The sequence below is a fragment of the Paenibacillus sp. Dod16 genome (assembly GCF_049893405.1).
Taxonomy (GTDB): domain Bacteria; phylum Bacillota; class Bacilli; order Paenibacillales; family Paenibacillaceae; genus Paenibacillus_AQ.
The window spans coordinates 57672-115342 of sequence record NZ_JBNDYG010000012.1; the positions used below are offsets into that span (position 1 = coordinate 57672).

A 57671-nucleotide genomic window follows, 5' to 3' on the forward strand; every position below is an offset into this window, starting at 1 on the left:
AGAGCATGGAGGATTACGAGTACCTGTGGCTGTATGAGCAGAAGCTGCGCGAAGCGGCCTCGAAGCTGGGCATAGCGGATGCCTTCCCGTATCGGGATGCGATGCGCCCATTCTATGACCGATTGTATGAGAACATCAAAACCTTCGAAGAGAATCCCAAGAAGGTGATGCAGGTACGAAGCGAGCTTGCACAGGAGATCGTTACTGCTTCGGAGGGTGCGCCGGTACTGGTTACGGTCGGCAGCCCAGCGGACGGAAGCCGCGAGGTTTCGATCTATGCGGAGAAAGGCTCGGATGTAACGGTGAACGGACAGCAGGCGCCGAAAACCGCTGAGGGAACAGAGCACGATCAATTTTCGCTAGTGCTAAGCCTGGATCCTGGTGCCCACGAGCTGGATATTGTCGTAAGCAAGGACGGATCGTCCAAAACCGTGAAACGAACCCTTGTCGTATATGAAACTCTTGCTCCGTATACGGTCGCTTTAAACGATGCCGAAACCGAAAAAGCGATCAACCGCTTCACATCCCAGACGGTGAGTACCGATCTCGCCAATGTGAATGTCACCGAGGGAACCTACTCCATGAAGGCTGTGTTCCCGGCAAACGTGAATTTTCCGAATGTGCGGTTGTTTGACGCAGGGAAAGGATTCCGCAGCAGCGATTGGTCGGCATTCGAGACGCTGGAGTTCGACGTGTTCAATCCTGGCGAGACGGCCCAGTTCTATGTCAAGTTTCATCAGCTGGACGGGAAAAGCGATGATACCTTCATGCAGTACATTCGTGCCGGCAGCGGCGAAACCGTCCGCATACCGCTTCGGCAGGTGAATTTGGACCTCAGCCGGATCAAAGGCATTGAGATCTGGATGTGGCGCCAGTCTGCTCCGCAGACCCTGTATTTCGACAACTTCCGGTTTACTTCCGCCGCGCCTCAGGATCCGATGACACCGTGAGGCAGGTGTGGCGGAGCAGGATATCAATCGGGTACCTAGCAACTCCATTTTGATTAAAAGAGGGGAACGCATGAAGCTGACTTTTCTGGGAACGGGGGACGATCTGGAACCGTCCTCCCGGCAAAGAGCACCTAAATCGATCGGACTTTGGCCGAATGGTGGAACGGCTGAAGCGCATCGGGGCCATTACCGATCAGACGCAGCTCATTGCGACTCACTTCTCGCACCAATCCGTTGGTCCGCATCATGAGTTGGCGGAAGAGCTCGGTCAGTTCGGCGCACAGTGTGCTTTTGATGGACTGAAGGTTCATATCCTTCCTGAGCCATAGAGAAGGCAGAAGTTCGAACCTATACTAAACGAAGGACGGTATCTGCAGATACCGTCTTTCTTGTTCATTTCGTGAAATTGACCTGGGTGGCGGCGACTGGATATAATGATGGATGATTAAGGAAGGATGCCTAGCTAGCCGGACACATTATAGTGAAGATTATCGGTATAGATACAAAGAGCCGTACATCCCATCCGCAGCAAGTCCATATGCTACGATATGGCAGTGTAAAATCGGAAAAAGACATGATAGGAGTTGAGAATTTATGAAAAAAGAAGTAATCGACAGACTCATTACCTATGCACAAATGGATACGCAGTCAGACGAGAACAGTAATACCTGCCCTTCGACACCGGGACAGCTGACGCTGGGTCAGCTGCTGGTGGACGAGCTGAAGGAAATCGGCATGCAGGATGTCACGATGGATGAGAATGGCTATGTGATGGCCACACTTCCGGCAAACACGGATAAACAGATCCCGACCATCGGCTTTTTGGCACATATCGATACGGCTACCGATTTTACGGGTGCCGGTGTCAAGCCGCAGATCGTCGAACAATATGACGGACAAGACATCATTCTGAACAGAGCGCAGAATGTGGTGCTCTCCCCGCGGGATTTTCCGGAGCTGAATGGCTACAAGGGGCATACCCTCGTTACAACGGATGGCACCACCTTGCTTGGAGCTGATGATAAAGCGGGAATTGCCGAGATTATGACGGCGATGGCTTATTTGATCCAACACCCGGAACTGAAGCACGGTAAAATCCGGGTTGCTTTTACGCCGGACGAGGAGATCGGGAGAGGACCGCACAAGTTCGACGTGGAGGCCTTTGGGGCTAAATACGCATATACGATGGATGGCGGACCGCTCGGGGAGCTTCAATACGAAAGTTTTAATGCGGCAGCGGCGCTGGTCACTTGCAAAGGGAAGAATGTCCATCCCGGAACGGCCAAAAACAAAATGGTCAACGCGGCGAAAATCGCCATGGAGCTGAACAGCATGCTCCCCGCGGAAGAAGCGCCTGAACATACTGAAGGTTATGAAGGCTTCTATCATCTTACTTCCATCGAGGGTGATGTGGAGCTGACCGAGCTTCGTTATATTATCCGCGATCATGACCGGGAGCTTTTCGAAGGAAGAAAGGCCAAGCTGGCCTCCATCGTAGAGGAGCTTCAAAACAAGTATGGAGCCGAGCGGATCATCCTTCAGATGAAAGATCAGTATTACAATATGCGTGAAAAAATCGAGCCGGTCAAAGTAGTGGTCGACATCGCCCAGACAGCCATGGAGAAGCTGGGAATCAAGCCGATCATCGAACCGATCCGCGGTGGCACCGACGGTTCTCAACTGTCGTACATGGGCCTGCCAACACCCAATATTTTTACGGGCGGGGAGAACTACCACGGGCGGTATGAGTATGTATCCGCCGACAATATGGTATTGGCCGTTCAAACGATTATTGAAATCGTGCAGTTGTATGAGGAGCGGGCGTAAGATAAATCTTTTAAAAAAAGAGCTGCCGGCAGGAATGCCGGCAGCTTTTTCGTATGCTCTTGTTTGGGCCCGCATTAGATATCTTGCCTGTCTATAGATCATGCTTTATTAGAGCCTTTCTCCAGGCTGTATTTATACTCGCTTGGGGTCATGCCTGTCCATTTGCGAAACTGCTTGGAGAAATAGAGTGCATCATTGAAACCGACAGAGGAAGCAATCTCATGAATGGAGAAGGATGATTTCATGAGCGACTTGGCTTTCTCAATACGTACCTTCATTAGATATTGCATGGGGGACATGCCTGTATGCTGTTTGAACATTTTGGACAGATGTGCCCGGTGATAGCCAAGCGTTTTGGCCATCTGATCAATGGAGAGCTGTTGATGATACTGGGTCGAGATCCATCTCTCGGTCTGCCTTACGCCTCGCTCGATATCCGGCACGTCATTGGAGTTTGACGGAAGATGCTCACGGTTTAACATCGCCAGCTTATGGAGCAGCAATCGGAGCCACCCGGAAGCCTGAAGATCCTCAAGCCAGGGATGATCCGATTGGTTAAAGCCCAGACGGAGATGACGGTACATGTCGATCAGCGACCTAAGCTCAGCTTCATCCGTGCAGTGGATAATCGGCTTAGCCGGCGTAACACCCATGTCGGCCAGCAGCATCTTGGTGCCTTTTTCTTGTAATGCAACCCAGTTATAGTGCCAGGGGTTCCGATCATCGGCTTCATAACTGAACAGAACACCGGGAAGGATCACGAAGGTGTCGCCTGCCTGGCAATGATGTACGATGCCGGCACACTCGAAGATGCCTTGGCCTGTCAAGACGGTATGAATGAGGCAGTAATCATGAATGATCGGACCGATTTTGTGGCGTGGTATGGGAGTTCCCTCACCGCTGAACAGGATGTTCAGGTCGTGACCGCCCGGTGAAGGATTCATACCAATCGTGTAGAGCGTATGGTCTGGCAAAATAGACATGCGCTATCCCCCTTAAACGTGTGCGAGATCAATCGATATCGTGGATGTTGAGTTAGGGTTAGCTTACCTAATGAAACAACAAATGTCCATATCGCTCTTGTTTTGCTCCATATTCAAAAAAGACCGATTATCATATAGTTAGTCTTGTGAAAGCGTATTAATTCATGGAGTTTAGGGAGGGAATTAATTGATGTCTAAGATTACATTTATCGGAGCAGGAAGTACCGTATTTGCCAAGAATGTCCTGGGGGATTGCATGCAGACCCCGGCCTTGCAGGGATTTGAACTTGCTTTGTATGATATTGACCCGATCCGTTTGAAAGATTCGGAGAACATGCTGAATAATATAAAGAAGACCAGCGGCAGCACCTGTGTCGTCAAATCATACAGTGACCGCAAGGAAGCTCTTCGCGGAGCAAAATATGTCATCAATGCTATCCAGGTCGGAGGATACGATCCGTGTACGATTACGGACTTTGAAATTCCGAAGAAGTATGGACTCAGACAGACGATTGCGGATACTGTGGGAATCGGCGGGATTTTCCGTAATCTCCGCACCATCCCGGTCATGCTGGATTTTGCGGCCGATATGCGGGAAGTTTGTCCACAGGCGCTGTTCTTGAACTATACGAACCCGATGGCGGTGCTGACCAATGCGATGAACACGCTGGGCGGCGTGCAAACGGTAGGTCTGTGCCACAGCGTACAGGCTTGCATTCCGCATCTGTTCGATAATCTGGGGATGGACAAGGAAGGCGTGCAGGCCAAAATCGCCGGCATTAACCATATGGCATGGCTGCTTGAGGTAACGAAGGATGGCGTGGACCTGTATCCGGAAATTAAGAAGCGCGCGGCCGAGAAGCAGAAGGAGAAGCATCATGATATGGTTCGTCTCGAGATGATGCTGAACTTCGGTTACTACATTACGGAGTCGTCTGAGCATAACGCCGAGTACCATCCATATTTCATCAAGCGTAACTATCCGGAGCTTATTGAGCGCTTTAATATCCCGCTGGATGAATATCCACGTCGCTGCGTGAACCAAATCGAGGGATGGAAGGCGATGCGCGAGGATCTGGTCAACAACCAGGATCTGAAGCACAACCGCTCCCATGAATATGCTTCCTACATTTTGGAAGCAATCGAGACTAATGTTCCGTTCAAAATCGGCGGCAATGTAATGAACACGGGACTGATCACGAACCTTCCGAAGGAAGCTTGCGTTGAGGTTCCGTGTCTGGTCGATGCCAGCGGCGTAACCCCGACCTATGTCGGCGATCTGCCTCCGCAATGTGCCGCGCTGAACCGCACCAATATCAATACCCAGCTGCTGACGCTGGAAGCGGCCGCAACCGGCAAGAAGGAGCATATCTATCATGCGGCGATGCTCGACCCGCATACGGCTGCCGAGCTGTCCATCGATGACATCAAGAGCCTGTGCGACGACCTGATTGAGGCGCATGGAGACTGGCTCCCTAAATACCAATAAGGCTGATACCACTTTAAGCAAAAACAACAGAAGTTTTGCAGCAAAAGAAATATTATTACTGGATCCATAAAAGAGAGGCGCTCTGGTAACTACAGCGGCGTCTCTCTTTATCGTTAACGGATTGCGTGCGGAAGTTACCTATGCTATCTATGGATTTATATTGGCGTGCGGGAGCGTGATGAGAAACACCGTTCCTGATCGTGGCGAGCTCCGAACCGAGACACTTCCATTCATGGCGCGGATGGCTTGATAGGAGAAGGTGAGTCCAAGTCCGGTGCCGCTCATTTTAGTGGAATAATAGATTGAACCGAGACGGCTCAATTGCTCGGGCGTCATGCCGATCCCGTTATCCTTGATTTCGATGGACACCTGTTCTGCTTCTTCATAGATGGTGATCTGGACCGTGCCTCTGTCGACGTCTTTGCTGGCCTCAATCGCATTCTTAATAAAGTTGACCAACAGCTGCTTGAGCTCCGCCGGACTGCCTAAAATGTAAATGGGGAGCTGAGGGTAATCAGCGCTGAGGGTCACGTTGCTCATATTAGCGTATGAAATCATGAGCTCGACGACAGACTTAATCTGGGCCGAGAGCTCGATTCTTTGCTGAAACGGCAAGTGTGGTTTGCTGATCGAGAGATATTCGGACAAGATTTGCTCGGTCCGGCGAATTTCCTCCATGCTGATTTCCAGAAAACGTTCGGTTTTTTCTTGAGGGAACGTACCGCTCTTAATCAATTGCAGGAACCCAAGCACGGTGGTCAGCGGATTGCGGACCTCATGGGCTAGGGATGCGGCGACATGATTCACGGCTTCTGCTTTCTCGCTTTGAATATATCTCAGGTAAAATTCTTTGTCGGATACGGATTTGTTAAACAAGGTAACGAGAAGCCAAATCCCGAGCGAGTTATGAACCGGCATAGCTAGAATATTGAATACGAAGTTATTCATGATGTAGTCAGGTTTGGTTATGTAGAGTATCGTGAGCGGGAGAATAGAGAAGCTGATACCGGCTATAAAAACGATCCAAAATTTGTGTTTGGTTCGATGGTACAGGAATGACAGTAGAACGGACAGCGGAAAAGTGAAGATCAATATAATGATCGCGTCGGTCATGCCGGTTCCGCCTATGTACAGCCGGTAAATTAGAAATTCCACAAGCAGGATTGCCCCTGTGGTGAACCCTCCGAACAGCATGCCAAAGAACATAATGACATACCGTACGTCAAAGATCAGCCCGCTCTGAACTGACGAAGCAAAGGTCATGGACAGCAGCATGCACAGCGAACAAATAACAATGATGAAATTACGGGAATAGTTGACTGTCAGTTTTCTGTAATAGATGTTGTATGCGACAAAAGGCATCAACGCAAACAATAGCTGCAGCAAAACATCTTTTATCACAGGCAGTAGGCCCACCCCTTTGAAGGATATCGAATCGTCCGCTAGATTAACCATGTCCTTTCAAGTTCGACGTCAATTGGAAAAATCCTTGAGGCTTGAATAAAAATAACAAAATTTATTCGTACTCAGATGGAGTGGAGGAACATATAAATTCATCGAGAAAGCGCTTGCAGACAACATATGTTTGTCCCGGATACTCAGCACTTAAGTGAGAACACATTTCCATGAATGGAGGGTTCACAAGTGAAGCTGAAGACCGTTCTGAGACCCATGTTCATTCTTTTGTTGGCCGCGTCTTTTTTTGCTGCCGGATGCCAGAGTGTAACGCCGCCGACCGCATCAGATCCGCCGCCGCCCAAAGAAGAGGTAAACACACCCGGAGGCAGTGATGAGCCGGCACCGTCGGGCGATGCGAAAGCGACGCCGAGAAATGAAACGTTATACGTGAACGGTTTGCAATGGGGGGCACCTACGAATTTTAACCTGCTCAGCGGAAACCCGGCGTTTCCGATTAACTACGGAAACTCCAGAGAACTCGTCTATGAAACCTTGTTCATGGTCAATCAGCTGACAGGCGAGTTGGAGCCGCTGCTGGGTACCAAGTATGAATGGACCGACGATCTGACCCTGAAGATCGAATTGAACAAGGATGCCAAATGGAGCGATGGCAAGCCGTTCACCTCCGATGATGTCGTTTATACCTACCAGCTCGGCAAAAAATATGACATTAACTGGAGCAGCTTCTGGACCTACATCGAGGACGTAACGGCAGACGGGCCGCAAACGGTGAACATCAAGCTGAATAAAGACAATCCGAACAAATTGACGGTGCTCGACAGCATCGAGATCATGCCGATGCTGCCTAAACATGTATGGGAAGAGGTCGAGAAGAAAGCCAATAACGACCTTGCCACCATTCGTAAAGAAGTCAACGAGGACCCGATCGGAACGGGGCCTTACAAAATGTATTTTTACAATGATCAGAAGATCACGATCGTACGGGACGATAACTACTGGGGGCAGGCACTCTTTGGCAAGCTGCCGGCTCCCAAATATATCACCCATGTCATCTATAAAGACAATGCAGCGGGCGACCTGGCATTCAAGAGCGGTCAGGTAGACGTATCGCAGCAGTTTATTCCGCAGGTATGGAAAATGTGGGAGGGCGGGGCTCCTGTTAAAACCTATATCAAAGACGCTCCCTACTATGTGCCCGGCTCCATGCCATCGATCTTCTTCAACATGACGAAGGAAGGACTCAACAATGCGGATGTCAGAAAAGCGATCGCTATGGCGATTGATTACAGCAAAATTTCGGAGCTGGCCATCAGCGGCTACTCGGCCCCAATGGAGCCGTCGTTGACGCTGAATACGGAGGCCGAAGCGAAATATGTAGACCAGGCGGCTATCAAACCGCTCCAATGGACAACGGATGTGGATGCGGCCAATGCGCTGCTCGATTCCATCGGCGCCGCGAAGGGGAAAGACGGCATCCGCGTCTTGAACGGAACCCGCCTCGGCCCATTTGAAATCGAATGTCCATACGGCTGGTCGGATTGGAATGCGGCGCTTGAGATTGTTGCCCAGAATGCGAAGGCAATCGGTATCGAGATTCGCACCAAATTCCCGGAAGCGCCGGTATGGACCAATGATCTACAGACCGGCAAGTTCGATATCATCATGAACACGCCTGCCGGCGGGGTCAGCCCAAGCCAGCCGTGGAACCGCGCTATGACCATCATGTACTCCAAGGGCGTTGCGCCAATGGGCGAGATGGCATTCTACAACTGGGGCCGGTATAAGAACGAGCAAGCCGATACCATCATCGAGAAGATTCCAACCATTACGGACGAAGCTGAATTGAAAGCGCTCTACACTGAATTGACCCAAATCTGGTTAAAGGATATCCCATCGATTCCGCTCATGTATCGTCCTTGGGTATTCGATACGGTCAATGAATCCGTATGGAAAGGCTTCCCGACGGAAGGGGACGGCAGCAACATACCGCCTCAAATTTCGATGGATGGAGCCGGTATCAAGTCGCTGTATCAGATTCATAACTGATGGATATAACTCATTGAACCAAGACCTATATTGGCGGATTTGCACCCCTGATATAGGTCTCTTTTCCACCAATTTCAGGGTGTGATCCATGGGGGTGAGCTGCTTGAGCGTTTACGGAAAATATATCGTCAAGAAGTTCTTCTGGTACTTTCTGACGCTGGTGATTGCGGTCACGCTGAATTTCCTGCTGCCCCGGATGATTGAAGGGAATCCGGTGAGCATGATCGTGTCTGAGATGACGCAGGGGATGACCGACAGCGATACGATCAAACGGGTCTATGAGACGTTTCTCGTCGAGTTTGGAATCGACAAGCCTTTATGGGAGCAGTTCTTCATCTATCTGAAAAATTTGGCGACAGGCAATCTGGGCACTTCATTCGGCCTATATCCGAAACCGGTAACGGAGATTCTGGCCTCGGCGGTTCCATGGACGATCGGGCTTCAGCTTCCGGCCATTCTGGTTGGCTGGCTGATCGGGAACGTGCTGGGCGCCGTTGCGGCTTACCGCAAAGGCGTATTCGATAAAGTGATATTCCCGGTGGCCTTGTTTGTGAATTCCATTCCTTTTTTTACCCTAGCCATTATTATGCTGTATGTATTCGCCCTGTCCCTGAACTGGTTTCCGCTGCACGGGGGCTACGATTACCAGATGGTGCCGTCCCTCAGCTTTGAATTCTTCGCTTCCGTACTTCGGCATCATACGCTTCCATTTCTATCGATCGTGCTGGTTACGATTGGCGGCCAAGCCATTGGCATGCGGGAGATGTCCATCTATGAGCTGAATTCGGATTATGTACTATACAGCAAACTTCTCGGGATACGTGACTCCAAGATCGCGAGGTATGTATTCCGAAATGCGATGCTGCCCCAGATCACGGGATTGGCGTTATCCATCGGTACGATGGTGGGCGGTTCGCTGATCTGTGAAATCGTATTCAGTTATCCGGGAATCGGAACCTGGATGTTCACGGCGATCCGTCAGCTGGATTATCCGTTAATTTCGGGCTGCACCCTCTTGATCGCTCTGGCTGTGCTGCTGGCCAACTTTACGATTGACCTAATCTACGGCTGGATCGATCCAAGAATCAAGGCCGCTCAGATGGAGGATCAATAATATGAACAGTTCCTTTCGCATATTGATCAAATCGCCAAAGTTTATGTTCGGAGCCTGCATGCTGCTGGCTATGATCGGGATGGTGCTGATCTACCCGCTCTTTAACCGCAACGATCCGCTGGAGATGATCGCCCTGGCGTACCAGCCGCCGGATTCGAAGCTGCTGCTGGGGTCGGATAACTTCGGCAGGGATTTATTCCTGGAATTGATCTATGGTATTCGGACCTCCCTGCAGGTTGGGCTGATTGCCGGCGTATTTGCTACAGTGATTGGTCTTGTGATCGGTTTAGCCTCAGGTTATATCGGAGGCATGATTGATAATCTGCTGACCGCCATCACCAACATTTTCATCGTGATACCTTCCTTTGTCATCCTCATTCTGATCTCGGTCAGTATCGATTCGCGCAGCTCGTTTGTTACGGCGGTTATCATTGGCATTACCAGCTGGCCCTGGACGGCCAGGGCCGTACGTGCGCAGACATCCTCGCTGCGAAACCGGGATCACGTAAATATCGCGAAAATATCCGGCTACAGCACGCCGCGCATTATCATCTCGGAGATATTGCCGTACATCGCTTCCTATGTTGTCATGGCGTTTGTGCTGCAGACGGCATCAGGTATTCTGTCCGAGGCTTCCATCTCGATGCTGGGGCTGGGACCTTACAACACGATTTCCCTTGGCATCATCATGAACTGGGCGCTCGTATTTGAGGCACCGGTTGCCGGTGCGTGGTGGGCCTTTATCCCGGCGGCGATCTCCATCGCCATCATTACCTTCTCCTTGTACATGATGAACACCGGCATGGATGAGATATTCAATCCGAAGATTAGGAGCTGATGGGTGTTGTGAGCACAAATATACTGGAAGTGAACGAATTGAAGACCTATTATCGTACCCGGTTGAAGGAGCATGTCTATGCCGTAGACGGCGTGAGCTTCTCGCTCGAAAAGGGGAAGACACTTGGCATTGCTGGTGAATCCGGCTGCGGCAAATCGACCCTTGCGCTCAGCCTGATGGGTTTCTATTTTCCACCGCTGCATTATGGCAGCGGCTCAATTGTCGTAAGCGGCACGGATATTATGAAGCTTGGCAAGGAACAGCTCCGTTCCCAGGTGTCGGGAAGAGAGATATCGTATATCCCGCAAGCAGCTATGAATGCCCTGAATCCTACGCTCAAAATCATTCATTTCGTCGAGGATATTATGAAGGAGCATCGCCCTGAGCTGAACAAGAAGCAGGTGTGGGATATGGCGGCGGAACGGTTCGAAACCTTGAATTTGTCAACCAAGGTGCTGAACTCCTATCCGAACGAGCTGTCAGGCGGCATGAAGCAGCGGACGGTGATCGCAATCTCCACCATTCTGAACCCCAAAGTGCTGATTGCGGACGAACCGACCTCGGCGCTGGACGTAACCTCGCAGAAAGCGGTGATCAAGCTGCTGAAAAGTCTGCTGGATCGGGGCTATATTCAGTCTCTGGTATTTATCACCCACGAGCTGCCGCTGCTTTATCACGTAACGGATGACATCATCGTCATGTATGCAGGGGAGATCGTGGAGCGCGGAACCGCAGAGCAAATGATTTTTGACCCGATCCATCCTTATACGAAAAAGCTGATGGGTTCCATCATAGTGCCGGAGGAAGGCATGAAAGGCCATAAGCTGGCCGCTATCCCGGGCACCCCGCCTAATCTGAAAAACGTACCGGAGGGCTGCCGGTTTGCAGATCGCTGTTCCTATGTGCAAGACGCCTGCCGTAAGGGAAAGATAACGAGCCGGACCGTAGAGGATCGAATGTATCGCTGCATCGTGGAACCGGGTGTGCTTAAGGAGTGGTATGCAAATGAAGAGGAATGATGTCCTGATTCGGGGAGAGCATCTCACCAAGGTATTCGGTTACGGGAAGCAGAAGACCACCGCCGTGGAGGATGTCAGCTTTACCTTTCATGAAGGCGAAATCATATCGATTGTCGGCGAGAGCGGAAGCGGCAAAACGACACTGGCGAAAATGATCATGGGCCTGCTGAAGGAGAGCAGCGGTACGATAGAGTATATGGGCAAGCCAAGGCAGCTGAAGCGGCACAGAGATCGCAAGCGCTATTGGAAAAATATCCAAGCGATCTTTCAGGACCCGTTCTCTTCATTTAATCTCTTCTATAAAGTCGAGAAGCTGCTGCTCGATTGCATCAAGCTGCAGGGAGATAAACTGACGAAGGAGGAGCAATTCCGCAAAATGAAGGAAGCGTGCTCCTTCGTCAATCTGAAATTCGAGGAACTGCACAATAAATACCCGTTCGAACTGTCCGGCGGACAAATGCAGCGCCTGATGATCGCCCGGATTTTCATGCTCCATCCGAAGCTGCTGATTGCGGATGAACCGACCTCCATGGTCGATGCATGCTCGCGGTCCACGATACTGGATATGCTCTTGAAGCTGCGGGATGAGAACAACATGACGATTATTTTCATTACCCATGACGTAGGGCTTGCTTATTATGTAAGCGATACGCTGTATATTATGGAACAAGGGAAAGTCGTGGAGCGGGGACCAGCGGAAGAGGTTATCTTGAATCCGCAGCATCCTTATACCCAGCAGTTGATTTCCGATGTGCCCAAGATTCACTCCGAGTGGGATTTGGCATGAGCAGCGTGGACAATGGATATCTCATGAGAAAAGCTCGAAGCGCAACGCTGCTTCGGGCTTTATTTTGCTTCGTTTATTTTCGTAAATATGACACTTCGAATCATTACCTAAAATTTCTCTATTCTTGATCTTCGCATTTGTGAAGGATTTGCCGATAAATGATATGGCTGCCATTTGATTCATTCCGCAGCTCGCATTCGGTATACCGCAAGGCATCTGACATGACTGCGTGTATGCTTCATAAGGAGACCAGCAAACATCATGCGTACTTACTTCTTGGGGGCAACCATCCTGGTATTAGTCGCCCTCACCATTACATTCTGGATTTTCTTGTTCAAAAGCGCATATCAGCGGAAGCTAAGCCATCAGGCTTTGGACATGGCCGAAGGCAGATTCCGCTTGCTTGATGATATGCTGCTTACGCTTGATGTGGGTATTTGGTCATACGATTTCGGCACAAGGAGCATCCAAAATACTTCTTTGGCTTTTCATAAAATCACAGGTTATTCACATCGTGATTTCGCAGTCGGCCTTTCCTGGGAAACGCTGATCCATCCGGAGGATATGGCGCTGTTTCGATCGTTGGTAGACAAACTTCGACAAGGGGAGACCGTTCATACGGAATACCGAATTATCCATGCGGATGGTGATGTTCGCTGGGTCCAGCTAAAGATGATTCCGACGTTGAATGACGCCGGTCAAATGATCCGCACGGATGGCATTGCCGTTGATATTACCACCCGCTTCCGCATGGAAGAGGCGCTGTATGATATTACAGAATGCAAGAAGATGGAACAGGCGCTCAAGGAAAGCATGAACCGGTATCGCAGGCTGGTGGAGTTATCTCCAATTGCCATTGCAGTCTGCAAGGACCGCAAGCTCATGTACGTGAATCCCGCCGGACTTCGGATCCTTGGGGCGGCGGGTCCTGAGAACATCCTGGGTACCGATCCTTGGGACTGGGTGCTTGATCCCTATGAGGAGTGGGCCCGCAAACGGCTCAGACAGTTGATTCGGACAGGGGAAGTTGTTGCCGAAGAACTATCCATAAGGCGGGTTGACGGAGAGCGGGTCGATGTCGTGGCGACGGCCCTTTATGATGCGGAATCGGACACGATTGAAGTTTTTTTCGAGGATATAACCGCCCGTAAATCAGCGGAACGGGCCCTTGTGGAGAGTGATCGAATCAACCGCCATATCCAGGATATCGCACCGGTTGCGATGTTCCTGCATTCCGATTTTTCTTATATTTATGCGAACCCTGCGGGCTTTTCCTTATTGGGCATTACGGATATCGCACAATTGGCGAGTGCTTCGCTCCAGGATATTATCCCTGCGGATCAGGTCGAGTTCGTGATATCGGAGGTTAAACAAGTGTATGAAAGCGGGAATACGTCGGAACTCTCCGGGAACAAGCTGGTTCGGCTTGATGGGACGATCATTGATATTGAGGCCATAACGACGCCGATCCCTTATATAGGACATCATACGGCGCTTACCATTATTCGGGATGTTACGCAGCAGAAGCAGGCCGAACGGGAGCGGATTGCGGCAGAAAGGCTTGTCCGGGAGAGCGAGGACCTGTATTTCAGGCTGCAGATGAGCCTGGATCAATTCTCCTCCGATCTTTTCGGGATGGTGAAGATCAGTGAATTGAATGCCCGGATCGTACGGGAAATCAAGAAGGTGCTGGGGACGGATCGGGTGAGCCTCATTCAGATAAACCACCACAGTCTGCATATCAAAATCCAAGGGGGCCATAAAGAGCCGCCACAAGGGGTGATTCGTGCGATCCATACATGCGGTCCAGAGCATATTCCGTTCTGTAAACTGTTTGAGATGTGTGACGGATATTTTGTCAAGATTGGAGAGATGAACGGGGATAGCAGCATTGTCTGTATTGGCGGCGAGGTTCCCTTGCTCCTGATTCAGGCCCAAAAAATATGGCTGGAGACCATTACGCGTTATGCAAGTGTTCTGTACGATAACTTCCGCGTCATTGAGGATTTGACGAGGGAACTGGAGAAGCTGGGTTCATCCCAGCAGATCATGCCCCTATGGCTGCTGCGACTCATGCTTCATTTATCCGAAAATGAGCGGAAGCGATTGTCCCAGGACCTTCACGATGCCGCGCTTCAGGAACAGATTATATGGTACAGGAAATTGAATCAGATTACTTCGGATCATGAGCTGCCGGAGGATCTGCGCCCGCAGCTGGAGGAGATTGAGCAGGGGCTTCTGGATGTCATTTATCAGATTCGAATTACGTGCAACGAGCTTCGTCCCCCGCTGCTGAAGGAGGAGGGGTTGGAACGCTCGCTTGAGGCATTGTTTGAATTTACTCAGCTCCGCACCAATTATTCCATACAATTCGACTGCTCAAACTTCGATGATGATATCAGTGACGACCATTTGATCGGACTGTACAGGATTGTCCAGGAGCTGCTGGCCAATGCAACGAAGCATTCCAACGCAACGGAGGTAAGGCTCCGTTTGTCCACCCAGTCGGATGAAGTCAAACTGAGTTATGAAGACAACGGGATTGGGATCGACCCCAGTCAGCAATCGGACCAATTCAACAGCATGGGGATTGGCGGCATGAAAGAGCGAGTCAGGAGCATGAACGGCAAAATCCAGTTCGACTCGTCGGATAGCGGCGGGTTGGCTGTCTATATATCCATTACGGCAAGGTAATTCGCCGTCAGTGAAGCAAGCAAGATATCAGGCTGAAGGAGTCATGAGTGACGATGATCGAAATTTTATTGGTGGATGACCATCCCTCGGTGATGGAGGGAACCAAGGTTCTGCTTGAGCAGGAAAAGGATATGTTCGTGAAGCTTGCCAATACGCCGGAGCGGGCACTGGAGCTGGTGAGCGCGCTGCATTTTGACGTGATGCTGATTGATATGCATATGCCGGGCATGAACGGAATTGATTTGGCCAAGCAGATCCTCCGGATTGCTCCGGACGCGGTAATGCTGATTTATACGGGCTTTGAAGTCAGCAATCATTTTAATTTGATTATGGAGGCCGGACTGGCTGGATTTGTCTCGAAAACGTCGGGCAAAGAGCAGCTGGTAACGGCTGTTCGGTGTGCGCTGCGAGGAGAGGTCGTTCTGCCGTTGACACTCGTGAAGCAGCTCCGCCGCGTTACCGCAAATGGTCCGGAACGGACAGCAGGCGCGCCGGCAGCCCAGTCTATAACCGATAAAGAATATAGTATTCTCAAGGAAATCGCTCGCGGAAAGAGCAACAAAGAGATTGCGGGGACGGTGATCATGAGCCAGCGTTCACTCGAGTACTGCTTAACCAATCTCTTTCAAAAGTTGAATGTGAAGTCACGTATAGAAGCTGCACTGAAGGCAAAGCAAATGGGAATCCTCTCGGATTCGGATTTTGTCCAGATAAGCTGATAGAAGGTTTACTCTTTTTTTCGTTTCAGATCATGAAGCAATGCATCCTTCGATATGATTTTAGGCTTCTTCCGGCTGTTAAATTCATTCCATTCTTCTTCAAGCTGCGCCAAAACCTCTTCAATCTCTTCCGGTGACAAGAGGTCATCGACACCATATTCAAATAGGTCCTTTGTCATGCCGCAAGTAACCACCCTTCCTACTAACAGACTATATCCATCCAGTAACATAAGCATATACACTTACATACCGTTCGTAACCGAAATTCTCTTGCGTGAGCACGCAAGAATTTTGCGGGCCGCCCTGCGATTGTTGTCGAATGATTGCGAATTCAGAGGGTGACTCATAATGAAACGATGGAAGTCTTTGAAATCTCTGTTCGCAATGAAACTCCAGAGTCGTATGCTGCTTGTCATTTTGGGGTCGATCACGATTTTTCTAGCTGTCATGATGACTTATATCAGCATGACTACAACGGAGGAGGCTCTGGATTCGGCCAAGACGCTCGCGGTGACAACGAGTGAGAAGATTGGCGCTCTGGTACAAGCAGAGCTCGACGATGTGATGAACTCCGCACGTACATTGGCTGTAAGCTTTGTTGGAATGAAGGAGAGCGACACCACGAATCGCTCAGCCGTTAATGAAATATTGAGACGAAATCTGGAAGACAATCCTTCCTGGAAAGGGATCTGGACCTTATGGGAGCCGGATGCCTTTGATGGCCAGGATAACGAATACAGAAACAAACAGGGCAGTGACCATACGGGGCGAATGATGTCTTACTGGGCAAGAACGGAATCCGGCCTGGAACGTTCCGTTATCGAGGATTACGAGCACGAAGGGGAAGGTGACTTCTATCTCCTGGCGAAGAACAGCGGCAAGGAAATCATTATGGATCCGTACGTCTTCAAAGTAGGCAACGAAGATGTCATGATGACATCGCTCGTTGTTCCGATTATCGATAACGGCAAGACCGTCGGCGTGGTTGGCGTCGATATTTCCCTGGCGCATTTGCAAAGCATAATGGAGCAGTTCCGATTGTTCGATACGGGTTATGCTCATATCTATTCGAATACCGGCGTGATCGTAACGTCCCCGGAGGACGGATTGATGGGGCAGACGCTTGAGAAGGCATATCCTGGCAAGACGGTTCCTCTTATACTGGATGCGATTCGGGAAGGGGATGTCTATACCGAAGAAGATGCCGAGCTGTACAAGCTGTATACGCCCATTAAGACCGGATTGACGGAAACGCCATGGTCTGCCGCTATCATTATCCCGATGGATGAGATTACGGCGAAGTCGGATGCACTGATCATCTCCATTATCGTTGCTGGTGCAGCCACCTTGGTAGCTATGGCAGCTGTCGTAGTCCTGTTAACGAGATCCATCGTGAAGCCGTTGGGCGTTTCCGTTTCTATCGGCGAGTTCATGTCGAAGGGAGACTTCACGCAGGAGGTTCCTGCGGCTTATCTTCGCAGAGCCGACGAAATCGGCACATTGTCCCGTGTATTTGCGGAGCTGCTGGAGAGCATGCGGGAGATGATCGGCAGAGTGAACATGAACGCATCATCGGTAGCCGCCGCTTCACAGCAGCTGTCAGCTGGTGCCGAGGAACTGGCTGTTGGGAGCAGCAGTCAGGCTGAATCCGTGCAGACCGTCAGTGAGTTGTTCCATGAATGGTCGAATGCCATCAATTCGGTTGCAAGCGACGCCTCGGCAGCATCCGAGCTTGTAAATCAGACCTCCGGCATTGCAACGGAAGGCAGCGGCATCGTCCAGCAATCGGTGGAAGGCATGAATCGGGTACGGGATCAGGTTGCCAAACTCGAAGCGGACTCCCAGCGGATCGGTGAGATCATCGAGGTCATCGACGATATCGCCAAGCAGACCAACCTGCTTGCCCTTAATGCGACGATCGAGGCTGCTCGGGCCGGCGATCAAGGAAGAGGCTTCGCCGTGGTGGCGGATGAAGTGCGTAAGCTGGCCGAACGCAGTGGAGGGGCCACGAAGCAGATTGCCGAAATCATCAAGGGCATGCAGAAGAATACGGCCGATAGCGTGGAGGCGGTGAATCAAGGCGTTATCCACACGGAAAAAGCCGGGGAAGCTTTTGCCTACATTACAAGCATGGTGAATGAATCGGCGGGCAAAGTGATGGATATTGCAGCCGCCAGCGAGGAGCAGGCAGCCCRGGCTGCCGAGGTTGCAACCGCCATTGAAACGATATCTTCGTCGACGGAGGAAACGGCGGCTACAAGCGAGGAATCGGCTGCAACGGCACAATCGCTTGCCGAGCTTGCCGAAGAGCTGAACCATACCGTATCGGCCTTCAAAATCTCGTAGCACCACTGGCATATTGATGATAAGCTTGGCCTAAGGGCCAGGCTTTTTTTCATGCAAGGCATTGGCGGCCTGCTATCGCAAGAAAAACTACTTCTAACCGCGGTCTGTTTTTTGTAAGGACGTCGATAGATGTTTTTCTATGAATTGGAACTCCGTAATGCTTGGACAAAGGAGGAAAACGTGTGAATGGCAGCTTGTTTCAGCAGATGTTAGAAGAGGGGGATTACGTCCCGCGCTTTTACGCCTATTACTATAAGCAGTGGATGGATTATGAAATGCCTTACCATCAGCATGATTCAACCGAAATTATGTATATGATCTCAGGGGTATGCCGGATTGACGTGAAGGTAGGCGATACGGAAAAGAGTCTCACGCTGAAAAAAGGGGAGTTTATGGTACTGGATGCCGATGTCCCGCATCGGTTAATCGTTGAGCAGGCGGCCTCCTGCCGAATGCTGAATGTGGAATTCGGGTTTATGGAAACTGAAGAAAGGTCACTTTCTCTTAGGCAGATTGCCCGGGAGGAGCAAGAGGTATCTTTTCTGTTGAATCGGCCGTTTCCCTACTTGGTGTTAGTGGATCAAGAGGAGGTATATCCGGTGTTAAGGAGCCTCGTCCTTGAACTTGATCAAAGAGGGACTGAGGGCAGAATGATGACGCATATGCTGTTTATTCAGCTGCTTGTATGCATCGCCCGGCTGTATGATGAAAGGGAACGTAGCGAAATGCAGCAGAGCGAGTTCTACATTAAACGAAGCGTCGATTTCTTGCATCAGAACTATGACCGCAATATTCAGGTGAAAGACGTTGCCGCTGAGGTGAATCTGCATCCCGGCTACTTGCATCGAGTATTCCGCAGAGGGACGGGCAGAACAATAACCGAGTATCTGACCATGATTCGAATGGAAAAGGCCAAAATGCTGCTGGAGCAGACGGATATCCCCATCCATGAAATATCGGATTATGTGGGTGTTGGCAGCAGACAGTATTTTCATATGTTGTTCAAGAAGTATGCGGACACCACGCCGGTGGAATATCGGCTGCGGAAGGACCGCAATGCCTGGAAATACGGTGATCAGGATGCCGGAGCAGATAAGAAGTGAGGATTTTTGACTCAGAAGAGTTCAAGAGGTCATAATTTTGATAACGCTTTCTACCACTTGATTGTTACAATAACTACAATCTAATTTGCAGCTAAGGAGTGGATAGAATGTCATTTAAGGTTGCTTTTATCGGAGCGGGAAGCATCGGCTTTACCCGGGGAATTCTGCGTGACTTGTTGACTGTACCGGAGTTTAGGGATATCGAGGTCGCATTCACCGACATCAGCCAGCATAACCTGGATATGGTCACGGAATTGTGTCAGCGGGACATTATCGAGAATGGGCTGTCGATTGCGATTCAGTCCACCACGGATCGACGACAAGCCCTGCAGAATGCCAAATATGTCATCTGCACCATTCGCGTGGGTGGATTGGAGGCGTTTCGCACGGATGTGGACATTCCGCTGAAATACGGCATCGATCAGTGCGTAGGCGACACGCTCTGTGCAGGCGGCATTATGTATGGCCAGCGGGGAATCCCCGAGATGCTGAACATTTGCCGGGATATTCGCGAGGTGAGCGCGCCAGATGCACTGCTGCTGAACTATTCGAACCCGATGGCTATGCTGACATGGGCATGCAATCAGTATGGCGGCGTGCGGACGATTGGTTTATGTCATGGCGTGCAGCATGGGCATCACCAAATCGCCGAGGTGTACGGTCTAAAGAAACAGGAGGTCGATATTGTCTGTGCCGGAATTAACCATCAGACTTGGTATATTCAAGCCTCGCATCAAGGCAAGGATTTGACGGCTGGACTGCTGGATGCGTTCGAACGGCATCCGGAGTACAGCAGGACTGAGAAGGTTCGCATCGATATGCTGCGACGTTTTGGGTATTACAGCACCGAGTCCAACGGCCATCTAAGCGAATATGTTCCTTGGTACCGTAAACGGCCGGAGGAAATTACGGAGTGGATCGACCTCAGCAGCTGGATAAACGGAGAGACGGGCGGATATTTGCGAGTCTGTACCGAGGGACGCAACTGGTTCGAGACCGATTTCCCGAACTGGATGAAAGATCCGGCTATGGAGTACACGCCGGAGCAACGAGGAGAGGAGCATGGCTCCTACATTATTGAAGGCTTGGAAACCGGCCGGGTATACCGGGGCCATTTTAATGTGGTGAATCAGGGCATTATCTCCAATCTGCCGGATGATGCAATCATTGAGGCGCCGGGTTACGTGGACCGCAACGGCATTTCCATGCCGCATGTAGGGAATTTGCCGTTAGGGCCGGCTGCCGTGTGCAACGCAAGCATATCCGTGCAACGGCTAGCGGTTGAAGCGGCGGTTCACGGAGATGACAAGCTGCTTCGTCAGGCATTTATGATGGATCCGCTGGTCGGTGCGGTATGTAATCCGAAGGAAATTTGGCAGCTGGTCGATGAAATGCTGGTAGCCGGTGAAGCATGGCTTCCTCAATACGCGGCTTCGATCGCCGAAGCGAAGGCACGGCTAACATCTGACAATCTGATACCCACCCGTCCGTATGAAGGAGCAGCGAGACTCAAGGTGAAGACGGTGGAGGAGATGCAGCTCGACCGGGAGAAGGCGAACAAAAACGCAGGTGAATCCGACAAAGGGAAGGATCGCGAAAAAACGTTAAGCTGATTGCGCATTAACGAAGGTTTCAAACAACAGAAATACTTATGGTTTCATGAATGCGTATTATACAAACACTTGGGCGAGGATGATATAACGGACAAAAATCCGTTATAATTCCTCTGCCAGAAGTGTTTTTTTTCTGCATGCAGTTCATCTTTCACCTGCATATACTACGGATACATAGATATAAATTCGGATGGACAATCCCATACCTTAGACAGGTACACAGTTTGGGTAAAAATGGTTACAATTCAATTAGATAGGCAAAGCTCACCATTAAGGAGGCATGGGGATGATCATTGGGGTTCCCAAAGAAATCAAAAATAACGAGAGCCGTGTAGGCATGACGCCGGGTACGGTCGTTAGTTTCAGGAATGCCGGGCACGAAGTGCTTGTTCAATCCGGGGCAGGCCATGGGATCGGATTTACGGATGAAGCTTACAGAGCGGCTGGAGCCAAGGTGGTTGCTTCGGCTGCCGAAGCGTGGAAAGCCGAGATGGTTGTGAAGGTGAAGGAACCCCTGCAAGAGGAGTATGAATACTTTCAAGAGGATATGATCCTATATACGTATCTGCACTTGGCCCCCGAGCCGGAACTGACCAAAGCACTGGTCGACCGTAAGGTGAGTGCCGTTGCTTATGAAACGATACAATTAACGGATGGCAGCTTGCCGCTGCTGACACCGATGAGTGAGGTGGCAGGAAGAATGTCCATCCAAATCGGGGCGCATTTCCTGGAAAAAGCACATGGTGGCAAGGGTGTCCTTCTAAGCGGCGTACCTGGGGTCGCACCGGGTAAGGTTACCGTTATCGGCGGCGGCATCGTTGGCACCAATGCGGCAAGAATTGCGCTGGGACTCGGTGCGGACGTCAGCATCCTCGATATTAATCCCGGCCGACTTCGTCAACTGGATGATCTTTTCCAAGGGCGGGTCAAAACGATTATGTCCGATCCGTATCATATTGCGGAATCAGTGAAGGCCGCCGACCTTGTCGTGGGTGCGGTATTGATCCCCGGTGCAAGGGCTCCTCGCCTCGTAACGGAAGAGATGGTAAAAGAGATGAGCCCGGGATCGGTCATCGTGGATGTGGCAATTGACCAAGGAGGCTCGATCGAGACGATTGACCGGATCACCACGCATGATAACCCGACTTATGAAAAGCATGGCGTTATTCATTATGCCGTAGCCAACATGCCGGGCGCCGTAGCCAGAACCTCCACCATGGCACTGACCAATGTAACGGCACCGTATGGGTTGAGAATAGCAAGTAAAGGGCTCCGCCCGGCCGCTCGTCATGATAAAGCGCTTGCCAAGGGCATCAATGTCATCGACGGCAAGGTAACCTATGAAGCGGTTGCGGCGGCTCATGGTTATGCGTATACCAGCATTGACGATTATTTGCTGGCATAGCGATAACAAGTTTTACAGCATGCAGAGCCATTTTTCATATACTTGACACGATACCAAGGTTTGACGTAAACCTTAGCGGTGCTTTCGCTCGGCCGCCGTGGGCAAAGCTGAAAAATGGCTTTTTATGTTGGTTAGACGCCTTCGCCTAGTTCAACATGAACAGGAGCTGATGCAGTTCCGTTTCCTTCAAATGCCTCCACTCCCCCCGTTCGAGCTGATCCAGTGTAATATTCATAATCCGAACACGCTCCAGCTTCAGGACTCTGTACCCCAAGGCTTTACACATTCTGCGGATTTGCAGATTAAGGCCCTGCGTCAAAATAATACGAAATACATCTTCGCTTTGCCTGTAAACCTCGCATGGTTTGGTTATGACGTCCAGGATTTCAACGCCTTGAGACATCGCTTGCATAAATTCGTCCGTAACGGGTTTGTCCACGGTCACCACATATTCTTTCTCATGATTATGCTCCGAACGCATCATTTTGTTCACAATATCTCCGTCGTTCGTGAGTAAAATCAACCCCTCAGATGCTTTATCCAACCTCCCGATGGCAAAAATGCGCGATGGATAGTTAATATACTGAATAATGTTTCCCTCCACATGCTCAGCTGCCGTACAGACAATACCGATGGGTTTATTGAGAGCCAGGTAAACCGCTTCGCTATCGTTACGAGGAATTTTCTTTCCATCTATCAACACGATATCGTGCAGCTCAACGTCCGCCCCTTTTTCACACACCTTGCCATTGATTGTAATGCGTCCGGCTGCAATCAATCGGTTGGTTTCTCTGCGCGAGCAATATCCCGTTTCGCTTATGTATTTGTTAATTCGCATGCTCCACCGCTTCTCATGTGTCATATTGCCACAGGTTCATTTTAGTTAGTTCAACTTCTCTTTTCCTTGATCTTTGTGAAATTTGGCATGCTCCAGCTGGGGAGATTCGCCAGCCGGAATTCCTCGAGCGATCCAGTTGGGAACATAACAGCTCCTCTGGCGGATCGAAGTGGTAACCGGGGAATATCGAGCCTAGTAAAAATCCTGCGACATGCTCTCTTCGTCTGCAACAGCCTGTATCTCCTCCGATCCGATGCTGATAAAGCGGTAGCCTTCGGCTGCCTGCTTCTTCAGGGCACGCTCTTTGATGAACTTGGGGCTGGCTTCGCCGTTATCTTCGTCATACACGAGCAGAATACCATCGGTTTTGCGGAGAAGCAGATCATCCCTGGCCGTAAACTGCCATGGCCCCTGATAAGGGCCCTTGCTGACGGGTGCATAGAAGTCTACCCCCTTCATCACTTCCTGGAAATAAGCTTTTTTATCGTCGTTCCATTGCTCCTCGGGATTCTGGTAGGCCGTCAGAATGGAGCATTTCAGGTTGGGGTATTGGGACTTTAGTTCGATAGCCGCTTCGATGGCCCATAGGTCCACGCCATATTGTCCTGGCGTGATGACCCACCGGAGGCCTTCCTCAAGCAGTGGAACCAGGCGATTGGCAATCGCCTTACGTATATAAGGTATGCCTTGGTGTTTGTTATTGTAAATACCGAGCTCGTGGGCCCGATATCCGGTAATCAGAATGTTTTCCAATCGAGCACGCTCCCTGACAAAGAATAGGTCTAGTGTACCTTTTTCGGAAATTTTGATCAATCGATGTTACAAATCGTATAGAATGGGGAAGTAACTCGGAATACATATTTTAGGAGGACATTCGATTGAAGAAGTGGACAGCAGCATTACTAGGGGCAATTTTGGTTATGAGTATGACGGCATGCGGTAAGGACAACAAAGCAGCAGATGACGCCGCAACGCCGCCAGCAACAGAACAAGGGACGACTCCTTCGACAGAGACGCCAGCTAAAGAAGAACCGAAGGAGGATGCTCTTCCGACTGCTGACGAGCTTCTCCAGAAATCGGCCGAAGCTTCCCAGAATTTGAAGAGCTTTGCGATGAAAGCCGATGTTAAACAGCATATCGTGGTTGAAGGCGAAGAGAAGCAGGAGCAGGATGTTAATATGTCGCTTGATTCGGAACTTACGCTCGAGCCGGTGGAGATGATGCAGAACGTCGTGATGGATTCTCCGGAAGGCAAGGTCGAGATGAAGCAGTATATAACGGAAGACGGTATTTACATGCTCATGGATGGTCAATGGATGCAGGTTCCGAAGGAATCGGAGCAGGAGATCCGTGATAGCCTGGATCCAAGCAGTGCGAGTCCGGAGCAGCAGGTAGAGCAGTTCAAGACCCTTGCTAAGGACTTCAAGGTAACGGAGGATGGAGACACATACGTCCTGACGGCGGATGTCTCCGGCGACAATCTGAAGGAGCTTGCCAAGTCCATGATGAGTCAAGCGGGCAACGATCCGCAGATGGAAGCCATGATGGATCAAATGGATATCAAGAGCATCCATATTATTTATGGCGTACAGAAGGAATCTTACCTGCCTGCAACAACCGATTTGGACATGGTGATGGCAATGGAAGCCGAAGGTCAGAAGGTATCCTTGGATATGAAAATGAAGAGCACCTACTCGAAGCATAACGAAATCAGCAAGATCGAAGTGCCGAAGGAAGCATTGAACGCGGAATAATGTTGTTCGGCTGATGAAATAAAAGGAATAAGAAATTTATGATATTCCTCATGAAAAGGCTGCCCCGATTCTGTAGATGCCTACAGACCGGGGCAGCCTTGTTTTTATCTAAAGGTCTCATTTCAAGGGTTTGGTCAAGGCAGCGTCTGCCTCAAATAGAGAACGAGGAGTGACATGAGTCGTGTTTGAATTCATGATCATAAGTAGCTCATATAATTTGGGACATCGCTATTTAAGGCTTATCGACCTCCACAATGACGCTGTCGAACAGCTGACCGTTAATGGAGACCATAATGCGCCATAGTCCTGGCGAAGGCAGCGACATGGAGGTAGGTATTGCTGCATCGGCGCCGTTTAACGGAGAGGGCCGTAAACCGGCAACTTTAAAGACATCGATGATCTCGGACGTGTTTCTTTTTACAGCCGTAATGTGCAAGTCACCCGTTAATTCCTCGTCTCGCCCCCAGAAATGCCACATGTATTTATTGGGCTGACCAGCTATAAAGCCCGGATCAATAAAGCCGAGACGCCCTTCGATGCCCGTCATTTCAGTGGGAGGATATTTTGAGGAAAGCATCGCCTCCACCGGGTCTTCAGAAGCAGCCGAAACGAAACTCGGACTCGGCTCCCAGCTGCTGTCCGGCACATCGACCACGATATCGCCGTACTTCTCCTGATCCACCATTACGTCGAAACGCCATAAACCGGAGAGCGGCAGGGCAAAACGGGAAGATACTCGCGTAAAGTCATTGTATGCCATATCGGAAGTAATCTTCGTCTCAGCTAGCTCTTCAAGGGTAATGCCCGTATCCCGGTGTACGGCGGATATGCGGATCGTTTTCCCTTCAAGATCTTGAATGGGGGTTAGAAGATTCCACCAGGCACCGGCTGGAGAGCCCGCTACATTATCCCCGCCCGGAAATGCCTGAAGTTTATCTACGCCATCCTCCGTGTACACGCTGCGGGGAGCCCAATCGGCAGCATTCCCCCAACCCTTGATCGGGATCAGCTGTTGAATCACGGGTGATTCACGCCATCCCCATGCCGCCACGATTAGAAGAAGCATGAACACACTTGCGGTCATAATACGCAGACGTGTTGGAGACCTCCGTTTTTTTCTGCCCATTCTTACAGAGCCATTAGCAGCGTTGTTTAATACACTGGATCTCATCTCTTCGGTGAACATCGGCTCGTTAAATGGAGAAGAAGCGAGTTCCTGAATCCAATCGGGCTGTAGCTCTTGTTCGGTCTTCACTGGACATCCTCTCCTTTCAACATCATTTCCATTCGGGCTCGAGCCCGGTGCAGTCTGGATTTGATTGTTCCTTCGGATATGCCGAGCAGTTCCGCTATTTCTTTTCGCGGCAGCTGGTAATGGGATTCAAGAATCAGCACCTCCCGGTATTTGGGCGGCAGCTCCAACACGTACTTCCAAATCTGCGAGACGGCAGCGGCATCCATAAACTCTTTTTCAGCGGAGGGTTTGGTCTGCTTGGAAGTGATCCAGCCGGTTAATGATACCCTTGTCATATAGGAAGACTTGAGATAGTTCAGGGAAAGATTGCGGGTGATGGTTAACAGCCATGTTTTGACAGAGCTTCGGCCCTGAAAATCATTCCAGTGCTTAAATGCTCTCAAAAACACGTCCTGACTGATATCGTCAGCCGCATCTTTGCGTTTCGTTAGGAAGAATGCATAGTTCCATACGTCCTGGCCGAAGGACTCCATCCAGTCACTCAGCACGGTGCTCGCATCATTCACGGCCACCATCGATTTAAGGTACTCCAATAACATCACCTCGACTATTAGACAATCAAATGACGGATCGGTTCCCGAATTTCCCGCAAAAAAATTGAAACAATTTAATCTGCAAATCGTTGTATGAATAACAGGTATGCAGGAATCGAGGAAGGGGAGAAGTCCTATGCATTTATATTTTAAGGATAACTTTTTTAGCTCGGGTATAACAGATATTATGGATAGGGAAGGCAGTGTCATAGGAAGTCTGGATTTGAAGAGCGCTTTCGGCTCCTCGCTGGACGTATATAACGCTTCGGGAGATCCGGTATGCAGCGGGTCGTTTCGATTCTTCTCGAACAAATGGAATATTACTGGCGGCAATGGGGAAGAACTGGGCCTGCTGCGCATGCGGATGAGTTTTTTTACGAAAAAATTCGAATACGATGCGGGATCGCGGGGCGTATACGAGATCACTTCGCCTGCTTTTTCCAATGAGTATGAAATAACGGATGATGCCGGAGGGGGCATCGCCTCTTTTTCCCGCATTAGCGGCTGGCTTCAAGCCGGAGCCTATCAGCTTCAGAATGAGAGCGACGTTCTTGGTGACTGGGAGCTTGTTGCCGTCGTGATGGGCATTCACCAGATACGCAAACGCAACAACAGCGCTGCCGCATCGAGCTCTCATTAAGCTCAAGGGAACCCAGATTTAGATGATGAGAGGAGGAAGCAAAATGGATGAAGTCAGCGATCATCTGGATTATGGATTGACTCTTGTATTTATCGGTTTTAATCCGAGTTTGCGATCCGGGGAGGTCGGTCATCATTATGCGAACCCTCGCAACAATTTTTGGAGGATTCTGCATAAATCCGGTTTGACCACGCGCTTATATGAAGCCGCTGAGGATGGGGAATTGCTTAAGCTAGGGTACGGATTTACCAATATTGTAGCCAGGCCCACAAGGGGGGCCGAAGACATAACCCGCGAAGAGTACAGGCTCGGTAGAGAGACGCTGCGCGAGAAGCTGGCCAAGTACAGACCGGAGGTTGCCTGCTTTGTCGGCAAGGGCGTGTATACCGAATTCAGCGGCAAAGCCAAGGCGGATTGGGGAATTCAGCCGGACTCCGTCATTGACGGCGTGCGTGAGTTTGTAGCTCCTTCTTCCAGCGGACTGGTGAGAATGCCCATGGATGAGATTATCGGAATTTATCGGCGATTGCATGATTTTATATCGAGGAATGAGTACTGAACAGGAGTGTACGACAAGAACCATTCATGGGTGGACAATGAAAAAGAGGAGCGTCCAGGAGACCCGGTTGTCGGGTTCTTGGTGCTCCTCTTATGAATATAGAAAATATAAGCTATCAGTGAAGCCGTTTAGGCCGCCGTATTACGGACGCTTCAGCAGCGCAGGATCAATCCTCGGCACAAGCCCTTCATCGGCTGCGCGATTCAGCAGGGCTGAAATTGCGGCATAGCCATCTTCGCCCAGCTCCGCGGTAAATGGATTGACGTACAGGTCGATGTGAGCATCGGCGACATCCGGATCCATTTCCTGAGCGTGATGGAGGACATAGGCCCGAGAGTCCTCGGGATGTTTCCAGGCATATTCGACAGAGGAGCGGATCCAGTTCGAGATGCTTGCCAGATCCAGCGACCTGCGGGCCACAATCGCTCCCAGAGGAATAGGCAGATTGGTATCGGACTCCCACCAGCTGCCCAGATCCGTCATCATCTTCAATCCATAAGACGAATAGGTGAACCGTGCTTCGTGAATGACCAGCCCGGCATCAATCGCTCCATCCCGGACAGCCGGCATAATCTGATCGAACGGCATCACCACGATTTCGCCAAGCCCTCCGGGTACGTTCTGTGCGGCCCACAGACGGAACAACAGATAAGCCGTGGAGCGCTCGCTTGGAACGGCTACCCGCCTGCCGGACAAATCCGCAGGGCTGTCAGGGGTTTTACCATCCGTCAGCTTGTCCGCTGTCAGAACGAGCGGCCCGCATCCGCGGCCAAGTGCTCCTCCGCAGGGCAGAAGGGCATATTCATCCAGCACCCAGGGGAGCGCGGCATAGGATATTTTTAAGATATCATGTTCTCGATCTTCGGCTGCCCAGTGATTGGTGATATCGATATCCGCATAGGATACATCCAGCTTGGGGGCGCCTGGAATCCGTCCGTGAACCCAGGCATGAAATACAAATGTGTCGTTGGGGCAAGGGGAAAAAGCGATTTTCATCGTAACACCTCCGGTAGTAATGAACTTGCGGTCTCAAGCGCCTGCAGCGCCTCCTTGATCTTCCATGCACTGCGGTCCCGCGGACCGACCTGATTGGAAATGGACCGGATTTCGAGCACGGGCACACCGACTGCAGCGGCAGCGGTGGCCACGCCGAAGCCCTCCATCGCCTCGGCTGCGGCGTCCGGTACCCGGTGGAGGAGACGTGCGGCCGTTGCGGCTGTTCCCGTCGTAGTGGAGACCGTCAGAACGGGCCCGAGGGTTACGGGAACGCCAGCATGTTGTAAGGCCTCCGCGAGTTTGCGGGCGGAATCCGGATGTGCCTGCACCCGATCCGTTCCGAAGCCGAGCTCCTGGACGCTGCTGAAGCCGTCTTCAGTTTCGGAACCGAGATCAGCGGCAATGATGGTGTCCGCAATAACGATGGAACTAACCTCAGCCTGACCGGCAAATCCTCCAGCGATACCTGCGCTGATAACCCAATCATAGGTGCCTTGAACCAACTTGCGGGCAGTCGCAGCAGCGGTTGCCGCTGGGCCGACTCCACCCGCGATGACATCAAATCCGTGAGCATGGTTAAGCCCGCGCTGCACGGCTTCTTTTTCAGCATCGACCGCCGTGACAATAAGTACGCGTGTGGATGACGGGTCTTGCGAGTTATGTGACTCGGTTATATCCACCGAGTTGGATGGGGTATGTTTCTGCATGTTATTTATCTCCTTCTTGGCTGTAACGATAAACATCGTTATCCTTTTACGTTATAACGTTCTTGTGGCGATGTAAAGTCTCGTGCATAAGACTGGACTTTATCTGTAGCAGCAACTTTCCGATATAGAGTATAATGGACGGTAACTTACATACATCATGAGTAGATTCGGAGGTTGGATAGCTTTGCGTAAGAAGGGTGCGAACGGACAAGAAAGCCGGGCTAGACTACTGATTGTCGCTGCTAATGAATTTGCAAAGTCAGGATACCATCAGACCAAGATCAGCACCATCGTTTCTCGGGCTGGATTGACGCAGCCGTCATTCTATTTGTATTTTGAGAGCAAAGAAGCCGTGTTCAAGGAGCTGGTGGAGAAATTTCGAGCTGAGCTCAAGATCCTGCTCGAGGGCAGCAGATTGGAAAGTGGAATCGATGAGAATCATGTGACCGGCCGTTTGCAGAGCGTACTGACAGGGTTGTTCGCGTTTCTTGGCAAAGACCCGGATCTGACGCAAATCGGTTTTTTTATTGGGGATGACGCGGTGATCGTAAAGTCGGAAATGGCAGCCATGATTGAGCAAAATCTGAAAGCTGAGCAGCGGGACGGGTATTTTGACGGTGAATCCGATATGCATATCGTTGCGGAGTGCTTGGTCGGTGTCATTGAAAGACTGACCTCGCAGCAGCTTCTGACAGGCAAGCGGACTCCTGAGGATCTTGCGCGTCACGTGGTGAGTTTATTTATGCACGGTATCAGCATTTATCCAGCTAAGCGGGCTACATAAGGCAATGAAATTCAATGTACAAAAATAAGATAATTAACATATCAGAAACAGGCTGCAACATGGTTAGGTTTAACTGTGGACGGTCTGTTTTTGCTGCCGGCCATAGCCAAATTTTAGCAAGGGTTTGATCTTTTTCAAAGAATTGCAGTATATTCATTATACGTTATGTAACCGATTGCAACTGAAGATGGCGAACGAAGGATCAAGGATCGGGGGACTTATTCATGAAGAAGATGATGCTGGTGTACGGTGCGCTTCTATTGGCTTTTTTCACCTATGTCTTCATGTACAGGCTGGAGGACAAGCGTTCTTCCGCTTGGGAGGAGGGCGGCCTGCACGGCAGCATGGGTGAGAATTATGTTATGGTGACTTTTCAATCCGGTATGGAATACTGGAAAAATATTCTGAAGGGCTTCGAGGATGGAGGGGATGCGCTAGGCGTAACTGTCGATTATCGCGGCTCTACACAATACGACGTGGAGGAACAGATCACTGTTCTGGAACAAGTGATTGCCAAAAAGCCTGCCGGTATCGCCCTGTCGGCCATCGATTCCAAAGCGCTGACGTCGACAATTAATAAAGCCGTGGATGCCGGGATCCCCGTCGTGCTGTTCGATGCGGATGCGCCTGACAGTAAGGCCTATTCGTTCCTGGCAACCAACAATTACAACGCTGGCGTTGCGGCCGCGGACAAAATGGCGCAGCTTCTCGGCCGGGAAGGGGAGATCGGGATTGTTACCCAGCCCGGGCAGCAGAATCATGATGACCGTTCCGAAGGCTTCAGGGACACTTTAGAGCAGCGATATCCCGGCATGTCCGTGGTGGAGATCAGGGAAGGCAAAGGGGATACCCTCGTTGCCAAAGAGGCTGCTGCCGACATGCTGGATAAGCACCCGGATCTCAAAGGGATCTTCGTAACGGAGGCCAGCGGCGGAATGGGCGTGGCGGATGCCGTGATCGGCGCGGATAAAGCAAACCGAATTACCATCATCGGATTCGATACGAATAAAGGAACGCTGGACCGGATTTCCGATGGAACCATCGCGGCAACGATCGCCCAGGGGACGTGGAATATGGGCTATTGGTCCTTGCAGTATTTGTTTCATCTGCATCATGGTCTTACCGTACCGGCCCCGACGCTCGGCAATGACGTATCTCCGCTTCCGACAAGGGTGGACACCGGGATTTCCATTGTGACCCGAGAGAATGTGAATGATTATTATGCAAAATAGAAACAGAGCGGAATCCTGGCGCGAAGGCATGTCGCGGTGGCTGCGGTTCGGGGATTTGCCGCTGAGATACAAGCTCGTCATTTTGTTCCTCATGGTTGGCATCCTGCCCTCAATCGCGCTGAGTGTCCTCGTCAATTGGACGGTTAACCGCATTGTGGATCAGCAGGTAACCTCGAACACCATTCAATTGATCGGAAAGGTCAATCAGACCCTGGACAATGATATGGAGAATCTCCAGAACATTACGTATTTGATCGGATTTGACCCGCGCACGGAACGATTTCTGAATGGGGAAATTCAAGGGGACAAGCCAGCCGTTGGAACCGAAGATACGGGTGATTCCGGCCCGCGAACCGCCTCGGTCAAGCAGGACAATACGGAGAATTATGAGATTAAGCGGTACCTTCAAGGCTTCACGACGCTGTACCCGGAAATCGCCTCTATTCTTCTGGTCAATCGCGAGGGAGAGTATATCAGTAACGAAATGTACGCACGCAGTCCGGCAAGTTTGACGGAGGAAGAATGGTACCGCGAGGCTGTTTTAAATGAAGGGATTTTCACCGTGCTTGGCCATCCGGCAGAGCGTAATGTCACCACCCATGTTCATTACGGCAACGAGGAGCTGGTATCGGTCGTTCGCTCGATTGTGGATCCGGATACGAGGGAAGTAACCGGTGCGGTATTGATCGATTTGAAGCTGCGGGCAGTCGCGAGAGCGGTCCGGGATGTCACGCTTGGAAAAAGCGGATATTTGATGGTGGCAGAGGCCGGCGGCTCCAGCATCTATGCTCCGGAGGATTCCATCATTCCGTCCATTCCCCCCTCGTGGTTTCCGGAAGAGGACAGCGGCGCCTTGATCCGCGAGGTGAACGGGGAGCGTCTGCAATTGATATACGGCACCTCCTCATTTACCGGCTGGCGGACGATCGGCGTATTTCCAACCAGCGAATCGGTGTATGAGGTCCGGGAGATTCGTTTTTATATGATTTGTTTCTTGTTTGTGGTGTGTTTGTTTGGGGTTGCGGCATCCTATACGCTTTCACAGTCGATATCCAGACCGATCTGGCAGCTCATGTCCTTCATGCAAAAAGCCGAATCCGGGGATTTGACGACCCGTTACTGGGGAAACCGGCAGGATGAGGTGGGTATGCTCGGCCGCAGCTTTAACCGCATGCTTCTGCAGATTCGAAAGCTGATGAAGCTGAGCGAGCTGCGGGAAAAGCAGAAGCGCGAAGCGGAGCTGCGCAGCCTGCAGGCTCACATTAAGCCGCATTTTCTGTACAACACGCTGGATACAATTCATTGGATGGCCCGCAAGAAAGGGGCGGACGATGTATCGAATCTGGTGGAATCCTTGTCGCGGCTGTTTCGGCTCGGGCTCAGCAAAGGGGATGATATCATTCCCATGTCCGACGAATGGACGCATATCAGCAGTTACCTGCAAATACAGAAAACGCGTTACCGCGACAGGCTGCAGGTTGAGATGGAGCTTTCGCCAGAGGCTGAGAAATTGTACGTGCTGAAGCTCTTACTGCAGCCGATCGTGGAAAACGCGATATACCACGGCATTAAGGCCCGTAGAGGGCCCGGGCGAATTGTCATCAAAGCCGAGGTGAACGGAGACGTTCTTCTCCTTAGCGTCCAGGATAATGGGGCCGGCATGTCTTCTGATCGGCTGGGCCATGGAGGCGACGCCGGGAGAAGGGCTGGGCGGAAGCCGAAGCTACGGCATGCTGAATGTGCAGGCACGTATCAAGCTAACGTTCGGCGATGAGTACGGAATCACGATTGACAGTACAGAGAACGAGGGAACCACGGTAGTGATTACGCACCCGCTGGTGCATGCCGTTCCTTCGTCCTCCGATCATGATGGGAGAGACAGGTTATGAAGAGAGCGTATCAAGTCTTGATTGCCGACGATGAGCCGATTATCCGCGAAGGCATTCGGGATGCGGTCGACTGGGAGGGACTCGGCATGGAGGTGGCTGCCGAAGCGGAGGATGGCGAAGAGGCGCTGGAGCTTGCGCTCAACCAACCGATTGACATTATGCTGGTCGATATGAATATGCCGTTCCTGGACGGCATCGGGCTTATGAAGCGGATGAAGGAAGAACGTCCCGAATGCCGGTTCGTCATTATTACCGGCCATGACGAATTTGCTTATGCGCAGGAAGCGATCCGGCTCGGGGTTAAGGATTATATATTGAAGCCGGTGAATGCGGATCACCTGATCCAGGTGCTGGGCAGCGTTCGGGATGAGCTGAACGACCATCAAATCCAGGAGAACTATCTTAAGAAGGCGTCCGAGCAAATCGAGAAGAACATTCCGCTGCTGCGGGAACGGTTCTGCCTCGAATGGATACATGGCCTGCTGGATGAGGAGGAGGCGCTCGAGCAGCTGGAATTCCTGGGACTGCCGCCTTGCCGTCCATCCCGGATCGGCATCGCCAGATGGACGGAGATGACGGCTCCGCAGCCTTTGATGAAGGAAAGCGACCGGCAGCTGTATCTGTTCGCGATGGAAAATATAATCGCCGAGCTGTTTCATCCCGCGCCCTGCGTTTTGTTCCGGGATCACACTGGATGGATCGGCATCTGCTGCTGGGGAGTAGCGGATTCGAACATTGCGGCCGATGCCGAGCAGCTGATCCAGAAGTACTTAAAGCTGGCCGTGAATGTACATCTGGAGCCTGTTTCGGAAGAAGCGGACGGAGCGGTTGCAGCCGCCTATGAGGCTTGCCGGGAAGGGGTGTTCAAGGAGGCGCAGCTCTCTCCGCTGGTACGGCGGGCTCGCCAGCTCATCCAGGAGCAGTATGCCGTTCGGGAGCTGACGCTGGAATCCTTTGCCCATGCCTTGCAGGTTTCGCCCGTCTATCTGAGCCGGACGCTAAAGAAAGAACTGGGCACGTCTTTTATCACGCTCATGACCCAGACGAGGATTCAGAAAGCAATCCAGCTGCTCAACTCCACCGAGCTTAGCATCCTGGACATCGCGGAGCGGGTCGGGTATGACAGCCAGCATTATTTCAGCACGGCTTTTAAGAAGGTGATGGGGGTATCGCCGAACCGGTACCGCAAAGGGGCGACGGTTCAGGAAGAATAAGCGGTTGAGTTAGGGGCATGAAGTTGGTATCCGGAACCTATACCATTCTGGCAGGCCGTATATGATCGTAATTATGGTCCGCTGGCGAGTTTGATGCCCGCAGACTTTTCTAATGATATGGGGAGATGACACGGTTTTCGCGCTTATCATGGCTTAAGTGAAGGCGATAGCCTCTGTTTTGTTGGGATAACCAACTTAACAGAGGCTTTTTTTATGCAGGCAACCGCTTGAGACATGCTGTGTACGGAGCCGGGACGTTAAGCAGCCATGTACACACTCGCGCGAATTCCAAACAACAAAAGTATGAAAATTATAAAAAAGGTTGTTTTCGTGGAAAGACCCCTCCACCCGTTGGGAGGTATCCTTTGTAGTACAGAGAGGCTTTTCGAACCTTCGGTTGTAAGCGCTCTCGATTCCATTTTTCGGAAAGGGGAACTACCGATGAAGAGAGGATTGCCAGGATTGCTGATCGCGGTGCTGCTCTTGGCCCTGACGGCCTGCAACCTCGCCGAAAGCCAAACCGGCGATGCTGAGAAGGGATACGTCGGCCTTGCGATGCCAACGAAATCATCCGAACGCTGGGTGGCTGACGGAAAGAACATGGAGCGGCTGTTTCAGGAAAAGGGATATAAAACCGATCTTCAATTCGCCGAGGACGTGATTGAAAACCAGATTTCCCAAATCGAGAACATGATTACGAAAGGGGTCGACGTCATCGTCATTGCTTCCATTGACGGCAATACGCTGACAGACGTGATCAAGAAGGCTCATGATCAGGGAATTAAGGTTATCGCTTATGACCGGTTAATTCGAAATACCGAGCATTTAAGTTATTATGCCACCTTCGACAATTTCCAGGTCGGTGTTCAGCAAGCATCTTATATTGAAGAGAAGCTTGGCCTGAAGGAAGGGAAGGGGCCGTTCAATATCGAGCTGTTCGGCGGATCGCCGGACGATAACAATGCTTACTTCTTCTATGACGGCGCGATGTCCGTGCTGAAGCCTTACATGGATTCAGGCAAGCTTGTGGTTCGGAGCAAGCAGACTACGATGGCCCAGATTGCGACCCTGCGCTGGGATGGGGCTTTGGCCCAGTCGCGGATGGATAACCTGATCAGTGCCAACTATTCGAGCGAAAATTTGGATGCGGTGCTGTCGCCCTACGACGGGATCAGCATCGGCATTATCTCTTCGCTCAAGGGCGTAGGCTACGGGACGGCGGCCAAGCCGCTGCCGATCATCACGGGTCAGGATGCGGAGCTAGCTTCCATTAAATCGATCGTGGCCGGAGAGCAAACGCAGACGGTGTTCAAGGACACGCGCCAGCTCGCCGAGCAAGCGGTCAAGATGGCGGAGAGCGTGCTGAAGGGAGAAGAGGCCGAGGTCAACGATACGGAATCGTACGATAACGGCATCAAGGTCGTGCCAGCCTATCTGCTCCCTCCCGTATCCGTTGATGCTTCCAATGTGGAGAAAGAGGTTGTGGAGACGGGCTATTATTCCAAGGAAGAAATCGGATTGAAATAGTCTTTAGGCAGCGAACACGAAACGATAGGAAGGTGAAGCCAGATGTCAGAGTACATTCTTGAAATGCGGAATATTACGAAAGCGTTTCCCGGGGTGAAGGCGCTGGATAACGTGAACCTGAAAGTTCGCGAAGGCGAAATCCACTCCCTGTGCGGGGAGAACGGAGCGGGCAAATCCACGCTGATGAAAGTGCTGAGCGGCGTGTATCCACACGGCTCGTATGAGGGAGATATTTTGTTCAAAGGCAGCGTCTGCCAATTTAAAGATATTAAGCAAAGTGAAGACCTGGGCATCGTCATCATCCATCAGGAGCTTGCGTTGATCCCGTATCTGTCGATTGCCGAGAACATTTACTTGGGGAACGAGCGCGCAGAGAAGGGCATCATGAACTGGAACGAGACGATGATCGGAGCTAAAGAGCTGCTGGATAAGGTGGGACTCAGCGAAAACCCGAACACGCAGGTCGGCAGCATTGGCGTAGGCAAGCAGCAGCTGGTCGAAATCGCGAAGGCCTTATCGAAGAAGGTGAAGCTGCTTATCCTGGACGAACCGACGGCGGCGCTCAACGAGGACGACAGCGAGAACCTGCTTGAGCTGATGCTGGAATTCAAGAAGCAGGGAATCTCCTGCATCCTGATCTCCCATAAATTGAACGAGGTGTCAAAGGTATCGGATTCCATTACGATTCTGCGCGATGGTCAGACCATCGAAACGCTCGATATGAGAGGCGGCGAGGTGAACGAGGACCGGATCATCCGCGGCATGGTCGGCCGGGATTTGACGAACCGCTATCCGGAGCGGACACCAAAAATCGGGGAAGTCATTCTGGAGATTAAGGATTGGACGGTGTATCACGAGCAGCAAGCAAGCCGCAAAGTAATTGATAAAGTTAATATGAATATCCGCCGGGGGGAAATCGTGGGCATTGCCGGGCTGATGGGTTCCGGCCGGACCGAGCTTGCGATGAGTGTTTTCGGTAAGGCATACGGCAGGAATATTACAGGAACATTGCGCAAAGACGGGAAGGAAATCCGGAATCAATCTATTACCGAGGCGATTGAAAACGGCTTTGCTTACGTGACCGAGGACCGCAAGGAATACGGGTTGATTCTCATGGACGATATCAAACGTAACATCTCGCTGACCGGACTGTCCAAGCTGGCAAAGAACATGGTCATTGATGAACGGGAAGAAATCCTCGTGGCGGAGGATATGCGGAAGAAGCTGAAAATCAAAACGCCGAACATTCTCCAGAAGACGGGAAACCTCAGCGGGGGGAACCAGCAGAAGGTTGTCTTGAGTAAATGGATATATGCCGAGCCGGACATTCTGATCCTGGATGAGCCGACGCGGGGGATTGACGTTGGGGCCAAATACGAGATTTACGCGATCATTAACCAGCTGGCGGATGAGGGCAAGGGCGTGCTTGTCATTTCCTCGGAGCTGCCGGAGATTATAGGGATCTGCGACCGGATTTATGTCATGAGCGCGGGACGGCTGACCGGAGAAGTTAGCAGAGAGCAGGCTTCGCAGGAAACCTTGATGAGATACATGACCAAGAATGGAGGGGCTTAAGATGGAGACACTCAAAAAAATGTTCAAAAACAACATCCGCCAATACGGGATGATTATCGCCCTTGTTGTCATTATGATATTTTTCCAGATCATTACGGGCGGACTTCTGCTGGAGCCGATCAACATCACGAACCTGATTCTCCAGAACAGCTACATCCTCGTATTAGCCATCGGCATGGTGCTTGTCATTATTACGGGTCATATTGATTTGTCGGTCGGTTCGGTAGCCGCGTTCGTCGGTGCGGTTGCAGCGATCATGATGGTCGATATGCAGCTGCATCCCGTCATTGCCGTCATCGTATCCTTGATCGTCGGCGGTCTGATCGGAGCTTGGCAGGGATTCTGGGTGGCTTATGTGAAAATACCGGCCTTTATCGTAACCCTGGCGGGCATGCTCTTGTTCCGCGGTCTAACCATGATCGTGCTGGAGGGCCAATCCATTGCGCCGTTTCCGGGAGGCTTCCAGAAGCTGAGCTCCGGCTTTATCCCGGACTTCGGCAATACCGGCACCAATCTGATCGCTATTCTGGCGGGCATCGTCTTTACGGTTATTTTCCTGATCAATGAGCTTCGCGAGCGAAAATCGCATAAAAAATACAACTTCGAAGTTCTGCCAAACGGCTTGTTCCTCTTGAAGCTTATCCTAATTGCAGCGGTGATCAATGCCTTTACGTTCATGCTGGCCAGTTATGCCGGCCTCCCGAACATTCTGATTCTGCTGTTGGTGCTGATCATCATCTATTCCTTCGTGATGAACAAAACCGTGATGGGCCGTCATATTTATGCGCTCGGCGGCAACGAGAAGGCGGCGGGGCTGTCCGGCGTGAAAACCAAGAAGGTCACGTTCTGGGTATTCGTTAATATGGGCGTAATGGCAGCGATCTCCGGGTTGATCTTTGCCGCCCGCTTGAACGCGGCGACGCCAAGAGCCGGCACGAACTTTGAACTGGATGCCATCGCGGCGAGCTTCATCGGCGGCGCATCGGCCACCGGCGGGATCGGTACGGTCTTTGGCGCCATCATCGGCGGTCTTGTCATGGGCGTGCTTAATAACGGGATGTCGCTGGTGGGTCTTGGCATCGACTGGCAGCAAGGCATCAAGGGTCTGGTTCTTCTCGCGGCGGTAGCCTTCGATATTTATAATAAAAAGAAGAGCAGCGCTGCTTAATTCAAGCAATGTAAAGAATGATAAATGGCTGACTCCGGAGTAGATATGCTGCTACCCGTGAATCAGCCATTTTGGCGTACATGTTACATTTTGATCGTAACTCTTCGCGTGATCAGCCGAATCAGAATAAGCGCAATCAGGATGACGATCAGGGAGCCTGCAAGAGAGACCGGCAGCGTAACGGAAAAGTCAGTCGTGACCGGCAGCCACTGTTCCCATATGGAAGCCAGCTCGAATTGCCATAATGCATCCATGAAGGCGATCAACACGAGGGCTAAGGCGATCCACCCCAAGCCGCGAATCCAGCCAAACCGGTAAAATCCGGATCCAATCATCCATCCCATCAGATAGTAGATAAAAATTTGGACGCCGTAGGAGACAAGTATCAGCAGCCAGTTGTTATCGAGCTTCTGCAGCAAGGTGCTGCTGGCATCATGGGAGGTAACCATCCCGATGATCCAATTGACCAGACCCACCACGACTGGAAAGGCCAATGATAGATAGACGGCCGCCAATGCGGCTCCTTTAAAGAAATCCCTGCGCGTAATCCCGTTTCTTACATAATAGCTCAGAAAGCCGTAAGCAGAAATGATGCCGATGACGAGCATAAATCCTTTGGTTGAACGGTAAGTGATAGAGAAGAAGTCCTCCTCTGCGATTCCTTCGCGAACATTGACACCCATGCTGGTACCGATGCCGACTCCAATATAGATCAGCAGCACAACAAATAGAAAACCCAAGGACCAGCTGCCTTGCTGAATAAACATGTCCGTCGAAACTCTGGTTACGGCAGATGACGTTTTTTTCATGCGGAATATTCCTCCCCCGTCAGATGGATAAACAAGTCCTGGAGTGAGATCGGCCCGATCTCAAGTCCCGCCCGATGTGCGGCCAGCTGGGCTTCCTCGCTTAATTCTCCATAGACCATGACGGCTTTGGTAGAACCGAGCTGCTGCACGTTCAGCACCTTCATACCCTGGATGTATTCATCTACCTTTGCCGCCGGGCCCGTAATGGAAACGCCTCGGGATGTGAGGCTTTCATAATCGTCTTGCAGCACGAACTGGCCTTTGTGAATGATAATGACTTCTTCGAACAGATAATCCATCTCCGAAACCAGGTGGGTGGAGAGAATGAATGTACGGGGATGGCGCTCCTGGTCTTCCAGCAGCTCCCGGTAAAAAATTTCGCGTGACGGCGCATCCATGCCGAGATAAACCTCATCCAATATGGTCACCGGCGAGCGGCTGGCAAGGCCGATGCATACGTTAAAAGCGGATTGCATCCCTTTGGAAAGCTCCTTCAGCTGTTTATCCAAGGGCAAATTGAATTTGCGTGCAAGCTCAAGGGCATATCCGGTATCGAAATGGGGCCGGTGTCTGGCTGCCGATTCAATCGCTGCCTTGACCTTGTCGGTCTCGTCTTTATAGTCGATATCGTAGATGAAGGAGACCTCCTTCATGATTTTTGCATTTTCAAACGGCTGCTCACCGCCGACCGTAACCGATCCCGATGAGGGTTCACGAAATGAAGCAAGAACAGACAGAAGCGAGGTTTTGCCTGCTCCGTTCCGCCCCAAGAGACCATAAATTTTGCCGGCCGGGAGATGCAGCGAAACATTGCGGACGGCTTCGAGGTCACCATATACCACCGATAGGCGATCAAACTGAATATCAAGATTCATGGACGTCACTTCCTTTTAACTGGGTTATGATTTGAAAAAGCTCATCCGTGGATAAGCCGAGTTTGTCTGCTTCCTGTACCATAGGCACCACATAATGTTCCGCAAATGCACTCTTTCGGGTCTGGAGCAGCATTTCCTTGGCCCCCTCTGCAACAAACATGCCGACACCTCGCTTTTTATAGATGAGTCCGGAATCAACCAGCAGGTTGATGCCCTTTAATACCGTGATGTGATTGATTTTGTAAAATTGGGAGAGCTGCGTCGTGGAAGGAACCTGTTCACCTTCAAGCAGTAGATCATTCACGATCTGGTCCTCGATCTTCTCCTTGATCTGGATGAACAGGGGCTTATTATCTGGGTGTACGGTACCGCTCAATAAGAATCACCGCCTTGCCTTCATGTCCTGTTAAGGTTATATACTCATATATATGACTATATAACCAAAAGGTGAATCGAATGTCAAGCATTTGGTTGGATATCACGAATCATCAAAAGTTTTGGTAGAGAACAACGTCAAAAATGCCGACCAGAACGATCTGGTCGGCATTAATCTAAAAGGTGATGCGTAAGGTTTGAGGGACATGCGCTGCTTAGCCGTTCACTTTGCTTCCAAAGTCTCGGAAGCGTCCATGGGAGGGAGCTTTCCCCGTTTTAAATCACGGATCGTCAGTCCAAAATCGATCTGCAGATGCGGATAATCCGGGAAGTTGGCCCAATCGCCGCCCCACTGGAAGCCTAAATCTTTGGCAATTTCCACAACTTCCATCCAGTCAGCCTTGCCGTTTCCGTTCCCGTCATATTCCATATCCCAGATGACGCTTCCATCCTTTAGCCTTAGCGCAAAATCAATCGCAAGTCCATAGTTGTGGAGGGATTCTCCGGCTTTGGCATTCGTCACGATGTCGCCCTCGGTGCTGCGCCCCTGATTGTAGATGCGGGTCTGCTCTTCATGGCTGCGGTAACCGTCCGTTATGATGATCGTGATTCCTTTTTTCTTGGTGAGGCGGACAAGCTCATTCTTTTGCTGTAATACATAGGGGTGGAGCTGGGTGACTTCAGGTGTTTCTTTACTGTTAAAATCAAAATCGAGATCGTTGATGAATCCCGGTATGGAGGTTTGCAGCTGCATATAAAATATGGCGAGTAATAAGGCAGCAATCAGGAACAGTGTCGTTTTTTTGCGTTTGATCATGAGGACTCTATAATCTACCTACTTTCATATGATGGCTTACTCTATTATATCGGCATCCCGTCCCGTATTCCAACAGACGGGACCCCTGACCAGATATCGACATGAATAGCAATCCATGGTTTATCGCATCCTATTCATAAACATGTACGCTATCCGGAAAAGGGGGAATTGCAATGAGCAACATTCAAAATATGTCGATGAGACTCAACCAGCTATCGGGCCAATTGACCGCTGCAGCGCAAAACGGGGGAATGAGCGAAGTCGGGATGATCGTAAGTGAGCTAAGCCATATCCAAGCCGAGCTTCAAAGCGCCCAGGCAGGGGTTACGCCTGAAACTTCTTCTGCCGTCCGGCAGGAGCTGGTGAATTGCCGAATGGTCTTGCATGGGATGATGAACGCAGTGCAGGATATCCGAACATCTATAGCGGAGCAGTACCGTCAGGTGCTGGGCGAGAACAAAACGGCATTCGAGCAAATGGACGAGACTGCGCAGCAGAGCGGGTACGCCGAAGCTTATCGACATCGTCAGCTGTTCCAGCAGATGGACCAAGTCAGCCAGCAGCTTCATCAGCTGGACGGCTCGATGCTGGACGCAGGTTATCAGATGGAGCGGGGACAGGTGGCCGGCGACAGTCTGAATGGAGCCGTAACGATTGAGGGGCTGACTTCCGGTACCGACGACAACGGAAGTTTGATGTGAGACTGCTCGATCGGAGGGACGGAACAGGATGTATCGCCGGATGGACGTGACTTTAGAGGCGGCCCGCGGTGAACGACTGGAAGTGGTATCCCGATAAGACATTTGATGCGGATGGCAAAATATATCAGCCGAGTAGTTTGCAAGCAATAAAAAGGAGCTGCGCGTATAGCGCGGCTCCTTTTGTGATTGAGTTTATGTCCTTAGGCTTTCCGCCATTCCTCGACAGCTTTATGCAGACGAGACAACGCCTCATGGACGGTGGCGCGCGTGCAAGCCAGGTTCATGCGCATGAAACCTTCGCCTTCCTTCCCGAAGGCCGCCCCGCTGTTTAATCCAAGCTTCGCCTCTTGAACCAGGAAGCGATTTAAGTCCTCGTGGGACATGCCCATTCCACGGAAATCAATCCACAGCAGGTAAGTAGCCTCCGGTATAACCACCTTCAGCTCGGGCAGATGCTCCTGTGCGTAATTCGCAACCAGCTCCATGTTCCCGCGGATATAAACCAGGAGTTCATCCAGCCATGGTTCGCCCTCACGGTAAGCGGCCTCGGTGGCGGCGGCGCCCATCGGTGTAATGGAGCCAATGGCGTAACGGTTCAGTATTTTGCGGAATTTGCTGCGCAGCTGCGCATTCGAAATGATAATGTTTGCCGTGTTCAGACCGGCGATATTAAATGTCTTGCTTGGCGCGGTGCAGATGATGGAACGCTCGGCGGCATCCTCGGACAGAGCAGCGAATGGCGTATGCGCCCCGGATTCAAACACCAGATCCGCATGGATTTCATCGGATACGACAAGCACATCGTATTGCTGGCAGAGAGAAGCCAGTCGCTCTAATTCTGTTCTGCTCCACACCCGGCCCACCGGGTTGTGCGGACTGCACAGAATGAGCATTTTGATTTTGCCTGTAGAAAAGCTCTTCTCCAAGTCTTCGAAATCCATCGAGTAATCGCCGTCCTCACTTCGAAGCAGCGGATTATGCACCAGCTCACGGCCATGGTCTTGAACGACGCTATAGAACGGCGGATAGACCGGCGTCTGGATGACGACTTGATCGCCCGGCTCGGTGAACGCATCCACGATCAGGCTGAGTGCCGGAACGACACCCGGACAGAATTGAATCCACTCCTGCTGAATACTCCAGCTGTGGCGTTTCTCCATCCAGTCGCATATCGCTTCACGGTAAGAGTCGGAAGGGAACGTATATCCAAATACACCATGCTCCACCCGTTGATGGAGCGCCTTTACAACGGCGGGAGGAGCGGCAAAGTCCATGTCAGCCACCCACATCGGAAGCGCATCCGGCACGCCGAAGATGGTGGGAACATTGTCCCACTTCTGACAGTCGGTACAGGTTCGGTCTATTGCAAGATCAAAATTCATATGTAAATTCCTCCTAGCAGAGATGAGTTAGCGTTAAGCTACAAATTTGGCTAATGTAATTAAGCCGGTAATTGTAATTACGTTTAGTATGGTCGATATAAGGACAGTTTGTGCAGCAAAATCAGGCTCATTCTGATATTCTTCCGCCAAAATGGATGAATTTACGCCAACCGGCATGCCTGAAGCAATGATCAGCGCTTGAGCCGGAACGCCTTTTAGCCCGAGCAGCAGCACGATCAGAATGCCGATGGCTGGCGCGACCAGCAGACGCAGCAGAACGCTGAGGTAAACATCGAGCCGGCGCAGGCGGAGCGGATATTTAATGATCTGTGCGCCAAGCGTCAGCAGGGCGATCGCGACCATGGATTGGTCCGCATACATCAGCGGCTGTGAGATAAAGACCGGGAGCGGCAACGCCAGGGCATGCAGCACAATGCCGATGACGAGGGCATAAGGAACGGGCATTTTTAGAAATCCGATGATGGCCTGTTTGTATAATCCTTCCGTCTTGGCTCCCTGAATGGAAATAACTCCGTACGTGAACGTAAGGAGGCTCTGAAAAGACATGATGAGCGCTTGTACCGAGCCGGCCATCGGGTCTCCCTTGAAGGCCAGATCATTGATCGGAAGGCCGTAGTTTCCCGAATTATCGAGCAGAAGGCTGTTGGTAAAAGCAGCTCTCATCCCCCGATTGAATTTGCGCTGCTTGGCAACCAGCATGCTGATCACGTAGAGCACGCCGATATAGAGCGCATAGAATAAGGCCACCATGCCCAGGAGCTGCGGTGACATTTTGGATTCGTACATACTCATAAATACCGCTGCAGGCGTAATGTAGTAAAAGTTGATTTTGGCGAGTGTGTACAAATCGAGTTTGAAGGCATATTGCATAATGATGCCAAAACCTATCAGGACAAAGATGGGAAGTACCACTTCTAGTAAAATGTCAGCGATCATGCTGTTGTCATCTTCTTTCCATGAGTGTAGCTTAAGGTAACTATCTGGCTGTCGTATGACGCCATGTCATTATATCATGACAACGGATTGTTGACACTTGATTCCGTATGGAAAAAAGAACAATTGTTGCTGTCCGCGTTACGGTCGCTTTATATCCAGGCTGTACGCAAAAAGGGTGCTCCCTTGGCCGATGACCAGGGAACACCCTTGAATGGCTGTAGCAATAGGTGCGTCTGTCGACGCGCCATTATTGCGGGTTGGTTGTCCAAATCCCGGCGGATTTGACAAATACCCGCTGCGGCAGCTTCAGTGCAGCGAGCACAAGCTCAGCTACGTCTTCCGGCTGCATCATCCGGTCCTCGTCCCCGATCTTCAGGCCGGCATTGACGGCAAGATCCGTGTTCACGGTGCTTGGGGTCAGTGCGGTCACCCGAATGTTGTGTTTGCGGACCTCCTGGAGCACGGCTTCGGTCAGTCCCATAACGGCAAATTTAGAAGCGTTATAGGCAGAGCCTGTGGCGAATCCGCGCTCTCCGGCCGTAGAAGAGATGTTGATGATATCGCCCATGTTATGCTCAATCATGCCGGGCAGCGCTGCGCGCGTCATGTAGTAAGTCCCCATCAGATTTACGTCAACGATACGTTTCCAGGCTTCAGGTTCCATTTCCAGCAGATTGCCGAACTGGGCAATGCCCGTATTGTTAATCAGAATGTCTACCGATCCGAGCTCCATGTTTACCGCTGCAAACGCAGCCTCTGCCTCGCTCTGCACGGAAACGTCGGCAACTGCAGCCACGGCTCTGACACCATATTGTTCAGCAACCAGGGCGCTCAGCGGCTCCAGATCAGCTGCCGTACGGGCGACAAGCCCAACGTGCACGCCTTCCTTGGCAAGAGCAATCGCCAGAGCGCGTCCAATCCCTTTACCTGCACCCGTGATGAGGGCTGTTTTATTTTTCAGGCTCATGTACACTCACTCCTTCACATCAATAAAAAATATGGTTTCGTTGACCAGTATACCCTGTAGCATCGGCTACTACCAAATGCTTGCATTCCATCGACAGGAATTTGTTATAATCGTAGCAGCGAAAAAACGTAACGTGTTCATTATTATTTCAGGAAGTGGAGGAACAATCTATGCTGCACGCGCTGGATATCATAACCGCTTTTCGGCAGGGGGATGAAGCGGCTGCCAAGAGGTATCCATGGTTAATGAAACTGGTATCAGCCGAAGAACGAATCGTGAATCTGGAACGGATTACGTCCATTGGCCAATTGGCACATGCCAACCCCGTGCTCGATTATGTAGAACGTACATTGAAGATACTGGATTCGCTGCCTGTTTCCTATTGGATCAAAGAACTGCTGGAAGAAGTACTGGTGTGGGCGGAAACGGCCAAGGGCGGAACGATGCGGGATCGCCTTCGCTGGCAGCAGTCGGGTATGAACTTGTTCCTTCATAATATCGGGTCTGCCCAGTTATACGAGAGACATATCCGGGACGGCAACGGAACCATGTCTCCGCATGAGGAGATGGTCCATACACTCATACTTACCCATGGACTGCTCGGGCAACACATTCGCGGGGAAGTCGCTTTTGAGGAGAATCTGCCGCTGCATAAGCTTACGGAGGAAGGACGGCTGACCGCGGAGGAGTTGATCCGGCTGCTAATCCCCTTGAATCACTGCATCATCGGCGGCGTATCGGAGGAGCTCTGGCATTCCGTTCAGGAAGAAATAACTCAGCTTATTCGGAATCTTGCTGAAGGGACCGTACCGGATCGGTGGACTTACGAGGAACGGCTGCGCCGTCTTCGATCCGTTTCGATTGCCCGCGGAGAAGACTTCGATAAGCAGCTTCATGGGATTCGTGAGCAGTGTGATCTGCCAGCTGTTCTGCATGGATTTCAGGATATGACGCTCTGGTACGTGGAAGCCGCCTTGCAGGATTTCTCGTTGGAAGAATTCGTGAAGGTTCTCCTGCTTGCTCTCCATTCGGAGAAGCGGGACATGGATCAGCCGCTTGCGGAGGGGCAGGGGGATCGGCTGCTACCGGATTCGGTGAACCACTTAAGCTTTGAGCCGCTGATGAACGATATGTATTACGATTACAAAGGCGTCAAGAAGCTGAACGTATATAAGAAGAGAATGATTGAGCAATATTTGCGCCAAACGGATTGGACGTCTTGCCTTCATGGGTCGGTGATGGCCAACCCGCATCTGAGCCACCGGATTGAACGGAAGCCGGAGCTGCCGGATACGATATTTTTTACCTTCGAATTCTCGCAAGCAGCGGAGAAACTAATTGAATTTTGCATCGAAGCGGAGAAATCGCCCCTCTATGAGAAAGCGGTCCTGCTCCTGTTCGACCTATTCGGCCTGCGCCGCGACGCCTACGATAGATTTCATAACGAAGAGAGTTATTTGAGCGATATGAACAGCACGGGAGATTATAAAAAAGTGATTCTGGATTATATAACGGGAACGGCGGTGCTGGATATCGGGCCCGGAGGCGGCGTGCTGCTTGATCTGATCGAGGAACGGCTGCCGCAAGCGCGCCCAGTCGGGATCGACATCTCCTCGAACGTGATTGAAGCGCTGGAGAAACGTAAACGCTTGGAGCACAAAGCATGGGAAGTGATGAAGGGGGACGCGCTGAACCTCAGGGATTACGTGGAGCCGGGGAGTGTGGATACGGTTATCTTCTCCTCGATTTTGCATGAGTTGTATTCGTACATTGAGACGGACGGTTCACGCTTCAATACGGCGACCGTGGAGGCAGCCTTGCTCAGTGCCTATGATGTGCTTGCTCCAGGGGGGCGCATCATCATCCGTGACGGGATTATGACCGAGCCCGAGGATGCCTGGAGAAGGATCCGCTTTCTTGAGGCCGACGGTATGGAATGGCTGATCCGATATGCCTCGGATTTCAAAGGGCGGGTCATATATACGAGCAGCTGGCCGAGGCGGAAGTGCGCATGCCCGTGAACGATGCAATGGAGTTCCTGTACACCTATACTTGGGGCGCTGAAGCTTACGTTCATGAAGTGCAAGAGCAGTTTGGCTACTTTACGCCTACGCAGTATGCGGAGTGTATACGCAGGACGCTAGGTCCTGAGGCGATCATCCGCGTGCAGCAGCATTATCTGCAGGAAGGATATGCCGAGGCATTGGCTGATCGAATCGAATTCATGGATGAAGATGGAAAGCCGGTGAAGCTGCCTGACAGCACTTGCTTGTACGTCATCGAGAAGCCGGCCCATTCCTAGAAACAGGCTGTAACTTAAAAAAAGACCCGCACGCTCAATTCAGCGTACGGGTCTTGTTTTGTTGTGTCGTTAAACCTGCCGGTATGCCTGTATTCACAAGTGATCCGGGATGTGTGCCAATGCCATGAACTTGCGAGGCAATGCTAGTCCGAAAAGATGCTATTCCTGCTTCTTGGGATCCGGGTAATCCTTGCCGAGCGTATCAACCGTCACTTTCTTCATGACGGGAACCTCAAGCGGTTTGTCCATCTGATCCCGCTCCAAGCCCACGATCTCCTCTGCGGTTTCCATTCCTTCGATCACCTTTCCGAAGGATGCGTACTGAGCATCCAGCGAAGGTGCATCCGCAACCATAATGAAGAATTGCGATCCGGCGGAGTTTGGATCCTGCGCCCGGGCCATCGATAATACGCCTGTCGTATGCTTCAGGTCATTCTGAAAGCCGTTGGACGTAAATTCGCCGGGAATAGCGTAGCCGGGTCCCCCCGTTCCGTTACCGTCAGGGTCGCCTCCCTGAATCATGAAGCCGGGGATGACGCGGTGAAAGCCTGTCCCATCGTAGAATCCTTGCTCCACCAGGGAGATGAAATTGTTCACCGTGTTCGGCGCCACCTCCGGATAAAGTTCAAGCTTTATCGTTTTGCCGTTCTCCATCTCAATGGTAACGATAGGGTGGCTGGCGTTCGGGTCCGGCACGTTCTGCTTAACCTCGGTTTCCTTCGGCGGTTCCGCTTCGGGTGCTGTTGCCCCGGTCGTCGAGCCCTTTCCGCCGCCTGCGCCGCTTTCGGCTCCCTTGTCATTCTGACCGCATGCCGTCATCACGAGCAGCAGCGCCAGGATGACGAATAGGGCGGGCATCCAGCGTGTTCTGCGTTTCAACATCATTGATTCCTCCTGTATTCCTTATCAAGCCTTAAGTATTTAATCTGTATCATATTTTAGCACAGGTTGGACAAGTACTGAAAATCGAAAAAGGTGAGTATACATAATCTATAGGAAAACGTTATCGACGTAATGTCACAGAAGCCAGTCGGTCCTGCCTGAGTATCCATAATCAAAAAATAAGCCTCCGGACTTGTCGCAAGTCTGGAAGCTTGAGGAAAACGTTTAACTGTCTCTACTTCACCGGGAATATGCCCTCCACTTTGTTTAAAGGGAGCAGAATCCGGGAACGGTTCTTATCCTTGGCGAGCAATTCAATAAAATCGGCTCCGATTCTGACCAGACGGATCCGGTTAAAGGCACCACGGGTAGAGAAGGTGGTCCGCACGCCTACCAGCACCGTTTTGCCCGGCGGCTTGACATCAAATACCCGAACCGAGTTGAGACTGGACGGCACAAAGAGCTCGCCCTGTACCTTGATGAAATTTTTCGGGAATACCCGCTGCAAACGTCCGGGTTCTAAACCGGTGTTCGGTGCGTTGACTTCTACCAGATGACCGGTTAAAGAGGCCAGCCGCTGCTGCAGCGTGATTTTATGTCCGCAGGGATGGATCGGCAATCCTTTCATATCAGCATCATCCTTCCAGGGTCGTATGGTGTAGTGTATGTTGGAAGGTATGACTTGGGTGAACGTAGAGGTTACATTTCCGGTGTGAAGGATCAGGAAGATGAAGAGTTTCCGCGCTTGCTCGTTTCACTGCCATCCGGCTTCTCGTGTTTGATGCTGTCGGGTATCGGGATACTGTCCGGATATGAATCCTCGACAAACAGGCCAAAATCCTCATCAATGTCGCGTTCGGTCACTAAACGTGGGTTCTCGTCAGGATGCTTCTTCATCGGCTGTTCCTCCTATTAAATCTAGTCTTTGAAATGGTTGGCTAGTATAAGAACTGATAGCTCGACCCATACTGTTTTACTATAAAAGATGTTGTATGGGAGGCATAGGCATGGAAAGAAAGGGAAACATATTAACAGCACTCATATGGGGTACCTTGATCGGCATCCTGCTGTGGATGTCATTTCTCGGCTGGCTGGATATCATATTCGGAAAATAGAGGATCGAACCCATACAAGTATAAAACCCGCCTTCCTATTAGGAGAGGCGGGTTTTGCAGGTTTAGTCGTCCTCACCATGGCTGCCGTTTAGTAGATCGGTACCGTGCATCTGTTCCGTTGGCGGGGCGGCTGGGTCCACCGGGCTGTTAGCCGCTATGGCGTCCGCATCCGGTACATCTTCCAGCGGCTGGTATTCATCTTCTTCGATCGGGTAATTCGTAAAAATGTCCTGATTTAAAAACGCAGTTCCGCTGCCGGTTAATGAAGCGTCAGCTGCAAGCCGCCGTTCTGTATCGCCGGAATATTGGCCGATAATTTCGTCTCCGGGGCGAGAAAGGGGCTCACCTTCGACAGCTCGCCATTCCCGACTCGTTACATCATCTGCGACATCGCGAATGTAAGTTTCATCGACTGGTCGATCCCGTTCGATTCGGTCTGCTTCGGCCAGCCCCGAGGAGGAAAAGTTTCTTTCGTCGGCAATGGTCCGCTGATCGGGATCGGCACCGGTCGCTTCCCATGCATCGATGGCGCTGTGATCCGGGTTCAGACGTTCGTCAGGTTTCGCATCCGCAGGCGCAGCTTCATTCTGATCGTAGGCGATGTGGTCCGCGTCTTCGCTGCTTAGGCTTTGCTCCGTGTAGGTGTTGACGTCTCTCAGATCATCTTGTGGAATCATGTCCGTATCCTCGACTCTCCGTTTGGCCTCGAATTCCAAATATGTCAAATCTGCCAGCGTATTGCGGTTATTTTCGTCTCGCATAGGGTCCATCTCCTTCCAAGAGTTCAAATACAATAGGTTTCTATACTTCGACTTTACCCGCTGAATCAAGAATGAATCTTGGATCTTTTCAGGTTATGATAAACCAAACAAGTTTTATCTTTCCCTGTCATTTGCCGTATTATGAATATTTTTTAAATTGGAAAAATGGACGTAACTCAAGACAAACGGGAGAAAATGAATGATACCGTGGGATAGGTTCCTTAAATTGAATAATGAAATTTTGAAATGATCCCGTTATAATCGAAAAAGTGATTATCGGACCAGGACAATCCTGAGAGTGGATTGTCAAACCACTATAATAGAACAGGAAGTGATCAGGACTTTGTTTCAATGGATTAAACAAGGCTTCTTTGGCAACTCGCGCAGGGATATTTTGTCAGGATTGACGGTAGCGTTCGCTCTCATACCGGAAGCGATCGCATTCTCCATCATGGCTGGCGTCGATCCCATGGTTGGACTCTATGCCTCTTTTGTGATAGCAGTCAGTATTTCATTCTTTGGCGGCCGTCCCGGCATGATCTCCGCAGCAACAGGGGCCATGGCGTCATTAATGGGGCCGCTCGTGGCGATGCACGGGATCGAGTATTTGTATGCGGCAACCATTCTTACAGGTATTTTGCAATTGTTGATGGGGGCGCTCAAATTCGGGCGGTTTATTACATTTGTTCCCCAGCCGGTCATCACCGGATTCGTGAACTCACTGGCCATCATCATATTTCTGGCCCAGCTTCCGAATTTCAAGGGCGAGTCGTGGCCCATGTACTTGATGGTCATCGGAACGCTGCTTATCATCTACTTGCTGCCGCTGATTACCAAAGCAGTTCCTTCGGCGCTTGTTGCCATCATTGTGATGACCATCATCGCGGTGTGGTTCAAAGCTCCTGTGCAAACGGTGGGCGACATGGGCAACATTACGCAGGCTCTTCCGTTCTTCCACATTCCGAATGTAACCATCAGTTTGGATATGATCATGACGATATTGCCTATATCTCTGGCTCTTGCTGTCGTCGGGATGACGGAATCGCTGCTGACGGCGTCACTCGTGGATGAGATGACGGAGACCGGCAGCGACAAGAACCGCGAAATCCGCGGGCAGGGAGTTTCCAACGTGATCACTGGATTCTTCGGCGGCATGGCCGGTTGCGCCATGATCGGACAGACAGTGATTAATGTCAAATCGGGCGGTCGCACCCGGTTATCAACGCTGGTGTCCGGTGTGTTCCTGCTGTTTCTCATCATTGTGCTCGGTGATGTCGTGAAACAAATTCCGATGGCAGCGCTTGTCGGGGTCATGTTTATGGTTTCCATCGGTACATTTGAATGGGGATCGCTTCGCACACTTCATCGTGTACCACTAGGTGATGCCATAGTCATGCTGGCAACGGTAATCATCGTGGTGGCCACGCATAATCTGGCCATCGGGGTCATGATCGGAATTATATTAAGCGCGCTGAATTTCGGCTGGAAAATGGCAAAAATCCATGCCGTACCGCATGTGCAGCCAAATACGAAGGTATACGAAATCCGGGGACAGTTATTTTTCGGAACGATGATGTATTTTGTAAACCTGTTTGACGTAAATGAGGACCCTGAGCAGGTCGCGATTGATTTTTCCAAATCCCATGTATGGGATCAGTCAGCCACCAATGCTATTTCCAAGGTATTGAATAAGTACAAGGAAGCGGGTAAAGACATCAGGCTCGTGGGGTTGAACGACGAAAGTCAGCGGATGGTTGATAAAGTCGGCCTTGCTTCAAGCTCCACACACTAGAGGTGTAAGGGATTGCTTTTAACCTTAGGGTTAAGGGCGATCCCTTTTCATTTGCCTGTATGTAATAAAAAATTTACAAACGGAACAGACGTTTCATGTTATATTGATTGTAAATGAACACGAAGTTTGTCGAATCGGCAAGACGGAGAAGATGCGGACTTTTATTGACTATAGACGGTTAGAGGTGCTGACTAGATGAAGGATATGCCCAAATCCATATTCCTGCTTCTGCTGGTGGTGCCGCTGCTGCTGATTATATCGACCATATCACCGGGAAAATCGGTTCTCAAATCGTGATATCCGATTGGCAGTTTATGTGGGATAACGAACAACAGGAGGTTGTTTCGCCGGTCAACCTGCAGGGAAGAAGCTGGTTGACGGGAATACCAGACAAGAAGGGCCCCCCCGAGTCAGATGGGGTGTATTCAGCATGGAATCGTTTTACTTTACCGGCTCTCCCTTGGAAACATTCGGCCATCATGATTGACCGCATCAAGGGACAGGATGTTGTGGCTTTCTTGGAGAATGAACAGGTGTATGAAGCCAAGCGAGACTATATGTACACGAATCATTCTCTTCTGCTTCCGGTCCATCCGGATGATGCCGGCAAGACCGTTTATATATGGACGAACGGCGTCAAGGATATGACGTTAGGCATCGAAGGCGATATTATACTTGGCGAATATGAGCATTTGCGTGGAAGCTTTATCAAGAAGGACCTGGAAGATTTCATATTGGGCAGCTCGTTTCTGTTTATTGCGGTGGTCATGTTCTTTTGCTGCTTGTTCCTCCCGAAGCATACGGTATCCAGCTGGCTGTCGCTTAGCGTGGTTATTCTGGCAAGCGGGGCTATGCTTATTACGTATTCACCGTTCCTATACACTTTCTATGGAGAGCAAGGCAGCGTGTGGGTCTCGGTGTTTGATATTTCACTCTTCGCCGTGCTGCCGGCGCTGTATTACTATTTTGAGAATATGTATGGCCCCGGGCCCTATCGAGTCATTCGCTACTGCCGAAGATTTCAAATAGCCTATTCCGTCATATGCCTGATATTTCTAGTTGCCCATGTGGTCAGCCATCATTCATTTTACGAGATCTACTATTTGGTTTCGGTGAAGATCCTGGGTATTCTGATTATCCTGCAGATGCTGCTGCTGGTCGGTACTACGATTCTGTATGCATCCAAGCGGAACAAGGACGCTTATATCTTTTCTGTAGGCTTTGGGATAATGGCGTTAGCGACGCTCGGAGATCTGCTGGCTTTTTATTACCATGACGGGGAATATCATTTCTTTTTATGGAAGTGGGGCATTATCGGACTGATTGTCTCCTTGATCGTCATGCTGGGCCGTAAATTCGTCCGCAGCCATGAGCAAGTGCTGCAGTATTCCAGGAAACTGGAGATGTTTAATAATGAGCTTCAGCGATCGGAGAAGATGGAGATCATCAGCGAGCTGGCCGCCTCAGTAGCACACGAGGTTCGTAATCCACTGCAAGTGACACGCGGCTTCATGCAGCTGCTGGCACAGAACACCAAACAGGCGGAGAAGGAGTATTTTGGCCTGGCGTTGAAGGAGCTGGATCGGGCTTCGGGAATCATCACGGATTTCCTCACATTTGCTAAGCCTCAATTAGAGAACGAGACCAAGCTGAATGTGTATGAAGAGTTGAAGCACGTAAAAGGCATCCTGCTGCCGCTTGCCAATCTTAGCGGAGGCTCGATCGAGCTGGATAACGCAAAGGAATTATTCATGAAGGGTAATTCTTCCAAACTTAAACAAGCGATGATTAATATCGTCAAGAATAGTATCGAATCACTGGATGGAGAAGGGGTTATTCGCATATGGGCCTATGCCAAGGGAGAAGAAGTGGTGATTCATATCAAAGATGACGGCATCGGAATGGATGCTGCCGATCTTGAGAGACTTGGCGAGGCTTACTTCTCCAATAAATCCAAAGGGACGGGGCTTGGCTTGATGGTTACCTTTCGAATCATCGAAGCGATGCATGGCACCATTCATTTTGTTAGTGAGAAGGGCAGCGGGACCGAGGCCATTATACGCTTTCCGGCCGTACCTGCTACGCAGGAATCGGAAGTATAAATGGAAGAGAGATGCCATAACGGTGTCTCTCTTTGTTACATCTATAATAGAAAATTTTATCATTTTTCCGAATTTTAGAAGGTGGAAGGTTTTGTTGCATCGAATAACACAGTAAGAGTTTCACTCATTATAATGTTTGAGGTGCGTCAATGAAGTCTGGATGGAGAATCGCTGTGTTCCTGATCATCGTATTTACTTTAAGCCAGGGGCTCCCCAGGCTTGTCTTTGCCACCGAAGAAACGGCAGTTCGTGCAGCGATTAAGGAGTGGAGAATCCTCTGGTCGGAGTCCCGGGGGATACCAGAGAGCGTCCCCGTCCATATCAATGACTGGATGGAAACTTCGGCCGGTGATTCGAAGCCTTTTAAGCCGCATACCAAGGCATCCGCGTGGATTCATATGAAGATTCCCGAGATCGCATCCACATCCCCTGGCATTTTGATTGATAAGCTCCACGGACAGCAGGTTGCGGTTTATGCGAACCATGAGAAGATTTACGAATCTACCCGAACGTACAATTATGAGCTTAATTACATCTTGCTTCCTCTGCATCAGAACATGCTCGGCAAGGACCTTCACATCTGGCTGGAGACCGCTAGAGATCATGTGACGATTGAAGGGAAAATCCTTGTCGGCGATTATCAGGACATGTTTAATCGGTTTATCAAGTCGAATTTAATGGACATCATTCTTGGGAGCGCCTTTATATTTATCGCATTGGTGATGTTGATCTGCGCTATTTTTTTGAACAGAAAATATTTGGTCGCTGTATTATCCCTTTCTTGCATTATTTTATCTGTAGGCATACTGGTGTTTACATACTCCCCGTTTCTTTATACGATTTTTAATCAATATGGAAATATTTACACTCACTTATATGACATCTCATTATTTATCTTACTTCCTTCGTTCAGTCTCTTTTTTGAAACCATCTTTGGGCCCGGCTGGAAGGGCTTGCTGCGCAAACTCCGCAAGTTCCAGATATTTTACTCGCTGTTTTGCGGGCTGTTTCTGATTGTTAATCAATGGGGTTCGAATCAATGGTTCGATCTGTATTATTTCTTCTCCGTTCATGTAATGGGTATTGTGATGATCGTTCAATTTGTTTTGCTGGTCGGAAGCTCCATGTATTATGCCGTGAAGGGTAATAAGGACGCTGTTATTTTTAATGCAGGCTTTGCAATCTTCGCAGTTGTGGGCTTAAGCGAGCTGCTGCAATTTTTCCTCACCCGTGGCAGCTACAATCTCTTCCTCTGGAAATGGGGGATTGTCAGCTTCATTATTGCCTTGATTGTCATTCTGGGACGGCATTTTGCCAAAAACCACGAACGGATTCTGCAATACTCCAAGGAGCTTGAGATGTTCAACAATGAACTGCAGCGATCGGAGAAAATGGAGATCATCAGTGAGCTTGCAGCATCGGTTGCGCATGAGGTTCGTAACCCGCTGCAAGTTACGCGGGGATTCCTGCAGCTTCTAACTGGAAAAGCCCAAGCCACGGAACGCGAATATTTGGATTTGGCTCTGGTGGAATTAGACCGTGCATCCGGCATTATTACGGATTTCTTGACCTTTGCCAAACCGGAATTCGGCAAAGACACCGTGCTACGGGTTGCGGAGGAGTTTAAACATATCGAAGGCATACTTGGTCCGCTTGCCCACCTCCAAGGAGGCAGGATTACCGTTGATATTCCGGAGGATATTACGATTCGGGGGAATTCCTCGAAATTTAAGCAGGCTTTTATCAACATTGTTAAGAATAGCATCGAGGCGCTGGGCGAAGAGGGATTGGTTCATATCCGATGCTATCGTCAGCAGGACCAGGTATTTATTCATGTTATAGATAATGGCGAAGGGATGGAGCCGGATGTGTTGGCACGGCTGGGAGAGCCTTATTTCTCCAACAAAACCAAGGGCACGGGGCTTGGTCTGATGGTGACCTTCCGAATTATCGAGGCCATGAATGGAGACATTTATTTTACGAGTAAAAAAGGAGTGGGGACGGATGCTGTCGTTACGCTTCCCGCAGCTGGCGAATAATTCGCTAAGCTGCGGCAGCGCTTTGACGGCGATCGTCCCCACTCTTTGTGCCGATAACATCTATTTATGAAATGTCCAAGCTGTTATGTAGTCTTTACCAGATGGCTTTTGCTGTGGCTTCTGACTTGATCACGCCTGATGGATTCGGAGGAATGACCAGATACAGCTCGTTAGGGTTCTCTTCAAGCGTTCGAATCTCGATGTGGTCGGGAATCCGCACCCCAAGAACTTCCTTGATGGCGGATTTCGGATCGCTAAGCAATTTTGCCTTAAAGCTAGGATCCTCCCAAGCTTTTTGAATCAATTGTGTTTGAAAGATGGCTTCTGTCGTCATAAGAATCACCCTTTCAAATAAATTGGTTATTTTTTACTCTTAAAGAATACCATGGAACAAATATAAAATCTATTATTTTTTGCTTAGAATAGACAAGTAATAGTTTAATCCGCCAAAAGAAAGGGTTTCTTTACTGTTTTCGATATGATTTGCTTCGGCTTGAAGCTCGTCCACCATCGTTTGATGAAAGGAGATGAGATGGGGGGCGTCTATATCTACCGATAAGAGAAAGGCATGGGTCGCTGCCGCAATGTCTGCATAGGGCTTCAACGCGTTATTGATATAGATGGCTTCTTGAACTTCGGCCATCGTCAGATTCGTGTCGCGCGGTCGTCCCAATTCCGATTTAATGAGAGACAGCAGGCAATTGTAGCTGCCATCCGCAAGATCTTGCATCCAATCGGTCCAATCGTCCACCATCTGCAAGGTAAGCAAAAC

The 57671-nt window shown here is 50.7% G+C and carries 50 protein-coding genes and 2 pseudogenes (2 of these 52 cut by a window edge); 30 read left to right on the top strand and 22 right to left on the bottom strand.

The window, feature by feature from the left end; translation table 11 throughout:
* From ACPV3A_RS11760 to pepT, 3 genes are all read left to right on the top strand, one after another.
* Window positions 1-950 carry the final stretch of a glycoside hydrolase domain-containing protein gene (locus tag ACPV3A_RS11760; protein WP_426199724.1) on the top strand. Its footprint begins 1411 nt before the window's first position, so the window shows 950 of its 2361 coding nt (coding positions 1412-2361); its start codon lies off the left edge, out of view; it ends in the stop codon at window positions 948-950.
* Window positions 951-1105: 155 nt separating this feature from the next.
* Window positions 1106-1279, top strand: coding sequence for a hypothetical protein (locus ACPV3A_RS11765; protein WP_426199725.1), 174 nt, complete (start codon window positions 1106-1108; stop codon window positions 1277-1279).
* Between the two features lie 265 nt (window positions 1280-1544).
* Window positions 1545-2777, top strand: a complete 1233-nt coding sequence (pepT, locus tag ACPV3A_RS11770) for a peptidase T (protein WP_426199726.1) — start codon at window positions 1545-1547, stop codon at window positions 2775-2777.
* Window positions 2778-2875: 98 nt separating this feature from the next.
* Here pepT and ACPV3A_RS11775 read toward each other — a convergent pair whose 3' ends face one another.
* Window positions 2876-3760 carry a helix-turn-helix transcriptional regulator gene (locus ACPV3A_RS11775; RefSeq protein ID WP_220686235.1) on the bottom strand — a complete coding sequence of 295 codons (885 nt, stop codon included), beginning with the start codon at window positions 3758-3760 and terminating at the stop codon, window positions 2876-2878.
* A 190-nt stretch (window positions 3761-3950) separates the two neighbouring features.
* On the opposite strand from ACPV3A_RS11775, the gene ACPV3A_RS11780 reads away from it, so the two are divergent.
* On the top strand, window positions 3951-5249 hold the full coding sequence (locus ACPV3A_RS11780; RefSeq protein ID WP_113056501.1) for an alpha-glucosidase/alpha-galactosidase: 1299 nt from the start codon (window positions 3951-3953) through the stop codon (window positions 5247-5249).
* A gap of 147 nt (window positions 5250-5396) precedes the next feature.
* Here the strand turns inward: ACPV3A_RS11780 and ACPV3A_RS11785 are convergent, their stop codons facing one another.
* A complete protein-coding gene (locus ACPV3A_RS11785; RefSeq protein ID WP_426199728.1) occupies window positions 5397-6704 on the bottom strand; it encodes an ATP-binding protein in 1308 nt (435 codons plus the stop codon).
* Window positions 6705-6893: 189 nt separating this feature from the next.
* Here ACPV3A_RS11785 and ACPV3A_RS11790 point away from each other — a divergent pair, with 189 nt between their 5' ends.
* The 7 genes from ACPV3A_RS11790 to ACPV3A_RS11820 all read left to right on the top strand — a co-directional run bounded on the left by ACPV3A_RS11790 (window position 6894) and on the right by ACPV3A_RS11820 (window position 15885).
* Window positions 6894-8714 carry an ABC transporter substrate-binding protein gene (locus ACPV3A_RS11790; RefSeq protein ID WP_426199729.1) on the top strand — a complete coding sequence of 607 codons (1821 nt, stop codon included), beginning with the start codon at window positions 6894-6896 and terminating at the stop codon, window positions 8712-8714.
* Window positions 8715-8817: 103 nt separating this feature from the next.
* The gene (locus ACPV3A_RS11795) at window positions 8818-9828 is read left to right on the top strand and encodes an ABC transporter permease (protein WP_113056503.1); all 1011 of its coding nucleotides are present in this window, start codon (window positions 8818-8820) and stop codon (window positions 9826-9828) included.
* Window position 9829: 1 nt separating this feature from the next.
* Window positions 9830-10666 carry an ABC transporter permease gene (locus ACPV3A_RS11800; protein WP_071223543.1) on the top strand — a complete coding sequence of 279 codons (837 nt, stop codon included), beginning with the start codon at window positions 9830-9832 and terminating at the stop codon, window positions 10664-10666.
* Window positions 10667-10674: 8 nt separating this feature from the next.
* Window positions 10675-11685 (top strand): ABC transporter ATP-binding protein, encoded by a 1011-nt coding sequence (locus ACPV3A_RS11805; protein ID WP_071223652.1) that lies wholly within the window; start codon window positions 10675-10677, stop codon window positions 11683-11685.
* Window positions 11672-12472, top strand: a complete 801-nt coding sequence (locus ACPV3A_RS11810; RefSeq protein ID WP_100540692.1) for an ABC transporter ATP-binding protein — start codon at window positions 11672-11674, stop codon at window positions 12470-12472. Before ACPV3A_RS11805 ends, ACPV3A_RS11810 begins: the two co-directional genes overlap by 14 nt.
* 261 nt (window positions 12473-12733) lie before the next feature.
* The gene (locus ACPV3A_RS11815) at window positions 12734-15166 is read left to right on the top strand and encodes a PAS domain S-box protein (protein ID WP_426199731.1); all 2433 of its coding nucleotides are present in this window, start codon (window positions 12734-12736) and stop codon (window positions 15164-15166) included.
* Window positions 15167-15219: 53 nt separating this feature from the next.
* Window positions 15220-15885, top strand: coding sequence for a response regulator (locus ACPV3A_RS11820; protein ID WP_194541369.1), 666 nt, complete (start codon window positions 15220-15222; stop codon window positions 15883-15885).
* A gap of 8 nt (window positions 15886-15893) precedes the next feature.
* Here ACPV3A_RS11820 and ACPV3A_RS11825 read toward each other — a convergent pair whose 3' ends face one another.
* Window positions 15894-16064 (bottom strand): hypothetical protein, encoded by a 171-nt coding sequence (locus ACPV3A_RS11825; RefSeq protein ID WP_426199733.1) that lies wholly within the window; start codon window positions 16062-16064, stop codon window positions 15894-15896.
* A 169-nt stretch (window positions 16065-16233) separates the two neighbouring features.
* Here ACPV3A_RS11825 and ACPV3A_RS11830 point away from each other — a divergent pair, with 169 nt between their 5' ends.
* From ACPV3A_RS11830 to ald, 4 genes are all read left to right on the top strand, one after another.
* A complete protein-coding gene (locus tag ACPV3A_RS11830) occupies window positions 16234-18231 on the top strand; it encodes a methyl-accepting chemotaxis protein (protein WP_426199734.1) in 1998 nt (665 codons plus the stop codon).
* A gap of 182 nt (window positions 18232-18413) precedes the next feature.
* Window positions 18414-19334, top strand: coding sequence for an AraC family transcriptional regulator (locus ACPV3A_RS11835; protein ID WP_426199735.1), 921 nt, complete (start codon window positions 18414-18416; stop codon window positions 19332-19334).
* A 107-nt stretch (window positions 19335-19441) separates the two neighbouring features.
* On the top strand, window positions 19442-20947 hold the full coding sequence (locus ACPV3A_RS11840) for an alpha-glucosidase/alpha-galactosidase (protein WP_426199736.1): 1506 nt from the start codon (window positions 19442-19444) through the stop codon (window positions 20945-20947).
* A gap of 286 nt (window positions 20948-21233) precedes the next feature.
* Complete coding sequence (ald, locus tag ACPV3A_RS11845; RefSeq protein WP_426199737.1) at window positions 21234-22352, top strand: alanine dehydrogenase; 1119 nt, start codon at window positions 21234-21236, stop codon at window positions 22350-22352.
* 145 nt (window positions 22353-22497) lie between these two features.
* On the opposite strand, the gene ACPV3A_RS11850 is transcribed toward ald, so the two are convergent.
* Both ACPV3A_RS11850 and ACPV3A_RS11855 read right to left on the bottom strand, forming a co-directional pair.
* On the bottom strand, window positions 22498-23190 hold the full coding sequence (locus tag ACPV3A_RS11850) for a pseudouridine synthase (RefSeq protein WP_426199738.1): 693 nt from the start codon (window positions 23188-23190) through the stop codon (window positions 22498-22500).
* Window positions 23191-23382: 192 nt separating this feature from the next.
* Window positions 23383-23943, bottom strand: a complete 561-nt coding sequence (locus tag ACPV3A_RS11855; RefSeq protein ID WP_220686224.1) for a DUF1273 domain-containing protein — start codon at window positions 23941-23943, stop codon at window positions 23383-23385.
* A gap of 125 nt (window positions 23944-24068) precedes the next feature.
* Between ACPV3A_RS11855 and ACPV3A_RS11860 the strand changes: the two genes are divergently transcribed.
* Entirely contained in the window at window positions 24069-24944 is an 876-nt protein-coding gene (locus ACPV3A_RS11860) for a DUF6612 family protein (RefSeq protein WP_339222389.1), read from the top strand.
* 232 nt (window positions 24945-25176) lie between these two features.
* Here the strand turns inward: ACPV3A_RS11860 and ACPV3A_RS11865 are convergent, their stop codons facing one another.
* Together ACPV3A_RS11865 and ACPV3A_RS11870 are read right to left on the bottom strand one after the other, a co-directional pair.
* Window positions 25177-26199: a DUF4871 domain-containing protein gene (locus ACPV3A_RS11865; RefSeq protein WP_426199740.1), complete on the bottom strand. Its 1023-nt coding sequence runs from the start codon at window positions 26197-26199 to the stop codon at window positions 25177-25179.
* Window positions 26196-26714: an RNA polymerase sigma factor gene (locus ACPV3A_RS11870; RefSeq protein ID WP_194545081.1), complete on the bottom strand. Its 519-nt coding sequence runs from the start codon at window positions 26712-26714 to the stop codon at window positions 26196-26198. The genes ACPV3A_RS11865 and ACPV3A_RS11870 overlap by 4 nt, the downstream gene beginning before the upstream one ends.
* A gap of 154 nt (window positions 26715-26868) precedes the next feature.
* Between ACPV3A_RS11870 and ACPV3A_RS11875 the strand changes: the two genes are divergently transcribed.
* Window positions 26869-27372: a hypothetical protein gene (locus ACPV3A_RS11875; protein ID WP_194541378.1), complete on the top strand. Its 504-nt coding sequence runs from the start codon at window positions 26869-26871 to the stop codon at window positions 27370-27372.
* Between the two features lie 43 nt (window positions 27373-27415).
* On the top strand, window positions 27416-27931 hold the full coding sequence (locus ACPV3A_RS11880) for a mismatch-specific DNA-glycosylase (RefSeq protein WP_426199741.1): 516 nt from the start codon (window positions 27416-27418) through the stop codon (window positions 27929-27931).
* Between the two features lie 141 nt (window positions 27932-28072).
* Here the strand turns inward: ACPV3A_RS11880 and ACPV3A_RS11885 are convergent, their stop codons facing one another.
* Complete coding sequence (locus ACPV3A_RS11885; protein WP_426199743.1) at window positions 28073-28927, bottom strand: 1,4-dihydroxy-6-naphthoate synthase; 855 nt, start codon at window positions 28925-28927, stop codon at window positions 28073-28075.
* Window positions 28924-29634: a futalosine hydrolase gene (locus tag ACPV3A_RS11890; RefSeq protein ID WP_194541380.1), complete on the bottom strand. Its 711-nt coding sequence runs from the start codon at window positions 29632-29634 to the stop codon at window positions 28924-28926. The genes ACPV3A_RS11885 and ACPV3A_RS11890 overlap by 4 nt, the downstream gene beginning before the upstream one ends.
* Window positions 29635-29818: 184 nt before the next feature.
* On the opposite strand from ACPV3A_RS11890, the gene ACPV3A_RS11895 reads away from it, so the two are divergent.
* The 7 genes and pseudogenes from ACPV3A_RS11895 to mmsB all read left to right on the top strand — a co-directional run bounded on the left by ACPV3A_RS11895 (window position 29819) and on the right by mmsB (window position 39023).
* The gene (locus ACPV3A_RS11895; RefSeq protein WP_194541381.1) at window positions 29819-30418 is read left to right on the top strand and encodes a TetR/AcrR family transcriptional regulator; all 600 of its coding nucleotides are present in this window, start codon (window positions 29819-29821) and stop codon (window positions 30416-30418) included.
* A 224-nt stretch (window positions 30419-30642) separates the two neighbouring features.
* Window positions 30643-31650 (top strand): substrate-binding domain-containing protein, encoded by a 1008-nt coding sequence (locus ACPV3A_RS11900; RefSeq protein ID WP_194541382.1) that lies wholly within the window; start codon window positions 30643-30645, stop codon window positions 31648-31650.
* Window positions 31631-33539: pseudogene (locus tag ACPV3A_RS11905) on the top strand (cache domain-containing sensor histidine kinase). The gene ACPV3A_RS11900 and the pseudogene ACPV3A_RS11905 overlap by 20 nt, the downstream one beginning before the upstream one ends.
* A complete protein-coding gene (locus ACPV3A_RS11910) occupies window positions 33536-34753 on the top strand; it encodes a response regulator transcription factor (protein ID WP_426199745.1) in 1218 nt (405 codons plus the stop codon). The pseudogene ACPV3A_RS11905 and the gene ACPV3A_RS11910 overlap by 4 nt, the downstream one beginning before the upstream one ends.
* A gap of 441 nt (window positions 34754-35194) precedes the next feature.
* A complete protein-coding gene (gene chvE, locus ACPV3A_RS11915; RefSeq protein WP_194541385.1) occupies window positions 35195-36280 on the top strand; it encodes a multiple monosaccharide ABC transporter substrate-binding protein in 1086 nt (361 codons plus the stop codon).
* Between the two features lie 42 nt (window positions 36281-36322).
* Window positions 36323-37855, top strand: a complete 1533-nt coding sequence (gene mmsA, locus ACPV3A_RS11920; protein WP_194541386.1) for a multiple monosaccharide ABC transporter ATP-binding protein — start codon at window positions 36323-36325, stop codon at window positions 37853-37855.
* Between the two features lies 1 nt (window position 37856).
* On the top strand, window positions 37857-39023 hold the full coding sequence (mmsB, locus tag ACPV3A_RS11925) for a multiple monosaccharide ABC transporter permease (protein ID WP_194541387.1): 1167 nt from the start codon (window positions 37857-37859) through the stop codon (window positions 39021-39023).
* Window positions 39024-39106: 83 nt separating this feature from the next.
* Here mmsB and ACPV3A_RS11930 read toward each other — a convergent pair whose 3' ends face one another.
* From ACPV3A_RS11930 to ACPV3A_RS11945, 4 genes are all read right to left on the bottom strand, one after another.
* On the bottom strand, window positions 39107-39832 hold the full coding sequence (locus ACPV3A_RS11930; protein ID WP_220686214.1) for a Tat pathway signal protein: 726 nt from the start codon (window positions 39830-39832) through the stop codon (window positions 39107-39109).
* Window positions 39829-40707: an ATP-binding cassette domain-containing protein gene (locus ACPV3A_RS11935; RefSeq protein ID WP_426199747.1), complete on the bottom strand. Its 879-nt coding sequence runs from the start codon at window positions 40705-40707 to the stop codon at window positions 39829-39831. Before ACPV3A_RS11935 ends, ACPV3A_RS11930 begins: the two co-directional genes overlap by 4 nt.
* Complete coding sequence (locus tag ACPV3A_RS11940) at window positions 40697-41083, bottom strand: GntR family transcriptional regulator (RefSeq protein ID WP_071223518.1); 387 nt, start codon at window positions 41081-41083, stop codon at window positions 40697-40699. The genes ACPV3A_RS11935 and ACPV3A_RS11940 overlap by 11 nt, the downstream gene beginning before the upstream one ends.
* 222 nt (window positions 41084-41305) lie before the next feature.
* A complete protein-coding gene (locus ACPV3A_RS11945) occupies window positions 41306-41899 on the bottom strand; it encodes a M15 family metallopeptidase (RefSeq protein ID WP_194541390.1) in 594 nt (197 codons plus the stop codon).
* A 173-nt stretch (window positions 41900-42072) separates the two neighbouring features.
* Between ACPV3A_RS11945 and ACPV3A_RS11950 the strand changes: the two genes are divergently transcribed.
* Entirely contained in the window at window positions 42073-42600 is a 528-nt protein-coding gene (locus tag ACPV3A_RS11950) for a hypothetical protein (protein ID WP_194541391.1), read from the top strand.
* Between the two features lie 200 nt (window positions 42601-42800).
* Here the strand turns inward: ACPV3A_RS11950 and ACPV3A_RS11955 are convergent, their stop codons facing one another.
* The 3 genes from ACPV3A_RS11955 to ACPV3A_RS11965 form a co-directional block, all read right to left on the bottom strand.
* Complete coding sequence (locus ACPV3A_RS11955) at window positions 42801-43982, bottom strand: MalY/PatB family protein (RefSeq protein WP_216534760.1); 1182 nt, start codon at window positions 43980-43982, stop codon at window positions 42801-42803.
* A 33-nt stretch (window positions 43983-44015) separates the two neighbouring features.
* Complete coding sequence (locus tag ACPV3A_RS11960) at window positions 44016-44939, bottom strand: AEC family transporter (protein WP_194541393.1); 924 nt, start codon at window positions 44937-44939, stop codon at window positions 44016-44018.
* A 247-nt stretch (window positions 44940-45186) separates the two neighbouring features.
* Window positions 45187-45906: a 3-ketoacyl-ACP reductase gene (locus tag ACPV3A_RS11965; RefSeq protein WP_426199748.1), complete on the bottom strand. Its 720-nt coding sequence runs from the start codon at window positions 45904-45906 to the stop codon at window positions 45187-45189.
* Window positions 45907-46076: 170 nt separating this feature from the next.
* On the opposite strand from ACPV3A_RS11965, the pseudogene ACPV3A_RS11970 reads away from it, so the two are divergent.
* A pseudogene (locus tag ACPV3A_RS11970) lies at window positions 46077-48208 on the top strand (class I SAM-dependent methyltransferase).
* Window positions 48209-48367: 159 nt separating this feature from the next.
* Here ACPV3A_RS11970 and ACPV3A_RS11975 read toward each other — a convergent pair.
* The 4 genes from ACPV3A_RS11975 to ACPV3A_RS11990 form a co-directional block, all read right to left on the bottom strand.
* Window positions 48368-49090 (bottom strand): peptidylprolyl isomerase, encoded by a 723-nt coding sequence (locus ACPV3A_RS11975; RefSeq protein ID WP_220686209.1) that lies wholly within the window; start codon window positions 49088-49090, stop codon window positions 48368-48370.
* Between the two features lie 235 nt (window positions 49091-49325).
* Entirely contained in the window at window positions 49326-49718 is a 393-nt protein-coding gene (locus ACPV3A_RS11980) for a hypothetical protein (protein WP_071223510.1), read from the bottom strand.
* 92 nt (window positions 49719-49810) lie between these two features.
* On the bottom strand, window positions 49811-49987 hold the full coding sequence (locus ACPV3A_RS11985; RefSeq protein WP_426199749.1) for a hypothetical protein: 177 nt from the start codon (window positions 49985-49987) through the stop codon (window positions 49811-49813).
* 280 nt (window positions 49988-50267) lie between these two features.
* Window positions 50268-50966 (bottom strand): hypothetical protein, encoded by a 699-nt coding sequence (locus ACPV3A_RS11990; RefSeq protein WP_426199750.1) that lies wholly within the window; start codon window positions 50964-50966, stop codon window positions 50268-50270.
* Between the two features lie 343 nt (window positions 50967-51309).
* On the opposite strand from ACPV3A_RS11990, the gene ACPV3A_RS11995 reads away from it, so the two are divergent.
* From ACPV3A_RS11995 to ACPV3A_RS12005, 3 genes are all read left to right on the top strand, one after another.
* A complete protein-coding gene (locus tag ACPV3A_RS11995) occupies window positions 51310-52758 on the top strand; it encodes a SulP family inorganic anion transporter (protein ID WP_426199752.1) in 1449 nt (482 codons plus the stop codon).
* 293 nt (window positions 52759-53051) lie between these two features.
* Window positions 53052-54860, top strand: a complete 1809-nt coding sequence (locus tag ACPV3A_RS12000) for an ATP-binding protein (RefSeq protein WP_426199753.1) — start codon at window positions 53052-53054, stop codon at window positions 54858-54860.
* Window positions 54861-55009: 149 nt separating this feature from the next.
* A complete protein-coding gene (locus ACPV3A_RS12005; RefSeq protein ID WP_426199754.1) occupies window positions 55010-56899 on the top strand; it encodes an ATP-binding protein in 1890 nt (629 codons plus the stop codon).
* A 94-nt stretch (window positions 56900-56993) separates the two neighbouring features.
* On the opposite strand, the gene ACPV3A_RS12010 is transcribed toward ACPV3A_RS12005, so the two are convergent.
* Window positions 56994-57233, bottom strand: coding sequence for an NHLP leader peptide family RiPP precursor (locus ACPV3A_RS12010; RefSeq protein WP_194541401.1), 240 nt, complete (start codon window positions 57231-57233; stop codon window positions 56994-56996).
* Between the two features lie 72 nt (window positions 57234-57305).
* On the bottom strand, window positions 57306-57671 hold the final stretch of the coding sequence (locus ACPV3A_RS12015) for a hypothetical protein (RefSeq protein WP_426199756.1). Its footprint extends 588 nt past the window's final position; only the last 366 of its 954 coding nucleotides appear in the window; its start codon lies off the right edge, out of view — the gene reads right to left on this strand; it ends in the stop codon at window positions 57306-57308.

Coding starts and splice junctions, on each gene's coding strand:
- ACPV3A_RS11775 (WP_220686235.1), bottom strand. CDS start 3,760: ATGTCTATTTTGCCAGACCATACGCTCTACACGATTGGTATGAATCCT.
- ACPV3A_RS11875 (WP_194541378.1), top strand. CDS start 26,869: ATGCATTTATATTTTAAGGATAACTTTTTTAGCTCGGGTATAACAGAT.
- ACPV3A_RS11870 (WP_194545081.1), bottom strand. CDS start 26,714: ATGGTGGCCGTGAATGATGCGAGCACCGTGCTGAGTGACTGGATGGAG.
- ACPV3A_RS11850 (WP_426199738.1), bottom strand. CDS start 23,190: ATGCGAATTAACAAATACATAAGCGAAACGGGATATTGCTCGCGCAGA.
- mmsB (WP_194541387.1), top strand. CDS start 37,857: ATGGAGACACTCAAAAAAATGTTCAAAAACAACATCCGCCAATACGGG.
- ACPV3A_RS12010 (WP_194541401.1), bottom strand. CDS start 57,233: ATGACGACAGAAGCCATCTTTCAAACACAATTGATTCAAAAAGCTTGG.
- ACPV3A_RS11880 (WP_426199741.1), top strand. CDS start 27,416: ATGGATGAAGTCAGCGATCATCTGGATTATGGATTGACTCTTGTATTT.
- ACPV3A_RS11885 (WP_426199743.1), bottom strand. CDS start 28,927: ATGAAAATCGCTTTTTCCCCTTGCCCCAACGACACATTTGTATTTCAT.
- ACPV3A_RS11960 (WP_194541393.1), bottom strand. CDS start 44,939: ATGATCGCTGACATTTTACTAGAAGTGGTACTTCCCATCTTTGTCCTG.
- ACPV3A_RS11825 (WP_426199733.1), bottom strand. CDS start 16,064: ATGACAAAGGACCTATTTGAATATGGTGTCGATGACCTCTTGTCACCG.
- ACPV3A_RS11900 (WP_194541382.1), top strand. CDS start 30,643: ATGAAGAAGATGATGCTGGTGTACGGTGCGCTTCTATTGGCTTTTTTC.
- ACPV3A_RS11950 (WP_194541391.1), top strand. CDS start 42,073: ATGAGCAACATTCAAAATATGTCGATGAGACTCAACCAGCTATCGGGC.
- ACPV3A_RS11935 (WP_426199747.1), bottom strand. CDS start 40,707: ATGAATCTTGATATTCAGTTTGATCGCCTATCGGTGGTATATGGTGAC.
- pepT (WP_426199726.1), top strand. CDS start 1,545: ATGAAAAAAGAAGTAATCGACAGACTCATTACCTATGCACAAATGGAT.
- ACPV3A_RS11820 (WP_194541369.1), top strand. CDS start 15,220: ATGATCGAAATTTTATTGGTGGATGACCATCCCTCGGTGATGGAGGGA.
- ACPV3A_RS11800 (WP_071223543.1), top strand. CDS start 9,830: ATGAACAGTTCCTTTCGCATATTGATCAAATCGCCAAAGTTTATGTTC.
- ACPV3A_RS11780 (WP_113056501.1), top strand. CDS start 3,951: ATGTCTAAGATTACATTTATCGGAGCAGGAAGTACCGTATTTGCCAAG.
- ACPV3A_RS11765 (WP_426199725.1), top strand. CDS start 1,106: ATGGTGGAACGGCTGAAGCGCATCGGGGCCATTACCGATCAGACGCAG.
- ACPV3A_RS11910 (WP_426199745.1), top strand. CDS start 33,536: ATGAAGAGAGCGTATCAAGTCTTGATTGCCGACGATGAGCCGATTATC.
- ACPV3A_RS11930 (WP_220686214.1), bottom strand. CDS start 39,832: ATGAAAAAAACGTCATCTGCCGTAACCAGAGTTTCGACGGACATGTTT.
- ACPV3A_RS11990 (WP_426199750.1), bottom strand. CDS start 50,966: ATGCGAGACGAAAATAACCGCAATACGCTGGCAGATTTGACATATTTG.
- ACPV3A_RS11945 (WP_194541390.1), bottom strand. CDS start 41,899: ATGATCAAACGCAAAAAAACGACACTGTTCCTGATTGCTGCCTTATTA.
- ald (WP_426199737.1), top strand. CDS start 21,234: ATGATCATTGGGGTTCCCAAAGAAATCAAAAATAACGAGAGCCGTGTA.
- ACPV3A_RS11975 (WP_220686209.1), bottom strand. CDS start 49,090: ATGTTGAAACGCAGAACACGCTGGATGCCCGCCCTATTCGTCATCCTG.
- ACPV3A_RS11955 (WP_216534760.1), bottom strand. CDS start 43,982: ATGAATTTTGATCTTGCAATAGACCGAACCTGTACCGACTGTCAGAAG.
- ACPV3A_RS11980 (WP_071223510.1), bottom strand. CDS start 49,718: ATGAAAGGATTGCCGATCCATCCCTGCGGACATAAAATCACGCTGCAG.
- ACPV3A_RS11985 (WP_426199749.1), bottom strand. CDS start 49,987: ATGAAGAAGCATCCTGACGAGAACCCACGTTTAGTGACCGAACGCGAC.
- ACPV3A_RS12005 (WP_426199754.1), top strand. CDS start 55,010: ATGAAGTCTGGATGGAGAATCGCTGTGTTCCTGATCATCGTATTTACT.
- ACPV3A_RS11810 (WP_100540692.1), top strand. CDS start 11,672: ATGAAGAGGAATGATGTCCTGATTCGGGGAGAGCATCTCACCAAGGTA.
- ACPV3A_RS11890 (WP_194541380.1), bottom strand. CDS start 29,634: ATGCAGAAACATACCCCATCCAACTCGGTGGATATAACCGAGTCACAT.
- ACPV3A_RS11840 (WP_426199736.1), top strand. CDS start 19,442: ATGTCATTTAAGGTTGCTTTTATCGGAGCGGGAAGCATCGGCTTTACC.
- mmsA (WP_194541386.1), top strand. CDS start 36,323: ATGTCAGAGTACATTCTTGAAATGCGGAATATTACGAAAGCGTTTCCC.
- ACPV3A_RS11785 (WP_426199728.1), bottom strand. CDS start 6,704: ATGGTTAATCTAGCGGACGATTCGATATCCTTCAAAGGGGTGGGCCTA.
- ACPV3A_RS11815 (WP_426199731.1), top strand. CDS start 12,734: ATGCGTACTTACTTCTTGGGGGCAACCATCCTGGTATTAGTCGCCCTC.
- ACPV3A_RS11965 (WP_426199748.1), bottom strand. CDS start 45,906: ATGAGCCTGAAAAATAAAACAGCCCTCATCACGGGTGCAGGTAAAGGG.
- chvE (WP_194541385.1), top strand. CDS start 35,195: ATGAAGAGAGGATTGCCAGGATTGCTGATCGCGGTGCTGCTCTTGGCC.